Raw genomic sequence first — 51,962 nt, forward strand, 5'->3', positions numbered from 1 at the left:
TGGGTCTTGAGCTCTGAGCTGTAAATGCGTCGTTTGGGACGAGTGGCGTTAGCCTCGCTCGCCATGGTGTGCATGATCTTCATCGTGCACACTTTCTCTTGAACTCAGCTTCGACTCAAGATGTGTTGCCCACCCGCTTACGCATGACGAGCTCGGCAGATCAATTGACGGGCCTCTCTTTGCGACAGCACCGTTTTCGGGGAGTTCGATCATGTCCCGTTGTCTCTGTGGCAAACATGGACCCCGATCCGAGATGGTGACGCGCAAGCTGGTAGGTAAATCCCAGGCAGTCTGCTCGCCAGATTTCTGCGCACGAAAAAAAAGGCCCCGCGAGGCCTTTTCTAATTGGCGACAGGGTCGCGCATCCAAATTACTTCTTTGCAGCCGGCTTTGCCTTCTTGGCGGGGGCAGCCGCTTTAGGAGCAGTCTTTGCCTTGGGCGCTGCAGGCGCTGCAACAGCAGGAGCAACCTTCAGTGCAGCGCGCTGATCACGCAGGGTGCTGATTTCAGCTGCGATCTTGTTTTTACGCTCGGTCAGCTTGGCGATGTTTGCCGTTAGTTTTGCAATGGCCTTGGCTGTCTTGGACACGGGCGCCTTTTTTGTTGGGGCCTTTGCAGCGGGCTTTGGTGCCTTCGCGGGAGCCGTTACCTTCTTTGTTGTCGTTGCAGCCTTGGGAGCCATTTTCTTCGCAGTTGCCGTTTGTATTCCTATTTTGTTATCTGGCCAAACGTTTTTGCCAGGCAAGTATTGTCCTCAATATTTTGATGATCTGGAATTTACGTGTCGTCTGTAGACGTCGACATGGATTCAATCCAGCTTGCAGATAGTCTTTGCATTGGCCGATGGGAAGATTCAACCGTTCAAGCCCAGGCGGTTCGTGGCGACGGGGCTGCTTTCGCAATCGCATGAGGATTCGGGCTGTTTGACGCGGCAATTCCGGGAAATGAACTCCGCGATGTGGACGACGGGGTGATAGGCCTTGACAAGGGATGCCTTTTAAGATATCTTAAAGATATCCAAACCAAGGAGATGCCATCATGAGCACCCGTGCTGCTGCCGACCAGATCGCCTTCCGCTACCGTACCGTCGACAGCGCCACGGGCGTGACGCGCGAAACCGCAAAACGCGTGGCGGAACGACTGGGCGTCGATGAGACTCAGGCTATCCACATTGCACTGCACACAATGGCCGTCAAGCTGCTGCCGCAGTACGAGGCGGATGAGGGGCCGCTGACTGCCGCCCAAGTTCGCCAAATCAAGAAGCGTGTCCCGCAGGGCAAGAAGCGTTCTGTACGCTCCAGCCTGTTTGAGGTCGAGTTGGCATGATGCCTCAGTGGTGGGACGAACCTACTGCTGGCGAAATTGTTTGGTGCCACTTTCCCGACGATGTCAACCCGCGCCCGAAGCCACGGCCAGCGCTGATTCTGGCGGTATTTGATGACGATGCGCCGCAGTTTCACGTTCGAGTTGCCTACGGTACCAGCCAACGCACGAACACCCTGCACCGAGGCGAATTTGCCGTCCTGCGTGACCGCAATCTGGCGGCTTATGAGGCAGCGGGTCTCAGCTATGACACCAAGTTCGATTTAAAGCAAGCGCTCGATCTGCCATACACGACAGAGTGGTTCTCGGTGCCGCCTGCGGCATCACATGGCCAGACGCCCAAGCTTGGCACCCTGCATCCTTCGCTGGTGCGCGCTGTGCAAGCCGCATTTCAGGCGGCCAACGGGTAAGTCAGGGGGCTGACGTCGGCATTGGTTGATCACTGTCGAAAGTTTTGCAGCGCGTTCTCTGGGCGTGCCCAATTTGCGGGCAGGCCAGTCGTACATTGCCAGACGCGGGTTGTCGGCTTGCCGTGACCTGCTTGTCCACAGCCTCTGTGGATAAACAAGCACAAAAAAAGACCCCCATCGCCTTTCAGCCATGGGGGCAACTTGATCAAGCGACCTGTCTAACCTCTTCGGTATCGACTTTCGCGCTGCCCATCTCATCCTTGTCCAGATCAAGCTGTTTGAGCAGCTCTCGCTGACGGGCGAGCAGATTCACCAGACGCCCTTCGTGCTCGAAGGTCCGTGCCAGTTCCAGCCGGATGTCGTCCAGCCGCTTGCGCCGCACCTCCAATTGCGCAACGCCATCGGCGTGGTGTTTGGACACCGACTCCAGTGCCGCCATCAGGCCAGCCACGAGGGCGGGTCCCGTCTGGTAGGGCTCCGCGTTGTACAGGCAATGGCCAGACAGGTACAGGTTGGGCACTTCCTCGCCGCGTGCCGCCAGGATGCCCAGATCAAACCCACCAAAGCGGCCAACCACCCGTTCAATCATGCGGGTGCCGGTGCGCACCTCTTCTTTGGCTGCCTTGACCAAGCCCCGCAGGACCTCGCCCACGGCGTCCGGCCCGGTGACCGGTCGACCCGCCAGTTCCAGGGCAATGCCTTGCATGGTTTGCGGCTCGATACGCGCCACGTCCTGGGCATACAGCGCAATCTTCTTCGCTAGCGCCTCGATCATCATCGGAAGCCGCCCCACTTCACTTTCGTTGACGTAGCGCTGATTGCGCCGCAGCGAGAACAGCGTCGAGAGTTTGGCCACCTCTGCGTCCACACCAGCTTTTTCGATGACAAGCGGATTGCCCGAGGCCAAGGCTTTGACCTCGGCATATGACAACGTCGCCAGTTCCACATCTTCCAGTGACCGGATGAAGCCCTTGCCCCCCTTGGGCGATGACAGATCGCAAAACACCATCTGGGCACCACGGAAGTCCGATGTCCTTCGCCAGATGTCCGCCACCTCGCGCGCACAGGTGGGGTAGTCAGCACCCCACTTGTCATCGAACTCCTGCAGCCGGATTTGCGCCTCGTCCACAGTGGACGCGGCATAGATGGTTTTCAAGTCGGCGGCAACCACCTTGCGCAGTTTCCAGCTCACGTAGTTCAGGCTGTGGCGCACCATGTGCACGATGCAAGCAGCACGATCTCAACAATCGAGCCGTCTTCGGCACAACTGATGTTGGTATGCCAGCCTTGCGAAATTTCGCGCACGATCGGTTTGTCCGATACGCGGATTTGCAGGATATCGTCGTTCTCGAAATAAATGCTTTTCATGGTTGAGGCTCACGCGGCGGCCAAGCTCTTTAAAACCTGTTTCAACACTTTGGGCTGCTGCTCTGCAATGGTGATCAACGTACGCGCCGCGCCTGACGGTTGCCTGCGGCCTTGCTCCCAGTCTTGCAGGGTGCGTACTGATACACCCAGCAGATTGGCAAAGTCGCCTTGCGAAAGACCAGACTTCAGGCGGGCAACCGTCACGGCAGGCACGTCGACGCGGGCAACAACCTTGCCTTTGCCGGCCTTCATTTGACGCACCGACAACAAAAGTTCTGCGCCGATGTCGCGTTTGGCATCGCGTGCCAGTAGTTGCTTCTCAGTCATGGGCATCTTCGATCTCCTGTTTAAGTTGCTTCAGCACGTTGGCAGGCACATTGTCCTGCGCGCTTTTGGCGTAAATCAGAATTAACCAAATCTCATCATTGGCAAGCCTGTTGAAATACACAACGCGTACGCCACCGCGTTTGCCTGCGCCTCTGCGCGACCAACGTACCTTGCGCACACCGCCGCTTCCCGGCACCACGTCACCCGCATCAGGCGAGTAAGCAAGCCAGGATGCAAATTCACCTCTTTCGTCCTCGCTCCAGTAGTCTGGCCACAAGCCCTGAAACAGTGGCGTTTCAACGATGGTCAGCATAAAGTTTGAATTATACGGCTTTGCCGTAGTTGATGGTTCATTTCCCCCAAGAATCCTTCAACCCCACCGCCAAATTAAACACCGGCTTGCCCGCCGCATGATCGACCCGATCCGCCGCAAAGTAGCCATGCCGTTCAAACTGGAACTTGTCATCGGCCCTGGCCGCAGCCAGTGAGGGCTCGACCACGGCTTGCAGCACCTTCAGGCTGTTGGGATTCAGGTTTTCAATAAAGTCCTTACCGCCGGCTTCGGGGTGGGCTTCCACAAACAGGCGCTCATACAGGCGCACTTCGGCCTGCACCGCATCGTTCACGCCGACCCAGGTGATCACGCCCTTGACCTTGACGGAATCCGAGCCGGGGGTGCCGCTTTTGGTGTCGGGAATGAGCGTAGCCAGCACGGACGTTACGTTTCCTGCTTCATCTTTGATAGCGCCGCTGCATTCGATGACGTGGCCGTATTTCAGCCGCACCTTATTGCCCGGGAACAACCTGAAAAAGCCCTTGGGCGGCGTTTCTTCGTAGTCGGTGCGTTCAATCCAGACTTCCTTGCCGATTTTGAAGCTGCGTTTGCCCAGCTCGGGCTGGTGCGGGTGAATGGGGGCGGAGCAATCATCGAGCTTGCCGGCGCCCATCACCTCGTCCCAATTGGTCAGCACCAGCTTGATCGGGTCGAGCACGGCCATGGCGCGCGGGGCGCTGGTGTCCAGGGTTTCGCGCAGGCAGCCTTCGAGCGTGCTGTAGTCGATCCAGCTGTCGCTCTTGGTCACGCCTATGCGTTCGGCAAACAGTTGCAGCGCTTCGGGGGTGTAGCCGCGCCGGCGCAGGCCGACGATGGTGGGCATGCGGGGGTCGTCCCAGCCCTTGACTTTGTGGTCGTACACCAGTTGTGCCAGTTTGCGTTTGCTGGTCAGCACATAGGTCAGGTTGAGGCGGGCAAATTCGTACTGGTGCGGGTGCGGCGTGGCAACCAGGCCGCCTTCGCACAGGCGGTCGAGCAGCCAGTCGTAAAACGGGCGCTGGTCTTCAAACTCCAGTGTGCAGATGCTGTGGGTGATCTGCTCCAGGGCGTCCTCGATCGGGTGCGCAAAGGTGTACATCGGGTAAATGCACCATTTGTCGCCGGTGTTGTGGTGCGTGGCGCGGCGGATGCGGTAAATGGCCGGGTCGCGCAGGTTGATGTTGGGGCTGGCCATGTCGATTTTGGCGCGTAGCACCATGGAACCGTCTTCATGCCGGCCGTCACGCATTTCGCGAAAGCGGGCCAGGTTTTGCTCGGGCGTGCGGCTGCGAAACGGACTGTCGGTGCCAGGGTGGCCAAAGTCGCCGCGGCTCAGGCGCATTTGTTCGGCGGTTTGCTCGTCCACGTAGGCGTGGCCGGCTTTAATCAGGTATTCGGCGGCGCGGTACATGAAGTCGAAGTAGTCGCTGGCCTGGTACAAATTGCACTCATTGCCCGATGGGCCGTTGTTTTCCCAGCCAAAACCCAGCCATTTCACCGCGTCCATGATGCTGCTGACGTATTCGGTGTCTTCTTTTTCGGGGTTGGTGTCGTCAAAACGCAGGTGGCACACGCCGCCGTAGTCGCGCGCCAGGCCAAAGTTCAGGCAAATGCTTTTGGCGTGGCCAATGTGCAGGTAGCCGTTGGGCTCGGGCGGAAAGCGCAGGCGCACCTTGGCCGCATCTGGCTGGCCGGCGGCGTGGTGGGCGGCATCGCCCGGGCTGCCGCCCCAGCGGCGGCTGGCGTAAGTGCCTTCGGCCAGGTCTTTTTCGATGATCTGGCGCAAAAAGTTGCTGGGCTTGTGGGCTTCTTTGTCAGCAGGGGCTAAGGCTTTGGAGGGGGCGGGGGAAGTCATGCGGTGATTTTAGGCGGTTACACCACAGCGTTACGTTTGGCAACGCTCTTAACGGGGCGTACGGTAAGCGCATGGCCGTCTGCCGCGTTTAATAAGCACATGGGCACTTCTGCCCGGTAAGGAGAGAATCTTGAAAACTGCCAATAAATCCAGCCGCTCTGTTGTTTTTGCCGGCGCCGCGGGCGCCCTGGCGCTTGCAGCGCTGGGCTTTGCCGGTGCCGCGCAGGCCCGCGACAACATCGCGTGGTCGGTCGGCGTGGGCTCGCCGGGCGTGTCGGTTAACGTCGGCAATGCCTTCCCGGTGTACGCCCCGGCCCCGGTTTATGTGCAACCCGCGCCGGTTTACTACGAGCCGGCCCCGGTTTACTACCAGCCTGCACCGGTTTATGTGCAGCCCCGCCCTCACTACCAGAGCTACTACGGTCAGCCGCAGGTGGTGTACGTGCAGCCCGGCTACCGCCATGGCTGGAACAAACACCATGGCCGCGACCATGACCGTGATGACGACCGCGGTGGACGTGGTTACCGCCAGGGCCTTGGCCCGGTTAATGGCGCCGGTTGGGGCTCTGCCGGTTATGCGCCGGTGTACTACCAGCGTTAATCCCGAACCGGTTTGCAGCATGTAAATGCTGCACCCAGCAAAAAGCCTGCTTGATGCAGGCTTTTTGCGTTGGGGCGGGGCAAGCCGGGCGGCTTGTCAGGCCTTAAGCGGCTTTCCAGAAAATGTAGTCGGCCTGGTAGGGCAGGGTCAGCTTGGCGCCAAGGTCGTTCTGGGTGCAGTTTTTGACAAACTCCCGGCCGCCCTTGGTTTTAAGGCGCTGAATGTAGGTGACGTTTTGCAGCACGCCAACGCCGGCGCCCGGTGTGCCCTTGGACAACTGGTAGGGCAGGTGGGTGGCGCCCACGCGTGGCGCGATGGCAATTTGCTGGCCGACGACGCTGGAGCCGTCGCTGTGCATCCAGGTGGCGGGCGGGCCCGAATATTTCACGACCTGTTTGCCGGTGCGGTCCACCAGGTCGGCCTGCGGGCTGACCAGCACCCAGCCCACGGCGGCGGGCGTGCCGGCGCTGGCCTTGCATTCGTAGTTGAGCAGGCCGGTGGCCGTGGTTTCCAGCGCCACCACATGGCCCGCGGGCACCATGATCTGGTCGTCAACCTTTTCCTGGGTAAATTCCTTGGGTGGCGGCTTGACGCTGGAGCAGGCCGCCAGAATGACGGCGGTGCCGGTGACCATGGCCAGCGTGACGGCGGCGCCCTTGCTGTAGGCCCACAGGGTGTTGTGTGTGCTTCTCATGTGCTTCCTCGGTGTGTAGTTGAACTCGAAGGCCAGTACACCCTGAAAGCGCCGCTGGGCCTGTAGGACGCTGCGCCCAGGCGCTGCGGGATGGCGGCATGACCTGACGTAAAAAAACCGCAGGGCCAGCCTTGCGGCCGGGCCTGCGGGCCACAAAGCCAGCCCCGCCTAACTTCAGGGCTGGCTGCTCACGCTTGGGACCAATCAAAAAAAGCGGGAAGAACGGAGGAGCCTGTCGACAAGGCGGTTTTCGTTCTTTCTTCGTTCTTTCTTCGTTGTTACATCGCCTTGTAGAAGATGTAGTCGGCCTGGTACTGCACGACCTGCTTGCTGCCCGCATTGGCGGCGGCGCAGGCCATGGCCGGGGCCACGCCGCCCCTGGTGTCGACGCGCTGGATGTAGGTGACGCCGCTCATGGCGCCGCTGCCCATGGCCGGGTTGGCCTTGACGAGTTGCGTCGGGATGTTGCCGGCGCCATTGGCGGCGACGGCGACCTGGGTGGCGGTCAGCCTGGAGCCGTCCAGGCTTTCCCAGGTGGCCGGCGGGCCGTAGTACTTGCCGACCTGTTTGCCGCTGCGGTCATTGAGCCTGGCATCGGGGCCGACAAACACCCACTCAAACTGGCCGGCCATGTCTTTCTTGGGGCTGCACTGGTAGGTGATGTCGCCCACGCCCACGGTTTCCATGGCGACCTTGTTGCCGGCCGGCACCTGAACGGTGGCGGGCAGCATGGCCTGCGAATACAGGGGCTTCATCGGCATCATGGGCGACATGCTGCCGCAGGCGGCCAGCAGCGAGACCAGCAAAACGGAAGCGCAGGCGGTGGCGGTACGTGACATCATTTTTAAACTCCTGAGTTTTTGTTGACCGGCCCAAGGGAGGCCGGCATCGGCAAGACGGTCGGGCCCGAGCTGGTAGGCAGGCAGCGTTCGACCGTCCTGGAGCTAATACGGCGCCGGCTGCGGGACTGGATTCAGGAAAATGCGGGGTGAGGCAAAAAAAATTGAATTTTTTTGCCGAGGCAGCGGACGCGGCGGCGCCACGCCTGCTCTACTGACCGAAGCGCGGACCCTTGAGCAAAAAGGCCTGTTCCTCGGGCGTGTTGGCCCGGCCCAGCGCCGCGTTGCGGTACGGAAAGCGGCCAAAGCGGGCAATGATGTCCTGGTGCTGGCGCGCAAAGTCAAGATTGCCCTGCAGCCTGGGCTTGAGCGCTTCGGGCGCGTCGGCCAGCAGGCGCGCAAAGCAGGCCACGCATTCGCCTTGCAGCGCCGCATCTTCGGCGTGCATCAGCGGCATGTAGGTAAACACGCGGGCGACCCAGGGCAGCGCCTGGTCGGCCTGCCGGGCCAGCATGTCCCGCACCAGCCGCTGCGCTCGCGCATCGCCGGCAAAGGCGCGCCCGGTGCCGCGAAACACGTTGCGGGAGAACTGGTCGAGCAGAATCACCAGCGCCAGCCGGGCCAGCGGCTGCGGGCCATCCAGTTCGTCCGTTTGTTCCCAGTCGCGCAGGCCGCCGTCGACCGCCAGCGCCACCTGCGCGCCAAAGCGGGTGGTGATGTCCTGGTCCAGCGTCGCGCCGCCGCCAAACCAGCGCGTGCCCAGGTCCTGCGTCGGCCAGCCCGGTGTCGGCGCCGGGCCGCCCCCAGCAGACACAGCCCCCTCGGGGGGCAGCGTAGCACCCGCAGGTGGCAAGCGTGGGGGCCAGTTGCTCATGCCGTCGCCTAGCCAGAATTCAAGAATTTCGGCGGGGGTGGCGGTGTTGGGCGTGCTGTCGCTTGGGTGGCTGATGGGCGGGGTCATGGTGGCCGAAAGCTTACCAGCGGTCAGAGCGCAGTTGCAAATCCCAGGCGCCCTTGCGCGCCGCATACACCCCGACCACGCCGTAGCGCTGCTCGCCCACGCCGTCCCATTTCATGGAGCCGGTGACGGGCGCGTAGCCGTCAAAGCTGCGCAGGGTTTCGGTGATCTTTTTGGGCTGAACCGAATTGGCGCGCCGCATGGCGCCGGCCAGCACGTACATCGCATCGTAGGTGTAGTGGCCGCCGTAGGCCGGCTCCACCTTGTAGGCGTCCAGGTATTTGGCCAAAAACACCTTGCCGTTGACAAACTCCTTGGCATCCAGAATCGGCGAGGTGGCATACAGGCCCTTGACCATGCCAATGCCCTTGAGCATGGTGGGGGTCTTGATGGTGTCGCCGCCCAGGATGCTGAGCTGGGTGTAGTCGGCTTTTTTCAGCGCCTCGAGCAGGGCCAGCACCTGAAAGTCGTTCAGCGTGGTGATGACCACCTCGACCTTGTCCTGCTTGAGCTTTGCGGCGAGTTCGTCAAAGGCGGTGGTCTTGTCGTCAAACGACTGGCGCAGCGTGATTTCCTTTTCGGCCAGCTTGAGCTGATCCGCCGCGCCTTCGGCCAGGCCCTTGCCATACGGCGTGCCGTCGTCCAGCACCGCATATTTGGCGGCCTTGAGCTGGTTGGCGGCGAACGAGCCGATGGCTTTCGCCTGCAGCATGTCGTTGGCGACCAGGCGGTAGGTGGTGGCCAGCCCGAGTTGCGTGAATTTGGGGTTGGTCGATATCGCCAGCTGGGCAATGTCTTTGGTGGCGTAAATCGGGGCCGACTCGATGCTCACGCCCGAGTTGAGGTTGCCGATGACGGCGACGACCCCCGCGTCCACCAGCTGCTGGGCCACTTGCTTGCCGGTGGCGGCGTCGGAGCGGTCGTCCATCGCCACGATTTCAATCGTGACGGGCTTGCCCTTGATCTTGAAGCCTTCCTTGTTGAGTTCGGCCACGGCGAGCTTGACGCCGTTGTGCAGGTCCTGGCCCAGCGCGGCCAGGTTGCCCGTCAGGGGCTGGGCCACGCCAATTTTGATGGTGTCGGGCGGGTTGTCGCAGCCGCTCAGCAGGGCAGCGCCCATGAACAGACTGGCGGCCAGCGTGGCCAGGGCCAGGCGGTGAGAAATGACGTGGTACATCAGTGAGCGCTTCGTTGATTGAGGTGCTGCCGAATGTAGGTTCCAAGCGCGCGAATTCGTAGCGGGTTTAACCTGCTTTTACGGAATGAGCGGGTCGATTCATTTGGCTAATGTCCTGCAAGCAGTCAAAGCAAAATAAAAGCAAAGCCAAAGCCTTACATTGCCCTGAAAAGGTGGCTGTAAAGGCGGCTCACGGCCAGCCTGTCGGGGCTGCCGCGCAAGGTCAGGGTCAGCCGGCCGCTGTCGTCGCGCTGCACGCTGGCTATGGCGCTGGCGCGCACCACGGTGCCGCGGTGCACCTGCCAGAAGGTGTGCGCGTCGAGCTGCGGCAGCAGCTCCTTGAGCGGGGTGCGAATCAGGTATTCGGCATCGGCGGTGAGCACGCGAATGTATTTGTCGGCCGCTTCAAAATACAGCACCTCGGCAAGCGGAATCATCTGGATCGTGCCGCCCTGCGAGCCCGGCTGGCTGGCCTGAATCATCTGCAGCGGTTTGCCGGCGGCCATGCCGGCTGCCGAGGCGGGCGCCAGCAGGGCGCGCAACTGGCCCAGCGTGTGCTCCAGTTCTGCTTCTGAATTGATAGCGCTATGCGCACGCTGCATAAGGACTAGCTGCACTTTTTGCACGGTTTTTTGCAATCGGGCGGGCTGCACCGGCTTGAGCAGGTAGTCCATCGCCTGGGCTTCAAAGGCCTGCACCGCGTACTGGTCATAGGCGGTCACGAACACCAGCGCCGGAAAGGGCTTGCCACCCGCCTGCTGCGGCGCGGGCCAGGCGTCGGCCAGCTCGGCGGCGGCGTCCAGCCCGTTCAGGCCCGGCATCTGGATGTCAAAAAACAGCACGTCGGGCTGCAGCGCCAGCGCCCGCGCCACGGCCGCGGCGCCGTCGCCCACCGTGGCCAGCACCTTGAGGCCCGGCCAGGCGCGCGCCAGTTCGGCCTGCAAGGCCTGCGCCAGCAGCGGCTCGTCTTCGGCAATCAGGGCGGTGGTCATCGGTGTCGGGCTCATGGTTGTAAAGGAAACCGGATGCTGGCCCTGGTGCCACCTGCGGGTTCAGCTATTAAATCGATAGCGGCCTGGCTGCCGTAGGCGGTGGCCAGGCGCTCCCGCACCTGGGCCAGGCCAAAGCTTTGACCGTCTTCAGGCGCGCCCATCAGGCCGACGCCGGTGTCGGCCACTTCCAGCAGCAGCGCGCCCTGCTCGCGCCGCGCGCTGACGCTGATGCGGCCGCCTTCAATTTTCGGCTCCAGGCCATGCTTGATACTGTTTTCGACCAGCGGCTGCAGCAGCAGCGTGGGCACCGGCAGCGTCGCCAGTTCCGCCGGCAGATCAAGCGTGTAGGCCAGGCGCGGCCCCATGCGCACCGCCATCAGCGCCAGGTAGTCTTGCAGCCGGTCAAACTCGGCCTGCAGCGGGTGCGTGGGCGTGCGCGAGGCCTGCAGGGTGGCGCGCAGGTAGGCAATCAGGCGGTCCAGCATGGCGGTGGCGCGGGCCGCGTCGGTGTCAATCAGCACCCGCAGATTGGCCAGGGTGTTGAACAGCATGTGCGGCTCGAGCTGGGTTTGCAGCAGCCGGAGCTGGCTTTCCGCCGCTTGGCGCTGCAGCGATTCGGCGCGGGCGCGGGCCTCGTTCAATTGCTCGCGGCTTAAAAAGTAGTAGGTGAGTACGGTGCCGGCCACCAGGCTCATCGCCAGAAGGCTCAGCACCGTGCGGGGCGCGGCAAATGTGAAGGCGATGGCGTCCTCGCCAAGCAGCCAGGCCGCGACCAGCGTACCCAGTGCATAACCCAGGGCCACGCTGGCGGGAACGATCAGGATCAGCCAGCGGCGCTGTGCGCGCCAGTTCCTGATGAGCCACAGCCGGCTGAAATCGATCAACGCCCAGATGCTCAGGCCGATACATTGTGAATAGATGAGGTTTTGCAAAAAACCGTGCAAGCCCGACAAAGTCAGCGTCAGGGCAATCAGCGTGTTCAGGGCAGCTGTTTGCAGGGCGCGCAGCAGCATGGGTGGGATGGGCGGAAGGCGCATGACGACAGTATGCCGGGGCTGATGCCGCGCGCCTCACATCAGGCCCAGCTGCGTCCACAGCAGCTGGCCCAGATAGCGCTGCGGCAGCAAGGTGAAGCCGCCGGCAAGCAGGCAGGCGCCTACGTACAAGCCCTGCATGGCGGCGCGGTGACCGGCAATGTTGCGGCGACTCAGGTGCCGGAAGGCGATAAAAAGCTGGAGCAGCGTGAACGGCACCAGCAGGTGAATCGGCGTGTAACCCGCAATATTGGGCAGCGTGAAGTCGCGGATGAACAGCGCCGAGATCGTGGTGGTCAGCATCATCGTGACCCAGGCGTAGCCAAACGCGCGGTGCAGTTTGGGCCGCTGGGTGCGGCCCTTGCGCGCCCACAAGGCGATCGGGCCGATGACGGTGGCGGTGATGGCGGCAGACAGGTGAATGGCGATGAGCGGTGTGAGTTGCATGGTGCGTCCTGGAGGGGCGTGGCGTTGGGCTGACTTTGCCAAAACACCGGCGCGGCGAAAAGGGCGCTGCGACGAAATGCAGGCGGCGCCGACGAAATGCGGTTTTGGCGCGTGAACGGCTGGCCTGCAAGAACAGGTTCCAAAGCGGCGGCGATAATCAAAGCCCAATTTCAGGAGCCAGCGTGGACATTGCACTGTTGATCAAAGCCGCCATCATGGGCATTGTTGAAGGTTTGACCGAGTTCTTGCCGATTTCGTCCACCGGCCACCTGATCCTGGCGGGCGCGCTGCTGGGGTTTGACGACGACAAGGCCAAGGTGTTTGACATTGCGATCCAGACCGGCGCCATCTTTGCCGTGATCCTGGTGTACTGGCAAAAAATCCGCGACACGCTGGTGGCGCTGCCCGACGAAAAACAGGCGCAGCAGTTTGCGCTCAATGTGCTGGTGGCCTTCATTCCTGCGGTGGTGCTGGGCCTGCTGTTTGGCAAGGCCATCAAGGCCAACCTGTTCACGCCGGTGGTGGTGGCCAGCACCTTCATCATTGGCGGCTTCATTATCTTGTGGGCCGAAAAGCGCCAGCAGCGCAACCCGGCCGTGGCGCGCATTCACGCCGTCGAGGCCATGAGCACGATGGACGCGCTCAAGGTCGGGCTGGTGCAGTGCCTGGCCATGATTCCGGGCACCAGCCGCAGCGGCGCCACCATCATCGGCGGCATGCTGCTGGGCCTGTCGCGCAAGGCGGCGACCGACTTTTCGTTTTACCTGGCGATTCCGACCCTGATTGGCGCCGGCGTTTACAGCCTCTACAAAGACCGCGCGCTGTTGTCGCTGGCCGACCTGCCGCTGTTTGGCGTCGGGCTGCTGTTTTCGTTTGTCAGCGCCTGGCTGTGCATTCGCTGGCTGCTGCGCTACATCGCCAGCCACAGCTTTGTGCCCTTTGCCTGGTACCGCATCGCCTTTGGCGTGGTGGTGCTGGCCACGGCCTGGAGCGGGCTGGTGAGCTGGGCGGCTTAGCCGGCAATCAGCCCATCAGGTTGCGCAGCGCGGCCTCTACCGCCGCCGCCGTGGCTTCGGGCTTTTCCATCGGAAACAGATGGCTGCCGTCCAGCATCATGATGCGGCCCTTGGTGACCTGTTCGGTCATGGCCATGCCGACCTGCTTCATCTCGGCCGACTGGCGCCCGCCAATAAAGGCCACCGGGCATTTGAGCGGATTTGCTTTTAGCAGGCGCTCCAGGTTGTCGGGCAGGGTGTTGTAGATGCGGGTTTCGACGTCGCGGTCAAAGCTCAGCAGGCGTTGGCCATTTCCCTGGTTTTGGTCGTCGTGCGTGCCGTGCTCGATGTAGTCAATCAGCACCTGCTCGTCCCACTGGGCAAAGGCTTTCTTGCTGCGAAAATGCGCCAGCACCTCATCGCGGCCCAGCCACTGCTGCTTGCGTTTGCGGCTGATGGCGCCGGGCGAGATCGAGCCGACCAGCTGCGCGCGTTTGGCCACGCTGAGCGCCGCGGCGCGCCAGCCGCCCAGGATGGGCGAGTCAATCAGCAGCACGCCGCGCACCGGCTGGCCGCCCAGCAGCGGGTTGCGGGCGGCGCACATCAGGCTTAAAAAGCCGCCCAGCGAATGGCCGACCAGAAACGCCGGCTGGCCGCTTTTCTCGACCTCGTGGCCGCTGAAGTCGGCCAGTTGCTGCACCAGGTGCGGCCAGTTGCTGCTGACCGGGTAGCGCGGGTCGTGCCCAAATTTTTCAATCGCCCTGACCTGAAAGCCCCGGCTGCGCAGGCTCTTGAACAGCACGCCATAGGTGCTGGCCGGAAAGCTGTTGCCGTGGGAGAAGATGATGAGGGGTTTGGCGGACGTCGGCACGGCTCAGATCAGCTTTTCTTCAGGGCTGCTGATTTTCTTGAGCGGGTCGTGGCGGCTGGCCGGCATTTTGAGCGGAATGTCGGTGTGCGCGTCGTCCCAGACCGGGTCCTCGATGCTGTCGAACACCTCGCGCAGCTTTTGCCCCCAGTTGTTGTGCAGCATGGCGTAGTAGGGGTTGCTGTTGTCAATGCAGACCAGCTTGTCGCTTTGAAAGCTGTCGGCCTCATATACCACCAGGTCCAGCGGCATGCCCACCGACAGGTTGGACTTCATGGTCGAGTCCATAGACACCAGCGCGCATTTGGCGGCCTCGGCCAGCGGTGTGTCGGGCGTGATGACGCGGTCCAGCACCGGCTTGCCGTACTTCGATTCGCCGACCTGGAAGTAGGGCGTCTCCCCGGTCGCCTCGATGAAGTTGCCGGCCGAATACATCTGGAACAGGCGCATACCTTCACCGCGAATCTGCCCGCCAAACACCAGCGAGACATTGAAATCGACATCGGAGCTTCTCAGCGACGCGGCGTCGCGGTCATGCACGCGGCGAATCGCCGAGCCCAGCACGCGGGCGGCATCGAACATGCTCTTGGCGTTCCAGATGGTGATGGACTCGCCGGTTTCGGTGTCCTTGAGGTGCTCCACCTGCAAAATCTCGCGCACCGATTGCGAGATCGACAGGTTGCCGGCGGTCAGCAGCACCATGAAGCGGTCGCCGCTTTTCTCGTAAACAATCATTTTGCGGAAAGTGCTGATGTGGTCCAGGCCCGCGTTGGTGCGCGAGTCGGACAAAAACACCAGCCCGGCATTGAGTTTGATGGCGACGCAGTAAGTCATAAAAAATCAGTAGGTAGTCAGTCGGTGCGAAGGGGGATCAGGCCTGGGTGGCCAGTTTTTTCAGCTGGTAAAGCGCTTCCAGCGCCTCGCGCGGGCTCAGCGCGTCAGGGTCCATGGTACCCAATGCCTTCAGCGCGGCGCTTGGCTCGGGCTGCGCGGCCTCGGGCGGGGCGGCAAACAGGTCGACCTGGGCGCGGGTTTCGACCTGCTGGGTTTCCAGTGCATTGAGCGCATGGCGGGCGTGGTTGACCACGGCGGCGGGTACACCGGCCAGTTTGGCTACGGCAATGCCGTAGCTCTTGCTGGCCGGGCCGGGCTCGATGTGGTGCATAAACACGATATGCGCGCCCGATTCGACCGCGCTGACATGCACGTTGACGGCGCCGTGGTGCTGGGCCGGGAATTCGGTCAGCTCGAAATAATGCGTGGCAAACAGCGTGAAGGCCTGGGTCTTGTTGTGCAGGTAAGCGGCAATGCCGCCGGCCAGCGCCAGGCCGTCGAAGGTCGAGGTGCCGCGGCCGATCTCGTCCATCAACACCAGCGAATGCGGGGTGGCGGTGTGCAGGATCTGCGCCGCCTCGGTCATCTCCAGCATGAAGGTGGACTGCGCATTGGCCACGTCGTCGGCGGCGCCGATGCGGGTGTGAATGGCATCAATCGGCCCGAGCCGGCAGCGGCTGGCCGGCACATAGGAGCCGACGCTGGCTAGCAGCACAATCAGCGCCACCTGGCGCATATAGGTCGATTTGCCGCCCATGTTGGGGCCGGTGATGACCTGCATGCGCTGCTTGCCGCTCAAGCTGCAGTCGTTGGCAATGAAGGCGCCGCCGCTGGTCTCGGCGAGACGCGCTTCCACCACCGGGTGCCGGCCTTGCGCGATGTCGATGCAGGGTTCCCTGACAAACAGCGGCGCGGTCCAGTTCAGCGTCAGCGAGCGCTCGGCCAGCGCGCACAGCGCGTCGAGCGACGCCAGGGCGCGCGCCAGCCGGCTCAGCGCCGGAATGAAGTCCTGCAACTGGTCGAGCAGTTGTTCGTAAAGAAATTTCTCCCGCGCCAGCGCCCGCTCCTGCGCCGACAGGGCCTTGTCTTCAAAGGTCTTGAGCTCGGGCGTGATGTAGCGCTCGGCGTTTTTCAGGGTCTGGCGGCGCCGGTAGTCGGCCGGCACCTTGTCCAGCTGGCCCTGCGTCACCTCGATGTAAAAACCATGCACCTTGTTGAACTGCACGCGCAGGTTGGCAATGCCGGTGCGGGCCTTTTCGCGGCCTTCGAGGTCGAGCAAAAACGCGTCGCAATTGGTCTGGATGGCGCGCAGCTCGTCCAGGTCGGCGTCGCAGCCGTGGTTGATGACGCCGCCGTCGCGAACCAGCGCGGCGGGCTCGTCGAGCAGATAGCGGCCGAGCAGCTCGCCGCAACCGGCGGGGGGCTGCAAATCTTCAAAAATACGCGTCAAAAGTACCGCCAGCCCAGATGTATCAGGCGTGAGCTGCTCTGTTTTTTGTAGCGTCTGGCGCAGCGCGATCAGCTCGCGCGGCCGCACCTGGCGCAGCGCAATGCGGGCGGTGATGCGTTCCACATCGCTGCTGCCCTTGAGCCGGGCGCGCAGGGTTTGCTGCAGGCCGCCGCGCAGGTGGGTGATGGCTGCTAGCCGGGCATCGGCCTGGGCGCGGTCACGGCGCGGGCTCAGCAGCCAGCTTTTCAGCGCCCGGCTGCCCATGCCGGTGGTGCAGCTGTCGAGCAGCGAAAACAGTGTCGGCGAGTCTTCGCCGCGCAGCGTTTGCGTCAGTTCCAGGTTGCGCCGGGTGCTGGGCGGCAGCTCGATCAACTCGCCGGAGCGCACCACCTGCAGGCCCTGCACATGCGGTAGCGCCCGGCCCTGCGTGTGTTCGGCGTAACCCAACAGCGCCGAGGCGGCGGCGTGGGCGTCGCCCAGGTTTTCGGCATTCCACGACGCCAGCGAGGCGACTTTGAGCTGCTCCAGCAGGCGGCGCGCACCCAAGGCGGCATCAAACTGCCAGGCCGGGCGCGCGCTGGCGGCGCAGCGCGGACCCTGCAGGCCGGTCAGGCGCGCTTCAAAGGCGGGCGTCACGTCGATGTTGTAGAGCAGCTCGCTGGGCGCAATCCGCGCCAGCCAGGGTTCCAGCTCGTCGCTGGCGCACTGTGCCAGATGGATTTCGCCCTGCGTCACGCTAAGCCAGGCCAGGCCGCAGCTGTTGCGCGCGCCCTGGTGCACCGCCAGCAAAATCGATTCGGTCTTGTCGCTGAGCAGCTCGGTGTCCGTCAAAGTGCCGGGCGTCACGACCCGCACCACCTTGCGCTCGACCGGGCCTTTGCTGGTCGCCACATCGCCCACCTGTTCGCAGATCGCCACCGACTCACCGAGCTTGATCAGTTTGGCCAGGTAGCCTTCGAGCGAATGAAACGGCACGCCGGCCATCACCACCGGCTCGCCGCCCGAGTTGCCGCGCCGCGTCAGCGTGATGTCGAGCAGGCGCGCGGCCTTTTCGGCATCGGCAAAAAACACCTCGTAAAAGTCACCCATGCGGTAGAACAGCAGCGTGTCGGGGTAGTCCGCCTTGAGGGCGAAATACTGGGCCATCATGGGGGTGTGCCGCTCGGCGGGCCTGGCCTGGGCCGCCGCGGGGGCGTGTTCTGCGGTCAAGGGAAGGGGGTCACTCATGCTTTGGATGAAAGGGGCGCAGCGCAATGCTGAATCCGCCATTATCAATGCGGGTTGGGGCTGGCCTGCTCAGTACAGCACCTCGATCGCGATGTTGTCGCTGTAGCTGCCCGGCGACACAAACTGCCCGCCCGGAATGCGGCCGTACAGCGGGTACACCGTCAGCAGCGTTCCCAGCAAGCCGGCCTGGCCGCCGGTCCTGACGCAGCTGGCGCCGGTGCCGTCGGCCCAGATCTGGTTGTAACCGCTGTCGCAGAACACGTTGTAGGCCAGGAAGTTGCCAGCGCTGCCCATGCGGCGCTGCGTGCCCTGCGCCTGGCCGCTCAGGCCCAGCTTGACGCTGTAGAAAACATTCTGACCCAGCACACCCGGCACCACGCATGACACGCTGACAGAGCCCGCCGCATTGCTGCCCGGGCTGGTGCTCAGGTAGTTTCCGAATACCGGGGCGACGGCGCTGGTGGTGCACACCTGGGCCGACGCCGCCTGGCCCGACAGCGCCAGCCACAGGCCCAGTGCGGTCGACAGCAGCAGGCGCAGGCGGATGGCGCTCGAATCGATCATGGCCGATCTTCGCATTGGGCCGGCACGACGATGACGGCCTGCCCGCTGGCCTGGGCTTGCGGCATGGCGTAGCTGCAGCGTTGGCCGCCCTGGCTGATGCGGAAGCTGGCCGCGGGCAGCAGCTCGGCAATCCAGAGCTGGCCGCGCCGGTCGATCACGCTTTCGCGCGGGTCATCGACGCCGCCGGCATGCACCACGGTGCCCGAAGGGTAGGGCTTGCCGCTGGCTGACAGCGGGGTGATCATGGTCTGGGTCGGCCAGACCTGGGCGTTGATCCTGAACGACACCAGCACGCCGCCGCCGCGTGGCGGGACCACCTGGCGTTCGACCTCGCTGGCAATCCAGTGAAGCGGCCAGCTGGCGGGATCGAGCGTCAGGCGGTTGGCCTCCAGCGCCCGCAGGTCCGGCACCAGCAACAGGCCACGCGCATCGGTCTGCCCGACCGGCCGGTTCTCGTGAAAGACCTCCACGCCGGGCTCGCCGGTGCTCACCATGGCGAACGCGCCGTTGATCGGGCGCGTGCCGAACACCGAGCCCGCCGTCCAGATCAGGCCGCTGCGCAACGACAGCTGGCCGCTGAAATCATTCTGGCCGGCCCGGCCGCTGGCCATCAGTTCCAGCCGGTCGGTGCTGCGGGACCAGGAGGCATCGAGCGCCGACAGCGCGTCGCGCGCGTCGCGTGTCGCGCCCACGCTCCAGCTCGGGTCTTGCCGCGCCTGGCCGCTGCTGCTGTATTGCGCCCGGCTCAGTTGCAGGCCATCGATGCTGTTCTGGCTGGCATAAAAGGAGCGGTTGCGGTGATCTTCCCCGGGCGCCAGCGGAACGAACAGCGACACCGTCAGGCTTCTTTGCCGGCTGGCGTTGGCGCGGGTCTCGGTCAGGCCCAGCACCACGCTGGCGCTGTCCCATGCGCGGGTCGAGGCCATCAGCGAGGCGATGTCCTCGCGGGCCAGCCGCTCGCGCTGCGACTGCGCCAGCGTCAGGCCCAGATTCCAGCCGGGAATGCCATGCCACTGGGCGCGCAGCAGCCGCTGCATCAGCAGCGCGGCGCGGTTGCCCAGGCCGGGCAGGGGCTTGCCCGCGTGGGTCCAGTCGGCCAGCAGGTGCCAGGCGCGACTGCCGCCCTCGATGCGGGCCTGCAGCGCGTGGCCTTGCTGCTGCGTGTTGTTGGCGGCCAGCAGGCCCAGGTGACCGGTCCAGAGGTCCGACAGGCGCTGGTCTGCCTCCAGCCCCACGCTGGAGGCCGCCTTGCCGAGGAGCGCCTGGCCCCCCAGCGTCAGGTCGTGGCTCAGGCCGCGGGCATAGCTGGCGGCGACAAACGGCGCGCCATAGTGCGCATTGGCGACGATGAAATCCTCGCGCTGAAAGCCGGCGTCAACGCGCCAGCTGGCGATGCCGGGCGGCAGCAGCGAGGTCGGCAGGTAGATTTCCCGCTGCACCGTGACCGGGTTGCCCTGCGCGTCCAGCGTGCGCACGCTGTAGCTGTTAAAGCCCTGCTGGGCCGGCAGGTTGCGCAGGTCAAAGACGCCGTTTTGCAGTGTCTGCTGAAACTGCAGCGTGTCGTTGATGAAGACCTCCAGCGGCCCGGCCAGCACATTGCCGTTGCGCAGCGTCGGCAGCACCGGCGAGTAGTCGTACGGGCGCAGGCTGCGGTCGGTGCCCCAGGAGACCCCCGCAAACTGCAGCGATTCGCCGACCAGCGTGGGCTTGCTCACCGCGTCGCCCAGGCGCAGGAAAGTGCCGCTGTCCAGCGACTCCTTCAGCGCGTAGCTCTGGTAGCGCACAATTTTTCCGTTGTTGCTCCAGCCCAAGCTGGTGTTGGCATACCAGCCGCCGCGGTAGGCGTAAAAATCCCCGAGCGCGCTGGGGTTGAACTGGCTGCTGCTGTTGTTGGCGGCGTAGCTGCCCTGGTAGTTCAGGGCCAACTGGTAGTTGACGCCCGCGCTGCCCAGTGTTTCGGCCTCGGGCCGCTGCGCCAGCGGGCGGCCCTCGATGACCGCGGTGACCCGGTGGATGTCAAGAAACGACAGCACATCGTGGGCCGCGTCATGCTGTAGCGCCGGGTCGCTGGCCGCGAGCTTCCAGTAGGATGCGCCGTCGAGCGTGCAACTCAGGCGTTCAACACCGCCCGGGCCGGTTTGCCCCTGCTGCAGCGGAACAAACCAGGCCTGCCCGGCCGCATCCCGGTACACCGTGGCCGGCCGTTCGGGCTGCCCGGCTTCGCGAATCTGCATGATCATGCCGGATCTTTTTGCCAGGCCGGCGTCCAGGCAACTGGCGGCAAGCGCTGCGGGGCACAGCAGCAGCGCGCTGCCGGCCGCCAGGGCCAAACGGCAGACGGGCGAGGGTAAAAACTGCATGCTCAATGGCCTGCCGCAGTGGCGGCGGCAACTGCGGCGGCGCGGCGCGGCACCATGGCAAGACGTTTCAGGGCCTGGCCGCTGCCGTCAGGGGAATCAGCCCACGATCGGTCTGCACGCCGGTGGCGCATTGCGACAGGCTGGCCTTCAGGGCCAATTGCTGGTCTGGCGACAGGCGGGTCAGCAATTTCTGGGACCCTTCAGGGCAGTTCTGGCCTTCAAGCTGCAGCAGATTCAGGGTGACGTTGCCCGTGTTGCGCAGCGCGGCCTGGCCTTTGGTGCCGGACGGGCCGGCAATCACCAGTTGCGGGCGTGAGGCGGTGGGCGCAACGAAGACCGGAACGCCCAGGTTGAACACCATGCTGATCTGGTTGCCTGGAATTTCTTCGGGCAGTTGCCGGATAAACAGGCGGTAAAAGCCCTCCGTGTCCTGGCGCGGCGCGGTGTAACGAAAGCGTACCATCCGGCCCTTGCTGGCCGCCAGCCGAAAGGCCGGCGGTGACACCACGAAATCGGTGGTCGGCTCATACTGTTCGCGGCCCTCGACCCAGCGCACGCGCAGGATTTCGACCTCGATACCGGTGGCCTGCTCGCCGCGGTTGTTGACCTCGACCGCGGCAAACTCGGTGGCCATGTCCATCTTGACGATGACCGGGGCCACCGCCAGCGGAATGCTGCCCGCCGCCAGTGCTGCCAGCGGCAGCCAGAGGCCACAGGCGACTAGCCACCGCGCAGGTCGTGACAGCATGGCTGCGTGGATCAGTAATTGACGTTGATCTGCACGGTGTCGAGATAGCTGCCGGTGGCGCTGGCCTGACCGGCAGCGACACGGCCAAACACGGTGAAGCTCTTGACGGCGCCGACCGTGGTGGTGGCATTGGCTGATGCTGCAGTGTCCACATTCGGCACGTCACCCCAGTTCTGGGTGCGGCCACTGTCGCGGTACAGGCTGTAGGTCAGCGTGTCGCTGCTGGTGGCGCTGGTCAGTTTACGGGCCGAGGTGGTGGCGCCGGTGCCGGTGCCGCTGCCGAGCGCCACGTTGTAGCTGGTGATGTCGGGTGTGCAGGTCACCGAGATCAGTCCGGTAGCGTCCACCGTAGCCAGCGTGTAGTTGCCAAAGACCAGAGGTGTGGACACCACGACGCAGGTGGACAGCACGGCGGCGCTCACGGCCAGGGAGCCGGTGGCGGTGGCGGCCATGCTGGCGGGCGCGCTGGCCAGGCCGGCGACGGCAAGTGCGATGGAGGCCAATTTGACGGATGTGCTGCTATTCATAAAAACCTCCCGAAGTTAAGGGCTCAGTCGCTGGGGAGTCCTGTTTCTCTTGCCAGCTAATTTTTACCTGAGTTACTGTTTTAAACAGCGACCTTATTTCACTTCGTTTGGTTTAATAAATCAATGAAAAAATTGATAAAAATGATTTTTTCGGTCAGTTTGTACAAAAAGTGAGCATTAGTTCACGAAAAATCGGCCCAAAACTGACGTTTAAGCGCATCGAGGCGGTCCATTGGCGTGACGAGACGGGTCGCCGCAAAAGAAGCCTCCCCCACGCCATTTCCGGGGGTGGGGCGACCGGGGGCCGTACCCGGTGTCGAATCCAGGGTCTAGAACGGCGCGTCAGGCAACTCCTGCTCGGGCAGGGCCGGGACTGGCGCGCCCGCCTTGATTCGTTTGGCCTTGAGCGTGGGTTTTTCGGCCACGGGTGCGGCGGCTACGGGGCTGACTTCGGCGGCGGCGTCGTTATTGGCCAGCGCCTGGCGCACGCCGGCCTTGTCGCCGGCGCCGGCAAATTTGCTGTACTTGCCCAGGGTGGTGACCAGCTGACCATAAATTTTGGGGTTGCCGGCGACGCATTCGCCCTGGTGCAAAAAGTCGCTCTCGCCGGTGAAGTTGCCTATCAGGCCACCGGCTTCGGTCACCAGCAGCGAGCCGGCCGCCACGTCCCAGGGCTGCAGGCCGGTTTCAAAAAAGCCGTCGCAGTTGCCGGCGGCCACATAGGCCAGGTCCAGCGCGGCGGCGCCCGCGCGGCGCACGCCGGCGCACTGGCTCATGACTTCGCCCAGCATGTTGAGATAGGGTTTGAGCTTGTCGCCGGGCCGGTAGGGAAAGCCGGTCGAAACCAGGCATTCCTGCAGCCGGGTGCGCTTGCCCACGCGCAGGCGGCGGTCATTGATGTAGGCGCCGCGGCCCTTGCTGGCGCTGTAGATGTCGTTGCGGGTCGGGTCGTAGACCACGGCCTGCTCGATCTTGCCGCGCACGGCCAGCGCAATGCTGACGCAGTAAAACGGAAAGCCGTGGATGAAATTGGTGGTGCCGTCCAGCGGGTCGATGATCCACACCAACTCGGAGTCCTTGGCGCCATGCTCGCTGCCCGATTCTTCGGCCAGGATGCCGTGGCCGGGGTAGGCGGTCAGCAGCGTCTCGATGATCGCGGCTTCGGCGGCCTGGTCCACTTCGGTGACGAAGTCGTTGGTCTGCTTGAGCGACACGCGAACCGCTTCGACATCGAGCGCGGCACGGTTGATGAGGGCGCCGGCGGCACGCGCGGCCTTGATGGCCACGTTGAGCATGGGGTGTAGATTGCTGGACATAAATGGTAAGAAAGAGCAGACACAAACCGCGACCCGGCAACCGGCGCGGCGACAATAGCGGCATTTTACCGGCTTGGCCCGACAGCGCCCATATTTACCCCATGAAAACCCGCTTCGTCCTGATCAACACCAGCCACGCCGGCAATGTGGGCGCCACCGCCCGCGCCATGAAAACCATGGGCTTTGACGACCTGGTGCTGGTGGCGCCGCGCTGGGCCAACGTGCTGCGGCGCGAGGAAACCATACAGCGGGCCAGCGGCGCGCTCGATGTGCTGAACAAGGCGCGCATCGTGGCCACGCTGGACGAGGCGCTCGATGGCATGGCGCATCTGTGCGCCACCGCCATGACGCCGCGCGACTTTGGCCCGCCCACGCTGGCGCCGCGCGCGCATTTCGCGGCGCTGCTGGGGCAGGGCCATGCGCTATCAAAATCAGAGCACACTATGAGCAAAAGTATTGGGCCACAGCCCGATTCGGTCGCTTTTTTGTTCGGTTCCGAGCGTTTTGGCATGCAAAACGACGACGTCTACCGCTGCCATGCCTGCCTGAGCATTCCGACCGACCCGAGGTTTGGCTCGCTCAATCTGGGCGCGGCGGTGCAGCTGATTGCCTACGACTGGCGCGAGGCGCTGGGCGGCTTTGCGGTACAGCCAGCCACGACCAAGCCGCAGCTGGCCGACGCCGCCGCCGTGGCCGGCATGCTCAGGCACTGGGAAGCCGCGCTGGTTGACATCGGCTTTCTGGACCCGGCCTCGCCGAAAAAGCTGATGCCGCGCCTGAACCAGCTGTTCAACCGGGCCCGGCTCAGCCCCGAGGAAATCCACATCCTGCGCGGCGTGGCCAAGGCCATGTCGCAAGCCGGTGGCAAAAAGGCCGCCCCGGCAGATGCGGCGGGTCACGTTTAGACTCGATGCTATGTTTTCCCGACTCCGCTCCGACATCCAGTGCATTCTTGAACGCGACCCGGCCGCCCGCACCGCCTGGGAGGTGCTGACCTGCTACCCCGGCCTGCATGCGCTGGTGCTGCACCGGCGGGCGTACTGGTGCTGGCACCACGGCTTCAAGTGGCTGGGCCGCTTCATCTCGCATCTGTCGCGCTGGCTCACCGGCATCGAGATTCACCCTGGCGCCAAAATTGGCGAGTGCGTGTTTTTTGACCATGCGATGGGTGTCGTCGTCGGTGAAACCGCCGAGATTGGCGACGGCTGCACGATTTACCAGGGCGTCACCCTGGGCGGCACCGCGCTCTACAAGGGCGCCAAGCGGCATCCGACGCTGGGACGCAATGTGGTGGTGGGCGCGGGCGCGCAGGTGCTGGGCGGCTTTGAGGTCGGTGACGGCGCCCGGATTGGCTCGAACGCCGTCGTTGTCAAGCCGGTGCCGGCCGGCGCCACCGCCGTCGGCAACCCGGCCCGGGTGATTCAGGCCGATGCCGACGTGAAACGCGAGCAGGCCGCCGGCAAGATGGGTTTTTCAGCCTACGGCGTGACGCAAAACGACGACCCGGTGTCGCAGGCCATGCGCGGCCTGATCGACAACGCGGCGGGCCAGGAACACCAGATTGCGCTGCTGTGGGAGGCGATTGAAAAGCTCTCCAGCAGCCGCCAGGGCACCGACTGCGTGCCCGGCGACGCGGCGCGCCATGAGCTGTTTGAAGCCGACCGGCTGAACCAGCTGATCGGCAAATAGCCCGGCCGGCTCAGGGCTTGACGACCGGTACCGGCTGCAGCACGCCCTCAAACCAGCCCCAGCCGCTTTGGCCGGTGATCAGGTAGGCCAGCGGAATCACCTTGGCGCCATCGGCCTGGGTCACCGTCAGGTTCAGCCGCAGCCGAGCGCCAGGCTCCAGGATGCCCAGGTCGAGCGCGATGCGCGGCACGGCGCCATTGGCGCTGGCCTCGGCCATCGGCGTGTAAGGCGGCAGGTCGGCACTGACGCTGGCATGAATCGTGTGGCTGGCGTCCAGCCCCATCTGGCTGAACTGCAGCACATGGCGGCCGTTGGCCACGTCAAGCCGGTCGTTGCTGAGGCTCCATTGCGTGGGCGGCACCTCGGGCGGTGGCGGCAGCACCACCTGCACCGCCCTGACGCTGTCAAAGCCCTCGACGCCACCGGCGTCAATGCCGCGAATCCGGGCAAACCAGAAGCCGTTGGGCAGGCTGGACAGGTCGGCATTGCCGTTGCTGACCACCAGGTTGCGCACGATCTTGCTGAAGGTCTCGTCAATCGCCACCTGCACCCGGAAGTTTTGGGCGCCTTCCAGCATGGGCATGGGCCACAGCGCCTGCGGCTTCAAGATGTCGGCCGGCGTGGCCGACAGGTCGGGCGCTTTCAGCAGATCGACCACCTTGATGTCCTTCACGCCGGGGTTGAGCACCGCGCCCTGGCCGCGTGCCAGCTCGGCGCCGCTTTTTTGCGCCGTGTTGTCGGCCCGCACCGCGCCCTCCAGCACCTCGGTGCGGGCGTTTTGCGTGGCCGGGTCGTCATAGGCGACGCGGAACTCGGTGCCGCGCACGCCCACGGTCGAGGTCGGGGTCTGAATCAGCAGCGGCGTGGCGCGGCGCGTGGTCTTGGCGGCCAGGGTGTCCAGCCCGCCCTGCGCCAGCCGCACCAGACCCGAAAACCAGGTGCTGGAGCCGCTCTTGGCGACATCGCGGGTGGCGTAGCTGCGGTGGGTGACGAGCTCGGCCAGGGTGTTGGGCAGCAGGGTCACGCGGCTGCCGTCGGCCAGCTCGAGCACGGCCGAGCTGTTGGCGCCGGTCTGCAGCTGGCCGCCTTCGGCCACCGCGGTGCCGACCGCGGCGGGGCTGCCGGCCAGCTGCACGTCGCCGTTGCTGCTGATGATCTTGGCGCTGGCCGGCTGGGCCTGCATGAAGCGCAGCGGAATCTGGAGCACCTGGCCGACGCGGATGGCATTGGGGTTTTTCATGCCGTTAAAGCGCGCCACCTCTTTCCAGTCGCCGGGGCTGTTCAGCAACTGGCGCGACATCACGATCAGCTTGTCGCTGGCCTTGACGGTGTAAGGCATGCTGGGCTCGCGCGGCATGCTGCCAGCCTCCGCCTGCGCCATGGCGAGCTGGCAGCTTGCCATGCAAACAACAGCGGTAACCGCCCGTAGTGCGTGGGCTGCCGGCATTTTTGAGGGCTGAGCGTGGGATCTGCGGAGAATCATCAGCGTCCTTGATGGGAAAGGCTAATTCAGTGCTTCGAGCGGCGAATTCAGCAAGAACTGGCTCTGGCCCCAGGTTTCTGGAATCACCAAGCGGTAGACACCGCTGTCAAAGCTGCCGCCCTGGGGCAGCTTGCTGCCCAGCCGGATGAAATAGACGCCGGGTTTCAACTCGCCCAGGGCCAGCTGCTGGTTGTTGCCCTCGGCCGTCACCACGCCTTGCGTCAGCGCCGCGTCGGTGCCCAGCAGCGCGCTAAAACCGCTGCCCGTCAGCGGCAGGCCGTCGCTCAGCTGGCCGGTCCAGACCAGCACGGCCTGGCCGTTGACCAGGCTCATGCTGGAGTAGCTGACGCGCCAGATCGCGTTTTTCAGGCTGATGCGCTTGACGGCATCAAAGCCTTCCAGCCCGGCCGGGTCGATGCCGCGCACCCGGGCAAACCAGCTGCCGTTGGCCAGCGTCGCCAGGCTGGCGCTGCCGCCCGTGCCTTCGACCTTGAGGTCGCGCACGATCTTTTCAAATTTCTCGTCGCTGGCCACCTGCACCCGGTAAGCCACGGCGCCGGCCGGCACCGGCATCGGCCAGTTGCCCGGCGGCTTGATGACCTCGGCCGGAATGCCGGCCAGATTGGGCGCGGGCAGCAGGTTGACGACCTTGATGTCTTTTTCGGCCGGCTTGATCACCGCGCCCTTGCCGGTGGGCACATCGGCGCCGCTTTGCTGGGCCGTGTTGTCGGCGCGCACCTTGCCTTCGATCACCTCGGTGCGCGCACTGCCGCCGGCCGGGTCGTCGAAGGCGACGCGAAACTCGGTGCCGCGCACGCCCACGGTCGAGGTCGCGGTTTCAATCTGCAGCGGCGTGGCGCGGCGGGCCGCCTTGGCCGCCAGCGTTTCGAGTCCGCCCTGGGCCAGCCGCACCAGGCCCGAGAACCAGGTGCTGGAGGCGCTCTTGCCCACGTCGCGGGTGGCGTAATTGCGGCTGGTGGCCAGCTCGGCCAGGGTGTTGGGCAGCAAGGTCATGCGGCTGCCGTCGGCCAGCTCGACCACGGCCGAGCTGTTGGCGCCGGTCTGCAGCCTGCCGCCTTCGGCCAGCAGCGTGCCGACTCCAGCAGGACTGCCGGCCAGTTGCACATCGCCGCTGGCGCTGACAATTTTGGCGCCGGCGGGGCGCGACTGCATGAAGCGCAGCGGAATGCGGATGACCTGGCCGGCGCGCAGGCTGTCGGGGTTTTTCAGATTGTTGAAGCGCGCCACTTCTTTCCAGTCGTTCGGGCTGCTGAACATCTGCCGCGACATCACGATCAGCTTGTCGCTGGGCTTCAGGGTGTAGGGCACGCTGGGCTCTGGCTCTGGCTTTGACGCTGGCGCGGTCTGGGCCAGTGCCGGGGCGCCAAATGCTATGAAAATAATAGCTGATACGACATGTAATGCGTGGGCTGCAGGTCTTTTTGATGAATTATTGGGCGATCTGCAGAGTGGCATCGGTTTCCTTGTTATGGCTCAAAGCCTCGGTGTGTCCAGCGCGGGTTTCAAGGCGGATTTCAGCTCGCCTCAGGCGCCGGCCGGATCGCGCTTTTGGGCCGGAAGGCCTTGCAAAGCTCGGGGCGCGTTTCCAGGTAAGGGCCGCCTATCAGGTCAATGCAATACGGCACCGCGGCAAAAATGCCGGGCACCACGGCTTGGCCCGAATCATCTTTTAGCCCCTCCAAGGTCTCCTGTATCGACTTGGGTTGACCGGGCAGGTTGAGAATGAGACTTTTGTCACGAACCACTGCGCATTGACGCGACAAAATCGCCGTCGGCACAAATTTCAGGCTGATCTGCCGCATCTGCTCGCCAAAGCCCGGCATCACCTTGTGCGCCACCGCCAGCGTGGCCTCGGGCGTCACGTCGCGCAGGGCCGGGCCGGTGCCGCCGGTGGTCAGCACCAGCGAGCAGCCAGCGCCGGCCAGCTCGATCAGCGTGGCGCTGATGCGCTCCTGCTCGTCCGGAATCAGGCGTTCTTCAAAGGTGATGGGGTTGTGCAGGGCGCGGCCCAGCCAGTCTTTCAGCGCCGGCAGGCCTTTGTCGACATAGACGCCGCTGGAAGCGCGGTCGCTGACCGAGACGATGCCGATTTTGACGGCCTCGTATGCCGCGCTCATGCCTCGGGCTCCCCGCCAAGGGCCTGCTTGACCAGCTGAAAAATCTCGCGGTAGGACTTGCCGTGGCGCGGCGCCTCGCCCGGTTTTTCGGGTTTGGCATCCTTGCGCGCCTGGCGAATCAGGGCGCGCAAGGGCTGCGCGTCGGTGTCGGGGTGTTCGGTCAGCCAGCTGCCCAGCGCGTCGTCGGAGGCAATCAGCTTGTCGCGCCATTGCTCGGCCAGGTGCAGTTGCAGCGTGAGTTCGGCCGAGCCGCTTTGCTGCTCCATGATGGCGCCCTTAATCGGCTCGGCATCAAGCGGGCGCATCAGCTTGCCGATGAATTGCATCTGGCGCCGCCGGCCCTCGAAGTGGGTGATCTTTTTCGCATCGGCCAGCGCCTGCAGCAGCTTGTCGGGCAGGTCCAGCCGCGCCATCAGGTCGGCACGCAGGGTCAGCAGGGCTTCGCCCAGCGCCTGCTTTTCGTCGGCCTCGGCCTTGAGCTGGGTCTTGCTGGGCGGGCCGACTTCCTCGGCGGCAATTTCTTCGGGCTTGACGAAGCGGCCGTTGGACCAATAGCCCTTGATAGTGGCCTTGCTCGGGCTCTTGGTGATGCCTTTGATGGCCTTGGTGGTTTTGGTGTTCATGGCAGTCAGTATCATAGCTACCCATATGACCCAAAAGCCCGCCAATTCCCCGTCCAGCAACCCTTCTCGCGCCAATAACAGCAAGACCCGGCCAGGCAGCCAGCCCGAAGCCGGTTTCAGCTACCACCGCGACTTTTTTGAGGGCCTGGTCGATACCGCGCTGGCGCATGCCAAAAAGCTCGGTGCCAGCGATGCGGCGGCCGAGGCTTCCGAGGGCTGCGGCCTGTCGGTCAGCGTGCGCAAGGGCGAGCTGGAAAACGTCGAACGCAACCGCGACAAGTCGCTCGGCATCACGGTCTATATCGGCAAAAAGCGCGGCAACGCAGCCACCAGCGACTTTTCAACGGCGGCGATCCAGCAGACCGTGAAAGCTGCCTACGACATTGCCCGCTTCACCGCCGAAGACGACACCTCGGGCCTGCCCGACGACCGCGACATTGCGCGCGAGCACCGCGAACTCGACCTGTTTCACCCCTGGGCCATCACGTCCGAAGAAGCCGCCCGGTTGGCCCTGCAGTGCGAGGCCGCCGCGCTGGGCACCAGCCGCCTGATCACCAACAGCGAGGGCGCGGGCGTGTCGGCTCAGCAAAGCCATTTTTTCAGCGCCCACAGCAAGGGCTTTCGCGGCGGCTATGCCAGCTCGCGCCACAGCATCTCGGTGGCGCCCATCGCCGGCAAGGGCAACCAGATGCAGCGCGATGCCTGGTACAGCTCGATGCGCGACGCGGCCGAACTGGCGCGGCCGGAAGCCGTCGGCCGTTACGCCGCCGAGCGCGCGCTGGCGCGCCTGAAAAGCCGCAAGATCCCGACCACCGAGTGCCCTGTCTTGTTTGAGTCGCCGCTGGCCGCCGGCCTGCTGGGCGGCTTTGTGCAGGCCGTTAGCGGCGGCGCGCTGTACCGCAAGAGCACGTTTTTGCTCGACTGCCTGGGCAAGGCCGCCTTCCCCAAGCACATCGACGTCAGCGAAGACCCGTTTTTGCTCAAGGGCAAGGGCAGCGCGCCGTTTGACGAAGAGGGCGTGAAAACCAGCGCCCGCACCGTGGTCGATGGCGGCCGGGTCGAGGGCTATTTTTTGAGCACCTATTCGGCCCGCAAGCTGGGCATGCGCACCACCGGCAATGCCGGCGGCTCGCACAATCTGGTCATGACCAGCCGCCGCACCCGCCAGGCCGACGACCTCGACGCGATGCTGCGCAAGCTGGGCCGCGGCCTGTTTGTGACCGAGCTGATGGGGCAGGGCGTGAACTACGTGACCGGCGACTACTCGCGCGGCGCCTCGGGTTTCTGGGTCGAAAACGGCCAGATCGCCTTCCCGGTCGAGGAAATCACCATTGCCGGCAACCTCAAAACCATGCTGATGGGCATCGAAGCGGTGGGCGCCGACGCCTACAACTACGGCGCCAAAACCGTGGGCTCGATTCTGGTCAACCGCATGAAGGTGGCCGGTTCCTGAGGGTTTGGGCCGATGGAGGCGGGCTGTTGCAATATGTATACTTAAAAGCTACTTGTAACCAAATGTCCAACACCCGTGAATCCCCTCCAGACATGTGAGTTGACCCCGACCTTGAAGTGGCGCCAGGCGCTCGCTTCAGTTTTGTTGACCATGATTTCAGCGGTCTCGCTGGCGCAGACCGCGCCAGCGGCGCCCGCCCCGGAACCGGCGGCCCAGGCGGTCGCCCCACCGGCCCACCCCTGGCAGGTGCCGCCGCCGCGCTTCAACTCGGAAGCCTACTTCACCAACCTGCAGGACGGCGCCACGATAGAAACACCGTTTCGGGCGACCTTTGGCCTGGCCGGCGGTTGGGGGCTGGCGCCCATCAGCACGCCCATGGGCGGAAAAAGCGGCCACCATCACCTGCTGCTGAATCAGAACTTGCCGCTCGATTTTGAAAAAGCCCTGCCTTTCAATGCCCAGTACATGCATTTCGGCAAGGGCCAGATGGAAACCGTGCTGAACCTGGAGCCGGGCACCTACGGGCTGCGCCTGCTGCTGGCCAATCACAAGCATGTGCTGCATTTTGTGTACAGCAATCCCCTGAAAATCACCGTTACCCGCAAGAACAGCGAAATCGACCCCAAGAGCCTGATCAAAAAAGGCATCAGCCTGCTGAACCTGGCGCCCGACGCCCGAGTGAAGCCACCGTTCAGGGTCCAGTTTCACGCGTCCGGGCTCAATGTGGCGCACCAGAGCCAGAAGGAAAAAGACAGCGGCCACTTTCGTCTGACGGTCATTCCGCAAAGCGGCAAGCCGGCAGAGATGGATTTCATCAATGGCCAGACCGAGGCCTGGCTGGCGCCGCCGGCCGGCGCCTACACGCTCAAGCTGGAGTTTCTTGACAACCTCAATCCGTCCAAAACGCTGGTGGATGCGGTCTCCACGCCGGTGCGCGTGGAATAAGTTTCAGTCCGGGCTCAACCGGCCAATGCCGCTTTCACGGCGGCCGACACCTGCCCCATGTCGGCCTTGCCGGCGAGTTGCGCCTTGACAGCGGCCATGACCTTGCCCATGTCACCCGGACCTGCGTTGCGACCCAGTTCCGCACTCAACGCGGCCACGATGGCCTTGACGGCGGCCGTGACTTCATCGGCACCCAGACGCGCGGGCAGGTAGGCCTGCAGCACCACCAGCTCGGCCGCTTCCTTGTCGGCCAGATCGGTGCGCTGCGCTTTCTGGAAAGCCTCGATCGAGTCCTTGCGCTGCTTGATCAGCTTGTCGACGATGGCGACCACCGCCACGTCGTCCAGCACCACGCGCTCATCCACCTCTTTTTGCTTGATGGCCGCCAGCAGCAGGCGGATGGTGCCCAGGCGCTCCGAGTCTTTGGCGCGCATGGCGGTTTTCATGTCTTCGGTGATCTGGTCTTTGAGTAGCATGGCGGGCTCCGGCGGTGGAAAATTGGGGAATGGAAAAATAAAAAAGCCCGCGAGAGCGTCCTCTGGCGGGCTTTGGAGTTGCCGTGAGGCAGTACCAAATTTACGGTTTAGTACAGCTTCTTCGGCAACTGCATGGAGCGGATACGCTTGTAGTTACGCTTGACGGCGGCAGCCTTCTTGCGTTTACGCTCAGCCGTTGGCTTCTCGTAGAACTCGCGCGCGCGCAGGTCGGTCAGCAGGCCGAGTTTTTCAATGGTGCGCTTGAAACGGCGCAGAGCCACGTCGAAGGGCTCGTTATCTTTTACACGAATGGTCGTCATTGATGAATTGATCCAAAATTTTGCGCCTTAATTGATCTGATCAGGATCAGGCCAGGCGCGGGTTTGCTAGCAAAGCCTTGGATTATAGCGTAATCATGAGTTATTTCGGCCTCGGTTGCTCGATCTTTTGGCGGTTGAGACGGACCCATCTTAGCTTCGCGCTGCGATGCGACACGAACTGGCGCACTGATGCCCAAAATGGTCTCACTCCCTGAATGAGATCGCTATGGAAATTGTTACCGCGCGCCAGTTACCGTTGTTTCCGCTGGACCCGTGGGGTGCTGAGCACGCGTTTGCGGTGCTTGATCGTCCCTGCCCAGGAATCGCGCGCGCGATGGTTGGGCCATTGAGTCTTGGGACGGCGCTGGATACCGCTGACGACTCGCTGCGCTGTCTTGCCGCAACCGAAGACGGTGCTTTCGTGGCATGCATCAACACAAAAGTGCAACACATCCAGAATTTGGGGGCGCTGTGGGAAACGGTGCTGCTGGAACTCGACGCAGTCCGTCATCAGCCGTCCCCCGCAATCAAGGCGGGGTCAGGTTTTCGACCTGATGACTGCCTGAAGGCCTGGTCCGATCCTCAGTTTTGGCTGCCTCGACCACGCGGCGGGGCTCACATGCACCGCTCGTTATGGGCCATGGCTAAACTGCTGATCGTCCATGGACTTGCAGAAAAACCGTGCCTTACCCATGAGGATCGCCTTCAGATCGAGAGCGACGCGCTGATGGTGCTCGGGCGCCAAATTGCTTCGGGGGTGCTACTGGTCCTCGACGCGCTTGACCCTGAGCTTTGTGAGATCAGCACCAATCGCCCGCGCATGAGCGTGTCAATGGCTCATCGCCTGGTTTCTCTTGCCCGGAAAAATGATCCATTAGCGGTGCCCTATGCGTTGCAGGCCTTGAGAACCGAACCGGTGGCCGTGCTTCATTTGGCAGCGAGCGGCGACCCCGAAGCAGAGGCCAGACAGGTTCGGGAGGCGATTTTCAGCGGGCGTAGCTTGCCCGATACCTTGAACGAACTTGGCGTCGCAAAGGCTGCTCACAGAAGGTCGGTGAAAAGCTTCGTTCGATGCGCTGAGCAGGCACCCGGGCAGGGTGAACGTCTTGGCGATCTTCCGATTTCTGGCCGTGACTGGCTCACCGCCATGCGCATCACCAAAAACCTGCCGTTCCAGGGTAGGGAGGAGTGGGAGGAATTCTGTCGACTCGTGACGAAGCTTTTCTCATTGCCTGTTCAGCACGCCGAAACACTGCCCAAGTTGCTACGCTGGTGCGTATTGCCTGGCTACGCAAGAAGCTGCCATCGACTAGAACTCCTGTTATCGCAGGCGCGGGCATTCGCAACCGCAGCGCGCGGGCTGGCCGGCATCGACGTGGCTCTTGACGACGCGATTTCGCTGGGACTGGCGTTGCTTGGCAAACCGGCAGGGCGGGCTATTTCCGGGGCCGAGTTTGGCGAGATTCTTGACCCGCAAAACCTTGGTCAACTTGTGGCGGGCGTATCGCAGATTTCCGGTAAGTCGATGGTCAAGCTGATGCACAAGATCTTTGACGCGCATCCGGGAATCCCATACGGATTTCGCTTGCCGGAATCAACCACGGTTCATGCGCTCGACAGTCTTGATCTTGTACGAGCACACGGCGCAGTGTGCGACAACTGCCTCCAGTCCCCGGAAACCACCATTCAGTATGTGGCCTCGGGGCTTGCTTTATACGCCGTGAGGTCGGGGTCTTGCAACGCCGGCACGATTGCACTCTGTCTTGACGGCATGGGGAAATATCCGCAGGTTCAGGTGGAAGAAGTCAGGGCGGTGAACAACGCTGAAGCATCACCCACGTTAAGCAAGGTGGCCCAGTCGCTGGCTGATTCGTGGGCAACAACGCCGCAACTGGCTAGCTGGGTTGCCTATGAGCGCCAATGTGCGCGGTGGCGGCAGTTGGCGGGCGCACCGTGAGGTTTTGGTACGAAATCTCGGGTCGCAAAGGTAGCAAGTCGCACTTTGATTCGGGATGAGGCGTTCTTATCAATTTTCCAATTGAGCATGCGCTGCTAGAAATTTTCTGCCCAGCGATCCCAGAAACCGGGCTCGTCGTGGGTTGCGTTTTCCATGGCCTGGTCGAGAGAGCAGTAAACAAAGAAGACTTCCGGGTAGCGCATGCTGCCATCGGGATTTTCGAGAAATGCCTCCAATGCCCGAAAGGCACGCAGGGACTTGTCGTAAGGCAGGTCGATATACAGTTGCCCCCGGTAGCCCATCATCAAGCCCACGGCGGCAAAGTGGCCACAACGCTGCCAGCCGATGCCCTGCGCTTCCAGCCAGTCGATGATCTGCTGCCGTATGGGCAGCGCTTTCCATGCACTGTCAGGCATCGTTTTCCACGCCCAGACATCCTGGTCAGACAGATTCTCGCCAGCTTGAGGGGCAAGTGCCAGGGGGTGAAACTCCAGGTACAAAACACCGCGCTGCTTCTGGCGAGCGATGGCGTCGATGTGCTTAATCAGCATGGGCATGGGAATTTCCAGTTAAGAAACAGACACTTCATTATGGTTAGCGGTGCGTCAAAATGTGGCGCAGCCATGAAGCCGTAATGAGGTCAAGGACTGCATTTGAAAAGATCCCAATTTGGGACTAAAATACACCTATGCGAGTTATCTCAAAGGCGACGTTGGTGGAGTTTTGGCTCCGGCACCCTGCGTCAAAGCAGGCCTTGCAAACCTGGTTTGAAGATGCCAGCCACGCGCAGTGGAAGACCTCGCAGGACATCAAGCTCCGGTATGCCAGCGCCAGCTTTGTGGCCGCCAACCGGGTGGTGTTCAATATCAAGGGCAACGATTACCGCCTGGTGGTGGCGGTGGCCTACCGCTTCGCGGCCCTTTATATCAAGTTTGTTGGCACGCATGCACAGTACGACGCCATCGACGCAGCCACCGTGGAGAATCAGCCATGAAAAAGCCAGACCGCTACCCCATTCGCCCCATCCGCACCGATGCCGATTACCGTGCCGCATTGGCTCTGGTGGCGCCTTATTTTGACAATGAGCCCGAGATTGACAGCGACGCAGGCGCGCACTTTGAGGCCATGGTCACATTGATCGAAGCTTATGAAGCCAAGCACTACCCCATGAGTCCGCCCGATCCGATAGAGGCGATTTTGTTCCGCATGGAGCAGCAGGGCCTCAAACCCAAAGACCTGGAGCCCATGATCGGACAGATGAACCGGGTGTACGAGGTGCTTAACGGCAAGCGCAAGCTGACCCTGGCGATGGTGTGGCGCCTGCACACCGGGCTGGGCATTCCGGCGGAGAGCCTGATCCGGCCGCCGGGCTAAGTGACATCAGTCCTGCCGCGTTAGCGCAATCACCGAAAAATCATTGGTGTCGCCTGTACTCCCCATCGACGACGGTATAAAATGAATCCGTATTTTTTACGTAACTGTTTTTGGAACTACTCATGTCCACCCTTACTCAGCCGTTTGAGCGAATTGATCTTCGTACTTCACCTGAAATCAAGGAGTTGATCGTTCGCGCAGCGCTGACGAGCGGGGTTTCACTGAGCGCATTTCTCATTGCATGCGCGCAGGATCGTGCCAGGCAGATACTGGCCGAGAGTGAGACTTTGACGTTTTCACCGCGTGACTGGGATGCGTTTTTTGCCGCCCTGGACAACGCCGATAAGCCCCGCCCGAAACTTGAAGCCGCTGCGCAGGCTTATTTGAAGTGGCGCGATCAAAGCACCCCAGCCAAGTGATTGGCAGGTGATTGACTTTGACGGCCAGGTTGAATTGCTGGCAAAAAATCATGACCGACGCAATTTTGTCTGCGGCGAACTACTACTGGACGATTATTTGCGCCGACTCGCCCGGCAGCATGCCGAATCAAAAATCAGCCGGACTTATGTGGGCGTCAAGGGCGACCGGATTTTGGGTTATTACAGCCTGGCGATGTCGGCTATCCGCCGGGAACAGTTGCCGCAGCAGTATCAAAAGCGGTTCCCGAATTACCCGGTGCCCGTTGCCCGGCTGGCCCGCCTTGCGGTAGACCAAAGTCAGCAGGGAAAGGGTTTGGGCAAGTTGCTGCTTTTGGATGCTCTTTACCGGTGCCATCGCCTGTCGGAAGAAATTGGGGCTGTCGGCGTCATCGTCGATGCCAAGAACGCGCGTGCGCAAAGCTTCTACGGCCAAATGAACTTTGAAGAATTTCCTGAGACACCTTTGACCCTGTGGCTGCCTGTCGCGGCCATTACCCGCTTGTTTGGGGACAAGTGAATTTGCTATTTATTTGATAGCTGCTAACGCACTGTTTGTAAGGTCTATAGGCCTGAATGGCTATGAATCCAGGATCAGGTTGCGCTCACCAGCACAATGACCGAGAAATCATCGGCGCCACCAGCGCGGCGTGACGCTTTGCAGGCACTCAGTAGGTCCACATCCGAATTGCCGACAAACAAGGCGGCAATCCCGGCATCGCTCAACACCTCGTTAAGCCCGTCGCTGCACAACAGAAGACGCTCACCCGGCTGCAATTCATGGGTGACGATGTTCACGTTGAACTCATCAAACTCGGCATCGACGATGAACTGGCAGGTCAGGCCCTTCAGGATGCTGGCCGCATTCTTGGCCTGCTCGGGCGTGATTTCACCCGCGATCAGCATGTCATTGAGCAGGCTATGGTCGCGACTCAGCAGGCGCACCTGACCACCGTTCACGCCATTCGTAAACAGGTAGGCCCGCGAGTCGCCGACGTTGAAAATAGTGACGGCATTGCCAATCAGGCGTACACCCACCAGCGTCGAGGCCATGCCATAAAGCTCGGCGTTGGCACTGAGGGCCACATAGTCTTGTTGGACCTGATGGAGGAGCGCCGGTAGGGATGCGGTGTCTGGTGCCGTCGCAAGGCGGATTTGCAGCAGCTCCAGCAAACGCCGACTGGCGGTGCGCGGGAGTTTGCCGCTGGACACGCCGTCCGCCACCGCGAAATAGCGTGGTTGTGATGAGTCAACTTCGCCTTGCTCGCGAACACGACCTTGATGCACTTGTCCGTTAAGCAACATGGCATCTTCGTTGTGGGGTTTGCCGGTGCCGCGTTGGCTGAAGGAGTTAAAGGCAATCCGCATGGGCGTAGGGCTGAATAAATCCATTTGGGCTACTGCCGCGATTGGTTCACCAATCTGACTTATTCACCATCGTCAGGAAGCGGATAGCTGAGCACGTTTTGCACATAACCAGGTAACTCTTCTTCGTACGCATTGATGGCATCCTTGATGCGTCCAAGTAAATCTTCGCCAGAGAATTCATTGCCGGATTCATCTTTGCAACTTTTCAATTCCAAGGCTGGAATAAACAATCCCTTGTCTTGATCCCTGACGTGAAAAAAGGAATCGGAATCGTAGTAGTAGGCCAGTAGAGCGTCTTTGGCGTGATGCGGACTTTCCTTCTCCATAACGTAAAGACCGTATTCTTGGTTTGGTTCACCAGCAGAAACGAGAAATTTTTGCATTTTCCTTGTCATTTTCATCTCCTAAGTTGCAATTAAAGTGCGGCCGCTGATGCTGACTCGCAGTTGCCTACAGGCCGGATTTCAATTGGTTCTGCCGAAGTCGCTTCTCAATTTTGGCAACGGTTGTAATCATCCACTCGGCCATCACGCCCGAAGCAATTTGAGCCCAAGGCTTGGAAGAATATCGCCAATCTCTTAGAGACGGTTCGAAGTCTTGATACCAAAGCCAGAGGCCATGGGACTTTCCCCTCGCATTGAACTCGTTGTCCATGGCGGGCTTGATGTCGAGCAGGACTTCGTCTGTTTCGGCATTTTTCAGAATGCCGTAGAAAAAATTTCCGCCGCCTGGCTGGTCAAAGCCAAAACCCACAGTGAATTTATCCCCAGGAGACAACTGAATCAGGATCGGGCGTTTCCAGTCTGAAATGTCAAAGCTGGCCGGTAGCTCCCACGAATAACCATCTTTCTTAACGCCCCGGACGAATTGTTCATGAAGCTTCTTGAGCAACGCGCCCTTGATATCAGATTGCGCGAGAGAAAGCTCCAGTGCAAGCTCAACAGTTGCCGCACTGCTGATGGCGTCAGTAATCAGTTGTTGACGTTCTGTCATGTCGCGGACTCCTAAGAAAGTTTGGTAGATGTATTTTTCGAAGCTCTGAATAAAAGCCTGCACGGCAGGGGCTTCGCACTGTGCGCGGCAGGTGGACAGCCAAGGCAGAAGGTGGGCGTAGCAGCTCACTACCAGGTGGCGTGCTGCTATAGCTATGGTGGCAGCTTCTTTTTCAATGCTGTGGCCTCCGGGCGTACGGTCCTCGTGGCCTGGCAGGTAAATCAATACGTACCCATCCCTATAACGGGCCTCCAGATGCCTGAGGTAATCCTTTACTTGATCAGCTCCGTCAGCCGCCCATGGTTTGTTTTCGATGGCGATAGCAAACTTTCGTTCTGATGTGGGGCCCGCCAGTTCAATCAGGATGTCAATGCGGCGTCCGGATTGTTGGTTCGCGTCGGTGGGGGCTTCGGTGGCGACAGAAAGCACCTCCCTGTTCGCTACCAAATCTGTCAGCCCTAGCAGCTGGATGAAGCCGTCCAAGAATCTTCGCCCCTGAGCATGACTACCGCGAGGGTCCAGTAACTCGCGAAGCAGATTGGACAAACCCAACTCGCCTGGTGACAGTAAATCAATCAAGTTGAAGTCTGGGGCAAACTGGCTGGCGTAAGCGGATCGCGCTGCACGCAAGCCCTGCAGTTTTGCGTGGGTTGACAGTAAAAATTGTGTGGTTTCCATATTTCCCTTGAAATCATTTGTTAGGGCGTCCAAGGCGGCCGTAGGACACATTCACGATTTTGAACGTTGGGTTTGGTTGCGTGTCTTTCATGAACTCCAATACAACGGCTTTCTATAACGTCAGCGAGCTTCTGCTGATCTCACTCACCGCATCCCCAAACCCCCGCAACCACCAATCCAGCATAGCCGAGTCCACCACGGTCGCCGTAATCTCATAGCCGTCATCCAGTTCCACCACTTGCTGGTCAAGAGACAGTGGGCATTCCACCACATGAAGCCCGGCCCCTTTCGTTATCCGAAAACTCAAGCGAATCTTCGTGCCGTCGCCGTAGCCAAAGCGCCCAGCGTCGTCAAATTGCTTGAGGTCGAAATTCTTGGGGCGCTCAAAGGTCAGGGTTGAAGACTGGGCTGAGATAAAGCGGTGCAGCGCCAGGCAGCGTTCGTTGTCGTAGCCTTCATACCGGCAAACGAGATACATGCGCGGACCTTGCTGCGCCAGGCCCAGCGGCATGACCCTGGAAGCTTTTCTGTCACCCTCGGCATTTCTGTAGTCCACGTCCAGCCACTGGTTGCCATACAGCGCGTCGCTGACCTGCTCGAAAACGTTGGCATCGACTTTGGGTGGCAGCAGCGGCTGGCTGGTGCTGACCACGCGCACTTTGTCCAGCCACTCACGCTCGCGCTGGAAGGAGCCGCTTTGACCCTTCTCATTAAGCTGGCCGCGCGCCTGGCTGAAAAAACCTTGCATGGACTTCATCAGTTTGGCGGGCAGCAGGCTGCTCAGTTGTTGCTCGGCCAGCGTGAGGAGCAATGATTCTTGGGTGCTCAGGCCCGGCAGCGTCAAGCCTTTGGCGTTTTCTTGCCAGCGGTAGCGGTAGGGCTTGCTGCTGTCGTCACGTTCGATGCCGTAAAACGTGGAATCGGGATCGGACAGCGTTTCCAGCAGGCGCTGGATGGTGCGCGGTTCGCGCTCAAAACCCGCATCCTTCAATTGCAGGCGCAGTTCGGTCGCGGTGATGGTGCCGCGTTTGGGAATGCGACGAAGCAGTTCAAGAGAAAGCTGTAGCGTTGCCAGGGAGTCAGGGCGTTTGGGCATGGTGATGCGTGGATAAATTACGTGGATAAATGACGTGATTTAAAGCTTCAAGTCAGTGCGGCCTGCAAACACCTGCCACAGGCGCACCATGGCATAGGTGTCGAGCTTGCAGTAGGCGAGCAGTTGCTGTTCGATCTGGTTTTTGCGTGCTGTGCATGTGTCTGGATGAATGGCCTCCAGGAATGCCTGCATGGCCATGCCGCCATCCTGCACGCCGTCGAGGGCGTCGTAGCGCAATTCGGGCACGACCGCTGGCAGCACCTTCTTGATGCTCCAGCTGCCTTGCTGGCTGGGGTGGTAGTAGCGCTCACGGGCGATGGGCAGCAAGTCAACCACGCGGGCGTTGATGGCCAGCAGCGCTGCGCTGAATTGCGGGTGCCGGATTGCCAGTTCACTGATGCGCGCCGTCTCAAACCCGGCGTTGTACACATACACCGGCCCCTGCTCACCACAGGCGGCGATCAGGGCCTGGGCGAATGGCTGGGACGGGTCATTGCCGGAGAGATCAAGAAATGCCGTGTGGTCGAGCTGGCCGGATGCGGACAAGGTGTGCAGGCTGAACTGGAAGGTGTTCTGCTGATACGGGCGGGTACCTTTCCAGATGGGCACTGCAAACTGGATGGTCTCGAAGTCCAGAAAATAGGCCGGAAGGCTATGGATAGCCAGGTCTGCGGCGGCACCCGCCGCATCGAAGAACACCGCATTGGCCAACGTGTGATTTTTTACCCGTTGCTGTTTGGCGTTGAGCAGGTTGTCGGGGACGTTTCTGAGATCGGTCACACCCTGCGTGGCGAGTTCTCGCGCTTTGGCACCGATGTAGGGTAGCCAGTAAACCGGGTATTCCGGTTTCGGTTCGTTGCGGCTGCAATAGTCGTAAAAGCCGCAGGCAAAAGGCGCGTCGCAATGCGCTCCTATTTCGATAGCTGGTTCTACAGGGCTGGCGGTGACAAGCTGCGCCTGGGTTATCCAGGCTTTGACTTCTTCGGTGCGCGAGAAGGCCTCAGCGCTGAGGTCGTTTTCTTTTAGCAGCCCGCTGTAGTCGCCGTTGCCGGGATAAGTCCATGAACTGTCAATGTGCGCCAGCGCGATGCTTTGCAGCGCAACCCCGGCCGACCGGGCGACAAAGGCCTGTACGGCCACGTCATCGCGGTGGTAGTCCTTGACGCTGGTGGAGGATTTGACTTCCACCATGCGCCAGACCTGTTGGCCGTCTTGTTGCTCGGGCAGCATGACGTCGGCGAAGGCCAGTGCGCCACCGGCTGAAAAACCTGCCTCAAAAATGGCTTGCGCGGTGCCAAGCAATTCCGCGCTGCGCTCAAACGCGCGGGCAAACCCTTCGCTCTGCACATCAATTACCGCGCCCAGACCTTGGGGGTCGTAAATGCGCTGGGCGATGTCTCCCACCTGATGCCCGATCTGAAAGCTAATCTGGGTGGCATCGGAATCCTCGCGCAGCTCAGGGCGATGGATTTCCAGCCACAAGCGTTTGGGGCACTGGCGCAGGGCCAGCAACTTTGATTTTGAAAATGTGCGCATGGGGTGTTTCTTAATCCACAGCCCAGCCTGCTTGCAACAAGGCATCAACATCATCAAACCGGTGATCATTGCTTCCCGTTTTCGAGCGCAATAGCAGGCGGTCATGCATCAGATCATCGATAGTCGCATAGGCATAGCTCAGCGTCGGGTGCTTGAAATGAAGGTACCCATCCGGCGTCACCGGTAGTTGCGCTATGGCTTGGCGGGTCTGCTGTTGCAGGCTTTCAGACCAGGTGCTGGTTGGGTGGGTTGTCATGGTGGTGAAATTGAATGATTAAGGTCATTGTCGTTCGGCATGCGTCACTCTGTGTCGCATCGCTGTGCAAACTTGGCGCATTGAATCAACAACGCGAGGCACCCATGGATTTCATTGAGGTTTATTACTCACCAAAGCAGGTTTCCTGCCCGGACAGCGCTTCACCCAGCCCGCGCAAACCGGCATGGGTGGTGGCGGACTGGATTGCGCAAGACTTCCCCATCGGCATTGTTGAGCCCCTACCGGCAATCCGGGCGCAGCTGGCGCAGGCCCACTCGCAAAACTACGTGGATGGCATCTTGAGTTGTGAGCTGATGAACGGGTTTCGTGGCCGCCAGAAGGAGGTAGCGGATTCGCTGGCCTGGACTTGCGGCTCGCTCTTGTCGGCAGCTCGTGGTGCATTGAACAACGGTTTGGTCGCTTGCTCTCCTACCTCGGGGTTCCATCATGCCGGGGTTGAATCCGGCTATGGCTACTGCACCTTCAACGGACTGATGGTGACCGCACTGGCCCTGAAGGCAGAAGGCAAAGTCCGGCGCGTGGGCATTCTTGACTGTGACCAGCACTACGGTGAGGGAACGGCTGAAATCATGGCCGCGCTGAGCATCGACTGGATTCGGCACGTTTCGCAAGAACACTGGAGCCCGGACGATGCGAAGCCGTTTATCGACAAGTTGCCCGAGGTCGTACGCGACTTTGCTGACTGCGACCTGCTGATTTACCAAGCCGGTGCTGACCCGCACATCAACGATCCGCTGGGTGGTTTCCTGACTACGGTGGAACTGGCTGAACGCGACCGAATCGTTTTTTCTGTGGCGAAGTCAATCGGCATTCCGGTAGTGTGGAATCTGGCCGGAGGCTATCAGGAGCCAGTGTCCCGCGTGCTGGAAATCCACCGGAACACCATGGCGGCGTGTGTTGCGGAATACGTTTAAGCGGCCCGGATGCCGCTGGCCAGGACCGAAACCGTAATCTCGTTATCCAGGGTGTCGTCGTGGTACGTACCGTAGATGATCCACGGGTCTTGGGATAACTGCTTTCGGATGCTTCTCATGGCGCTCATTGAGTCTCCCAGTTTCAGGACTTGTGGGGAGGCTCGAACGGCCATCAGAACGGTCGACGCCCGCTGCAGCCGGCTTCGACCGAGCAAGGGATGGTCAATCGCATGGAGGGCGGCGACCGCGGCACCGTCCACGCCGCTGGCAGACCCGAAGCCGAAAGCGCAATCGCCTTCATGGCTCAAGATGATGTGCCTGAGATCCTCGAAATCAATGTTGACCCAACCGGGCCTGCAAACCGGGTTCAAGATGCCTCGCCATAGCTGGTCGAAGGCCAAGGCTGCCTGACTGGATACGGACGTGAACGAAGCGTTTTCTCCAGCTACTCGCTCAATATTCCGATTGGAGAAGGGGAGTAGCGCATTGACATGAAGCCGAAGCTCGCGGATGCCGGTTTGAGCGATCTGCTTGCGCTGCAGGCTCCCGAAACTGGACGGCAAGGTGGTGAAAGCCAAAGTGAGTATGTCTTGCTCGCGCAACATCTGCGCAACGATGGGCGCGATACCGCTGCCGGCTGCACCGCCCATCCCGGCGACCAGCAAAACCATGTCCAGACCGGCCACCGCGTCAGCAATTTCAGGGAGGGACGACTGTGCAAGAAACCGTGCGGCTTGGGGCTCGAGGCTCGGGGCCTTGCCATCGCCCACCAGTATCTTGCGGTCGGCCTTGACCCGCTGCAGTGAGTTGACGTCTGTATCGATGGCGATGGATAGCCCGAGATAGGGGAGGCGCCCAGCGAGCTTATTCACAATGGCGCTGCCTCGCCCTCCGAGCGCCACGACGCCAACCTTGGGAATAGCCCAGTCGCTCCCGGCGACCTCGACGGCATTTGTCGGCGTCTGGGTTGCTGTTATGGCCGATGCGCCTTCGCCGTAAAACGCCGACGCGGGCAGGATGACACTGGCACCCATGGCATTGAGGGTTTGCAGGAATTGGCGGCGATGCATAGGGGTTCTCCCACAAAGTGACTGTGGGAGAACTATGGATCAGGGGTGCGACGGAATGTGTCGCAAAATTTCAGGAAGCGTGCCGAATGCGTTAGTCAGGCGGCCGTTAACGCAGCCTGCTTGGCCACCAGCGCCTGCCCGCAGGCAAACCCCGAGGCCCAGGCCCACTGGAAGTTGTAGCCGCCCAGCCAGCCGGTCACGTCGACCACTTCGCCGATGAAATACAGGCCGGGCTGCTTCGATTCCATGGTTTGCGAGGACAGCTCGCGGGTGTCGATGCCGCCGGCGGTGACTTCGGCTTTTTTGTAGCCTTCCGAGCCATTCGGTGTGAGTTGCCAGTCGGCCAGGCGCGCGGCCAGGCCCAGCAGGGCCTTGTCGGTGGCGTCGCTGATCGGGCGCTGCAGGGCCGGGTCGGCGCTAACCCAGGCGTCGGCCAGGCGGCTGGGCACCAGGGTGGCCAGCTCGTTGGCGATCAGCTTTCTGGACGTGGCCTTGGCGCGCAGCAGCAGGCTGGGCAAATCCACGCCGGGGGCCAGGTTGAGGCGCAGCGCCTGGCCTTCGCGCCAGAAGCTGGAAATCTGCAGCACGGCCGGGCCGCTCAGGCCGCGGTGGGTGAACAGCAGGTCTTCCGAAAAAACCACGGCCTTTTTGCGCTGCTTCGGGCTGGCGTCAGGCGGGCAGGATTCAATCAGCACCGGCAGCGCCAGGCCGGCCAGCTGGGCAAACGGCGCCCAGGCTTCGCCGTCAAAGGTCAGCGGCACCAGCGCGGCGCGCGGCTCCACCAGCGCCAAGCCAAACTGTTGGGCGATGCGGTAACCGAAATCGCTGGCGCCAATTTTGGGAATCGACAGGCCGCCCGTGGCGATCACCACCTGCGGGGCTTCGATCAATCCCCGGTCGCTATCAATTTGGTAGCCGTCCGTGCCCGTTTTATCTGGGCCAAGCAGGCTTTTGACCCTGCACGGTTGCCAGCGCGTAACCTGGCCGGCATCGCACTCGGCCAGCAGCATGTTGATGACATCTTCGGCCGAGTGGTCGCAAAACAGCTGGCCTTTGTGCTTTTCATGAAACGGAATGTTGTAGCGCCGCAGCAGTTCGATGAAGTCTTGCGGCGTGTAGCGCGACAGGGCCGAGCGGCAAAAATGCGGGTTCTCGCCCAGAAACTGCGCCGGGGTGGCGTCCCGGTTGGTGAAGTTGCAGCGGCCGCCGCCCGAGATGCGGATTTTCTCGGCCACTTTTTCGCTGTGGTCCAGCAGCAGCACCTTCAGGCCGCGTTGGCCCGCCACGCCGGCGCAAAACAGTCCGGCCGCGCCTGCGCCGATGACCACTACGTCGAATTTATGAGTCAAATCGGCCTCTAGCCCAATAAGAATGGGTGCTATAAGCTATCAAAATAATAGCTAATACCTCCCGTGAGTGATTGTTTTGCACATGGGAGTTTAGTCTGGCCAGCGCTTGCCGGGGCCCGCAGGCCCTTGGGCGTCTTACTGCCTGACGATGACGGGCTGGACCGTAAAGACGTTCGGATTCGCCGGGTCGACCTCCACGCGAACCCAGTGAATCATCGGGCTGCCAAAGGTTTGCAAGCGCGTCAGGTTGGGCAGCAGCCTGGACGGGCTGTACAGCGGTTTGTCAAGCTTGAAGAAATGCGTGTCGCCATGCACAAAAAGCACTTGCCCGGCAAACTGTTCGGTCTCGCTCACCACGGCGTTGATGAAATTGCGGTAGCCGCTGACGCCAGGCGCCTGGCTCTCGTCCCTGTCTTCGGTTTCCGGCAGGTCAAAACCCGGGTCACCCTGAATCACCAGCACCAGGCCGCGCGCCTTCTGGTCTTTGGCGGCCTGAAACGCCTGCTGCAGCCACTGCAGATTGGCAGCGTCGCGCTCGACGTGTTCGGCATTGCTGGCCTGGCACTGCGCGGCGGTGCGTGCGCTTTTGTTGCCGCAGTCTTTGTCGTCCATGACCTTGTTGTTGTTGCTGCCGGGCACGTTAAAGCCGGCAAACACGATTTGATGGTGGCTGAAGCGGGTGTTTTCAACGTACTTCTCGCCGGGCTGGCCCTGGTGCAGCAGCGGCAGCTGGCGTTTGCCCAGGCTGGCCGCCGTGGGGAACAGGGTTTTGCGCAGGTAGGCCAGGCGCTCCAGCGCGTCGTAGCCGCCGTTGTTCAGGCGGTGGCAGTCGGTCCATTCGTTGTCGCCGGGCACGTACACCACGGGCTGGTCCATCTGCCCAAACATGGACAGGGCCGAGGCGTAAATAGCGTCGGTGCATTGGGAGCTGCCGTCCTTGATGTCGCCGTCGTAAATCGAAAACGCGATGTCGGACTGGTTGATGCTGTTGAGCAGCGCCGGGATTTTTGGCTCGTCACCGGCCTTTTGGTAGGGCATGTCGCCCCACAGGCCGAAGGAAAACGGTTGCGCCTGGACGCACGAGAGGCCAAGCGCCAGCAGTGCGCCAGCCAGAAAACGAGGTGACATGAGCAGGGGTCCAGTCAAAAGACATGAGCTTAGTCAGCGCACATGTCAACTCTGTGACCGCGCCACTGGCGGGGATGCGGGGCGCGCGATGCCGATAGGCAACACCGGGGTCAACTCGTGTGAATTCATGTCAATTCATGTCAATTCATGTCGAAGTGTGAAAAGTTTTTGACTAAACTGGCTGTAATGAGTTGGTTTGCAAGCAGCGGCGTTGGCGCCTGCCCAGACGGTGAGCCTTCAACAGGGACGATGCCCATGATTTTGTCGATGATTCTGATTTACCTGCACCTGATTGCGACCTGCGCGGCCATTGGCACCATCGTGATCACCGACCTGCGCCTGCTGGCCAAGGTGCTGGGCTACCGGGTGGTCATTCCGGCGCCGCAGCGTTTTGAAACCATCACCATTGGCGTGGCGCTGCTGGGGTTGTATGTGACGGGCGGCGCGCTGATCATGCTGGGCCTGGCCGACCGGCCCGACTACCTGGCCAACGGCAAGCTGCAGGGCAAGCTGGTGCTGGTGGGTCTGCTCACCGCCAATGCCTTTGTGCTGCACCACCGGGTGTTTCCGATTCTGCAGCGCTCACGACCGGTGTCGGCCTGGACGCGGGGCCACTGGTTGACGGTGGCGCTGGCGGTGTCGCTGTCCAACAGCGCCTGGTTTTTTACCGCTTTTCTGGGCATTGCCCGGCCCTGGAACCATGCAGTGACGCCCGGCTTTGTGCTGCTGCTGGCGCTGCTGGCCTGGGGCGCGCTGTTTGTGCTGGTCAATGCGGTGCTGATGCTGGCGTCGCGCGATGCGCCCAAGGCCGACCCGGACTGGATTGACGCGGTGAAATCGTCCTGGAGCGAATTGAGCGCACTGAACGAGTTGACGCCGGCCAAAAAGCGCTGAGGCGCCTTCCCGCCGAAATCAAGCGGCGCGGGCGGCTTGCGGATGCGCCGCCGCCAGGGCGACGCCGGCCATGACATCGCCCACCACGATGATGGACGGGCTGGCCAGGCCGGCCTGCTCGATCGCATCGGCCAGCAGGCCCAGCGTGGTGCCGATGTGGCGTTGCGTCGGCAGCGAGGCGTTTTGAATCACCGCCACCGGCGTGCTGGCCGGCAGGCCGGTCAGCAGCTCTTGCTGAATGCGCCCGGCCCCACTGACGCCCATGTAAATCACCAGCGTCAGGCGCGCGCTGTGGGCGGTGGCGGCAAGCAGCCGCCAGTCGGTGCCGGCCGCACCGGGCTTGGCGTGGCCGGTGACAAACACCACGCCGTGCGCATGCTGCCGGTGCGTCAGCGGCACGCCCAGCGAGGTGACTGCGGCCAGCCCGGCGGTGATGCCGTTGATGACGGTGACCGCAATACCGGCGGCCTGCAGGTGCTCGACCTCTTCGCCGCCACGGCCAAAAATGAAGGGGTCGCCGCCCTTGAGGCGGACCACGGTTTCGCCTTCGCGCACCGCCATGACCATCAGCTTTTCAATGAATTCCTGCGGCGTCGATTTGCAGCCACCGCGCTTGCCGACATACACGATGCGGGCCGTGGGCGGGGCAAACGCCACAATCTCGTTGCTCACCAGGTCGTCCACAAACAGCACGGTGGCGCTCTGTATCGCCTTGAGGGCCTTGAGGGTCAGCAGCTCGGGATCGCCCGGGCCGGCGCCCACCAGGGTGCAGTGGCCGCTGGTCGGCAGGTTTTTGGGGGGTGTATTCATAGTTGGGGGACCAGATGCAAGATGTGTTCCACCTGCCGAGCAATCGAGGCCGGCACCGGCTGGCGGCCCGCCATCACGGCCTGAATATAGGCCGCCGTGCTGGCCGGATCAATGGTTTTGGCCAGATCGGGCACGGTCGGCAGGGTTCCGGGCTGCGCCTCTTGCAGCAGCAAGCGCTTGCCGGCGATAAAAGCCTCCATCTGCGGCGTGCGGCGGGCGTCGGCCACCACTTCGCCCTCGGTGCCGCGCAGCAGCAAGGCGTTGGCCTGGATCAGCGCAAAGGTCAGCGCCATCGACTCGGCGTATTCGGGGTGGGTATAGCTGCTGATGACCAGGCTTTTACCGAGGCAGGGGTTCATGATCTTGACCAGGCTGTGGGCCGGGTTGCGCAGCCCCACGGCGCGGCGCACGTCCAGCAATTGCTTGAGGCCGGGGCACAGCAGCTCGGTCGGCGCAAAGGCGACCTCGCCGTTTGCTATTGTTTTAATAGCTGTGAGCGCATGGATGTCCAGGGCTTGCAGCACTTCTGATGAAAAAATCCGGGACGATTCGGTGGGCGTGCCATGCACCAGCACCGGCAAGCCTTCTCGCGCCAGCAGCAGCGCCAGCAGCGGCGTCAGCACCGGCAGCTTGCGTGCGCCGTTGTAGCTGGGCAGCACGATCAGGGGCCGGTCGGTGGCGGGCAGGCGGTTCAGCCGCTGGTAGGTGGCGTCCAGAAAGCCCGCCATCTCGTCGGCGGTTTCGCCCTTGATGCGCATGGCCAGACAAAAGCCGCCAATTTCAAGATCGGTCACGCTGCGGTCCAGCACCTGGCCGAACAGGTCGCTCGCCTGCTCACGCGTCAGCGCACGCGCGCCCTGTTTGCCGCGACCAATGACCTTGATGTACTGACTGATGCCCATGGGGCGATTGTCTGCGAACGCAGATAACTTTTTGTTATGAGCTTAGGCCACCTGCCGGATCGGGATGATGGGGCGCTCTGGGGCAGGGCCGCGGGCATCACGCACCTTGCGCTTGAGCTCGGGGATGCAGGAGCCGCAATTGGTGCCGCATTTCAGCGCCGCCTGCAAAGAGGCCAGCCGCTCGTCGTCGGTGCCAAGGTAGCCGGAGCCGCTTGCCCCCAAATTGATGCCCTGGCTCAGGGTTGCAAGGTGCGCGTCAATTGCCGTGTCGCTGACGTTCAGGCAGCTGCAGACCAGCTTGCCGCGCGACTGCACCGCCACCGGCGGCTTGGCGCCCGGCAACAGCAGCAGCCGGCCATAGGCCTGCGCGGGCAACTCGTCCTGCAGCAGGGTCTTGATCCAGGCCTGGGCGCTGGTGTCGCCGGCCAGCACGAAACCGGCCAGTTCGGCCTGCTCGCCCTGAGCGCCCTTGCGAATCAGCCGCACGCTGCGGCGCTGGCCTTTCTTCTTGTCGGCATAGCGCAGCACGTCGGCGCCGCCCAGGCCCAGCAGGCCTTCGAGGCGGGCCAGCAGCTCGTCGGCCGGTGCCTCATGGCCAGCCGCGCGAAACAGCACGCCGTTGCGTTCGGCGCCAGGGTTGGCCAACGGCGTGTTGTTGGAAAACGGCACGCAGCTGCTGAAGGGAAAGGCGGACATCAGGGGCTTGAGCTGTTCGCGCGCGCCCAGCGTTTCACCCTCGGGCAGCCAGGCCATGGCCAGCAAAGACCAGGGCAGCTCGGCCTTGAGGATTTTGACGGCCGCGTGTTTGAGTTCGGGTTGCTTGGAGCTGGGGCAGTAGGCCGAGGTGGTGAGGGCATTGACTCCGGCCAGCGGCTCGCCGCTGCTGGACAGGCCGCTCAAATACTCCTCGCCCCAGTGCATGGCGATGAAAGCCTGGCTCAGGGCGACTTCGGCCGAGGCCTGCACCGGCAGCACGATGGAGCCGCGTTTGGAAGTGACATGCACCAGGTCGCCTTCCTTGAGCAGCCTGCGCGCCATGTCCTGCGCGTTCATCTGCACCGCCGGCTCGGCCACATGGCCAAACAGCCGGCCCAGCGTGCCGGTGCGGCTCATGCCGTGCCACTGGTCGCGCAGGCGGCCGGTGGTCAATGAAAACGGATAACGCGATTCGCGCGGTTCGGCCACCGGCTTGTAAACGGTGTTGACGAATTTGGCCTTGCCGTCGGCGGTGGGAAAGATGCCGTCTTCGTAGAGCCGCAGCTTGCCATTGGTTTCACCTTCGCGCAGCGGCCACTGCTGCGGCGCCGTGTCGAGCATGGCGTAGCTCATGCCGGTGATGTCGAGGTCGCGGCCGCGTGTCGATTCGCGGTGCTCGTTCCAGATGGTTTCCGGCTGGTCGTAGGCAAACAGGCTTTTTTCAGGTGCAGGCGGGGTGGCCAGCAGCTTTTCCAGCCGCTGTGCAAACGCCACGGCAATCGACCAGTCATGCCGGGTTTCGCCGGGCGCGGGCACGGCCGGGCGCACGCGGCTGACGCGGCGTTCACTGTTGGTCACGGTGCCGGTCTTTTCGCCCCAGGTGGTGGCGGGCAGCAGCAGGTCGGCATAGTCGCAACTGGCCGTGGTGGCAAACGCCTCCTGCACGATCACCAGCTCGGCGCGGTCCAAGGCACGGCGCACGGTGGCCTGGTCGGGCATGGACTGGGCCGGGTTGGTGCAGGCAATCCAGAGCGCCTTGATTTCGCCGTCGGCGGCGGCCTGAAACATCTCGACGGCGGTCTTGCCGGGCTTTTCGGGCACCGAGGGAACGCCCCACAGCGCCGCAATTTCGGCCCGGTGCGCCGGGTTGGCCAGGTCGCGGTGGGCGCTCAGCAGATTCGCCAGTCCGCCGACCTCGCGGCCGCCCATGGCATTGGGCTGGCCGGTCAGCGAGAACGGGCCGGCACCGGGCTTGCCGATCTGCGCGGTGGCCAGGTGCAGGTTGATCAACGCGGCGTTCTTGGCGGTGCCGCTGCTGCTCTGGTTGAGGCCCTGGCAATACAGGCTCAAGGTTGCGCCCGGGCCGCCGAACCAGCGTGCGGCCTGCACCAGGTCGGCTTCCTTGATGCCGCAGATGCGGGCCGTCTCCTTGGGCGTGAATTCACGCACCCGGTCGCGCAGCGCCTCGAAACCGGTGGTGTGTTCGGCGATGAAACGGCCGTCGGTCAGGCCTTCCCACAGCATGACGTGCAGCAGGCCGTGGAACAGCGCCACGTCGGTGCCGGGCAGCAGCTGCAGGTGCAGGTCGGCCTGTAGCGCAGTTTCCGTGGCACGCGGGTCGGCCACGATGATCTTCAGGTGCGGGTTGGCCCGGCGGGCGTCCTCGATGCGGCGGTACAGGATCGGGTGGGCCCAGGCCGCGTTGCTGCCGGCGATGAACAGGCAGCCGGCGTGGTCGATGTCCTCGTAGCAGGCCGGCGGCGCGTCGGCGCCCAGCGTGGCCTTGTAGCCGGCCACCGCGCTGCTCATGCACAGCCGCGAGTGGGTGTCGATGTTGTTGGTGCCCAGCAGGCCCTTGGCCAGCTTGTTGAAGACGTAGTAATCCTCGGTCAGCAGCTGGCCGGAAACGTAGATGCCGACCGAGTCGGGGCCGTGCGCGCTGACGCTGCCGGCAATGGCGTTCGCCGCGGCGTCCAGCGCCGTGTCCCAGGCGATCGGCTGCAGCGGCGCCTTGCGCTCCAGCCGGCGCATCGGTTGCAGCAGCCGGGTCTGCAGCGCGATGGTGGGCGAAGCGGTCAGGTGCAGCGTCGAGCCCTTGGTGCACAGGCGCCCGAAGTTGGCCGGGTGGTCCGGGTCGCCGCGCACGCCGG

General features: G+C 62.6%; 55 protein-coding genes. 15 read left to right on the forward strand and 40 right to left on the reverse strand.

Going from position 1 to position 51,962, the window contains the following annotated elements:
• Window positions 1–370: 370 nt before the first annotated feature.
• Window positions 371–745, reverse strand: coding sequence for a histone protein (locus tag RMO23_RS05110; RefSeq protein WP_309679115.1), 375 nt, complete (start codon window positions 743–745; stop codon window positions 371–373).
• 293 nt (window positions 746–1,038) lie between these two features.
• Here RMO23_RS05110 and RMO23_RS05115 point away from each other — a divergent pair, with 293 nt between their 5' ends.
• Both RMO23_RS05115 and RMO23_RS05120 read left to right on the forward strand, forming a co-directional pair.
• Entirely contained in the window at window positions 1,039–1,326 is a 288-nt protein-coding gene (locus RMO23_RS05115; protein ID WP_309679117.1) for a hypothetical protein, read from the forward strand.
• Window positions 1,323–1,733 (forward strand): hypothetical protein, encoded by a 411-nt coding sequence (locus RMO23_RS05120; RefSeq protein ID WP_309679119.1) that lies wholly within the window; start codon window positions 1,323–1,325, stop codon window positions 1,731–1,733. Before RMO23_RS05115 ends, RMO23_RS05120 begins: the two co-directional genes overlap by 4 nt.
• Window positions 1,734–1,938: 205 nt before the next feature.
• Here the strand turns inward: RMO23_RS05120 and RMO23_RS19680 are convergent, their stop codons facing one another.
• The 5 genes from RMO23_RS19680 to RMO23_RS05145 are packed head-to-tail and all read right to left on the reverse strand — an operon-like array spanning window position 1,939 to window position 5,596.
• A complete protein-coding gene (locus RMO23_RS19680; protein ID WP_405041566.1) occupies window positions 1,939–2,949 on the reverse strand; it encodes a transposase in 1,011 nt (336 codons plus the stop codon).
• Window positions 2,931–3,101, reverse strand: a complete 171-nt coding sequence (locus RMO23_RS05130; RefSeq protein ID WP_309679121.1) for a DUF2283 domain-containing protein — start codon at window positions 3,099–3,101, stop codon at window positions 2,931–2,933. The genes RMO23_RS19680 and RMO23_RS05130 overlap by 19 nt, the downstream gene beginning before the upstream one ends.
• A 9-nt stretch (window positions 3,102–3,110) precedes the next feature.
• Window positions 3,111–3,428, reverse strand: coding sequence for a helix-turn-helix domain-containing protein (locus RMO23_RS05135; protein ID WP_309679123.1), 318 nt, complete (start codon window positions 3,426–3,428; stop codon window positions 3,111–3,113).
• Window positions 3,421–3,741 carry a type II toxin-antitoxin system RelE/ParE family toxin gene (locus RMO23_RS05140; RefSeq protein WP_309679125.1) on the reverse strand — a complete coding sequence of 107 codons (321 nt, stop codon included), beginning with the start codon at window positions 3,739–3,741 and terminating at the stop codon, window positions 3,421–3,423. Before RMO23_RS05140 ends, RMO23_RS05135 begins: the two co-directional genes overlap by 8 nt.
• 37 nt (window positions 3,742–3,778) lie before the next feature.
• The gene (locus RMO23_RS05145; RefSeq protein WP_309679127.1) at window positions 3,779–5,596 is read right to left on the reverse strand and encodes a glutamine--tRNA ligase/YqeY domain fusion protein; all 1,818 of its coding nucleotides are present in this window, start codon (window positions 5,594–5,596) and stop codon (window positions 3,779–3,781) included.
• Between the two features lie 130 nt (window positions 5,597–5,726).
• Here RMO23_RS05145 and RMO23_RS05150 point away from each other — a divergent pair, with 130 nt between their 5' ends.
• Window positions 5,727–6,197, forward strand: a complete 471-nt coding sequence (locus RMO23_RS05150; protein ID WP_309679129.1) for a hypothetical protein — start codon at window positions 5,727–5,729, stop codon at window positions 6,195–6,197.
• Window positions 6,198–6,300: 103 nt separating this feature from the next.
• Here the strand turns inward: RMO23_RS05150 and RMO23_RS05155 are convergent, their stop codons facing one another.
• From RMO23_RS05155 to RMO23_RS05185, 7 genes are all read right to left on the reverse strand, one after another.
• Window positions 6,301–6,891, reverse strand: coding sequence for a DUF3455 domain-containing protein (locus tag RMO23_RS05155; protein ID WP_309679131.1), 591 nt, complete (start codon window positions 6,889–6,891; stop codon window positions 6,301–6,303).
• Between the two features lie 278 nt (window positions 6,892–7,169).
• Window positions 7,170–7,733 (reverse strand): DUF3455 domain-containing protein, encoded by a 564-nt coding sequence (locus tag RMO23_RS05160; protein ID WP_309679132.1) that lies wholly within the window; start codon window positions 7,731–7,733, stop codon window positions 7,170–7,172.
• Window positions 7,734–7,941: 208 nt separating this feature from the next.
• Window positions 7,942–8,691: a DUF924 family protein gene (locus tag RMO23_RS05165; RefSeq protein WP_309679134.1), complete on the reverse strand. Its 750-nt coding sequence runs from the start codon at window positions 8,689–8,691 to the stop codon at window positions 7,942–7,944.
• 13 nt (window positions 8,692–8,704) lie between these two features.
• Window positions 8,705–9,865: a branched-chain amino acid ABC transporter substrate-binding protein gene (locus tag RMO23_RS05170; RefSeq protein ID WP_309679135.1), complete on the reverse strand. Its 1,161-nt coding sequence runs from the start codon at window positions 9,863–9,865 to the stop codon at window positions 8,705–8,707.
• A gap of 155 nt (window positions 9,866–10,020) precedes the next feature.
• The gene (locus tag RMO23_RS05175) at window positions 10,021–10,857 is read right to left on the reverse strand and encodes a LytTR family DNA-binding domain-containing protein (protein ID WP_309679137.1); all 837 of its coding nucleotides are present in this window, start codon (window positions 10,855–10,857) and stop codon (window positions 10,021–10,023) included.
• 11 nt (window positions 10,858–10,868) lie between these two features.
• Entirely contained in the window at window positions 10,869–11,894 is a 1,026-nt protein-coding gene (locus tag RMO23_RS05180) for a histidine kinase (RefSeq protein ID WP_309679140.1), read from the reverse strand.
• Window positions 11,895–11,927: 33 nt separating this feature from the next.
• Window positions 11,928–12,338 carry a DUF2306 domain-containing protein gene (locus RMO23_RS05185; protein ID WP_309679142.1) on the reverse strand — a complete coding sequence of 137 codons (411 nt, stop codon included), beginning with the start codon at window positions 12,336–12,338 and terminating at the stop codon, window positions 11,928–11,930.
• 182 nt (window positions 12,339–12,520) lie between these two features.
• Here RMO23_RS05185 and RMO23_RS05190 point away from each other — a divergent pair, with 182 nt between their 5' ends.
• The gene (locus tag RMO23_RS05190; protein WP_309679143.1) at window positions 12,521–13,354 is read left to right on the forward strand and encodes an undecaprenyl-diphosphate phosphatase; all 834 of its coding nucleotides are present in this window, start codon (window positions 12,521–12,523) and stop codon (window positions 13,352–13,354) included.
• A gap of 7 nt (window positions 13,355–13,361) precedes the next feature.
• Here RMO23_RS05190 and RMO23_RS05195 read toward each other — a convergent pair whose 3' ends face one another.
• The 8 genes from RMO23_RS05195 to RMO23_RS05230 form a co-directional block, all read right to left on the reverse strand.
• Window positions 13,362–14,204, reverse strand: a complete 843-nt coding sequence (locus RMO23_RS05195) for an alpha/beta hydrolase (RefSeq protein WP_309679145.1) — start codon at window positions 14,202–14,204, stop codon at window positions 13,362–13,364.
• 3 nt (window positions 14,205–14,207) lie between these two features.
• Window positions 14,208–15,035, reverse strand: a complete 828-nt coding sequence (locus RMO23_RS05200; RefSeq protein WP_309679148.1) for a proteasome-type protease — start codon at window positions 15,033–15,035, stop codon at window positions 14,208–14,210.
• Window positions 15,036–15,072: 37 nt separating this feature from the next.
• Window positions 15,073–17,634, reverse strand: a complete 2,562-nt coding sequence (gene mutS / locus RMO23_RS05205) for a DNA mismatch repair protein MutS (protein ID WP_309679229.1) — start codon at window positions 17,632–17,634, stop codon at window positions 15,073–15,075.
• A gap of 147 nt (window positions 17,635–17,781) precedes the next feature.
• The gene (locus tag RMO23_RS05210; protein WP_309679150.1) at window positions 17,782–18,276 is read right to left on the reverse strand and encodes a spore coat U domain-containing protein; all 495 of its coding nucleotides are present in this window, start codon (window positions 18,274–18,276) and stop codon (window positions 17,782–17,784) included.
• Window positions 18,273–20,636, reverse strand: coding sequence for a fimbria/pilus outer membrane usher protein (locus RMO23_RS05215; RefSeq protein ID WP_309679152.1), 2,364 nt, complete (start codon window positions 20,634–20,636; stop codon window positions 18,273–18,275). Before RMO23_RS05215 ends, RMO23_RS05210 begins: the two co-directional genes overlap by 4 nt.
• A gap of 67 nt (window positions 20,637–20,703) precedes the next feature.
• On the reverse strand, window positions 20,704–21,384 hold the full coding sequence (locus RMO23_RS05220) for a fimbria/pilus periplasmic chaperone (protein WP_309679154.1): 681 nt from the start codon (window positions 21,382–21,384) through the stop codon (window positions 20,704–20,706).
• Window positions 21,385–21,395: 11 nt separating this feature from the next.
• Window positions 21,396–21,911: a spore coat U domain-containing protein gene (locus RMO23_RS05225; RefSeq protein WP_309679155.1), complete on the reverse strand. Its 516-nt coding sequence runs from the start codon at window positions 21,909–21,911 to the stop codon at window positions 21,396–21,398.
• A gap of 329 nt (window positions 21,912–22,240) precedes the next feature.
• Complete coding sequence (locus RMO23_RS05230) at window positions 22,241–23,227, reverse strand: inositol monophosphatase family protein (RefSeq protein WP_309679157.1); 987 nt, start codon at window positions 23,225–23,227, stop codon at window positions 22,241–22,243.
• A gap of 101 nt (window positions 23,228–23,328) precedes the next feature.
• On the opposite strand from RMO23_RS05230, the gene RMO23_RS05235 reads away from it, so the two are divergent.
• Both RMO23_RS05235 and cysE read left to right on the forward strand, forming a co-directional pair.
• The gene (locus RMO23_RS05235; RefSeq protein WP_309679159.1) at window positions 23,329–24,132 is read left to right on the forward strand and encodes an RNA methyltransferase; all 804 of its coding nucleotides are present in this window, start codon (window positions 23,329–23,331) and stop codon (window positions 24,130–24,132) included.
• A 10-nt stretch (window positions 24,133–24,142) separates the two neighbouring features.
• Window positions 24,143–24,916, forward strand: coding sequence for a serine O-acetyltransferase (gene cysE / locus RMO23_RS05240; protein WP_309679161.1), 774 nt, complete (start codon window positions 24,143–24,145; stop codon window positions 24,914–24,916).
• 10 nt (window positions 24,917–24,926) lie between these two features.
• Here cysE and RMO23_RS05245 read toward each other — a convergent pair whose 3' ends face one another.
• From RMO23_RS05245 to yjgA, 4 genes are all read right to left on the reverse strand, one after another.
• Window positions 24,927–26,318 carry a FecR domain-containing protein gene (locus tag RMO23_RS05245; RefSeq protein WP_309679163.1) on the reverse strand — a complete coding sequence of 464 codons (1,392 nt, stop codon included), beginning with the start codon at window positions 26,316–26,318 and terminating at the stop codon, window positions 24,927–24,929.
• Window positions 26,319–26,420: 102 nt separating this feature from the next.
• The gene (locus RMO23_RS05250; RefSeq protein ID WP_309679165.1) at window positions 26,421–27,728 is read right to left on the reverse strand and encodes a FecR domain-containing protein; all 1,308 of its coding nucleotides are present in this window, start codon (window positions 27,726–27,728) and stop codon (window positions 26,421–26,423) included.
• Between the two features lie 206 nt (window positions 27,729–27,934).
• Window positions 27,935–28,537 (reverse strand): molybdopterin adenylyltransferase, encoded by a 603-nt coding sequence (gene mog / locus RMO23_RS05255; RefSeq protein ID WP_309679167.1) that lies wholly within the window; start codon window positions 28,535–28,537, stop codon window positions 27,935–27,937.
• The gene (gene yjgA / locus RMO23_RS05260; protein ID WP_309679169.1) at window positions 28,534–29,160 is read right to left on the reverse strand and encodes a ribosome biogenesis factor YjgA; all 627 of its coding nucleotides are present in this window, start codon (window positions 29,158–29,160) and stop codon (window positions 28,534–28,536) included. The genes mog and yjgA overlap by 4 nt, the downstream gene beginning before the upstream one ends.
• Window positions 29,161–29,185: 25 nt before the next feature.
• Between yjgA and pmbA the strand changes: the two genes are divergently transcribed.
• Together pmbA and RMO23_RS05270 are read left to right on the forward strand one after the other, a co-directional pair.
• The gene (gene pmbA, locus RMO23_RS05265; protein WP_309679171.1) at window positions 29,186–30,613 is read left to right on the forward strand and encodes a metalloprotease PmbA; all 1,428 of its coding nucleotides are present in this window, start codon (window positions 29,186–29,188) and stop codon (window positions 30,611–30,613) included.
• A 150-nt stretch (window positions 30,614–30,763) separates the two neighbouring features.
• Window positions 30,764–31,558 (forward strand): DUF4399 domain-containing protein, encoded by a 795-nt coding sequence (locus RMO23_RS05270; protein ID WP_309679173.1) that lies wholly within the window; start codon window positions 30,764–30,766, stop codon window positions 31,556–31,558.
• Between the two features lie 14 nt (window positions 31,559–31,572).
• On the opposite strand, the gene RMO23_RS05275 is transcribed toward RMO23_RS05270, so the two are convergent.
• Window positions 31,573–32,034, reverse strand: coding sequence for a GatB/YqeY domain-containing protein (locus tag RMO23_RS05275; protein ID WP_309679175.1), 462 nt, complete (start codon window positions 32,032–32,034; stop codon window positions 31,573–31,575).
• Window positions 32,035–32,141: 107 nt separating this feature from the next.
• Window positions 32,142–32,354, reverse strand: coding sequence for a 30S ribosomal protein S21 (rpsU, locus tag RMO23_RS05280; RefSeq protein ID WP_007872347.1), 213 nt, complete (start codon window positions 32,352–32,354; stop codon window positions 32,142–32,144).
• A 226-nt stretch (window positions 32,355–32,580) separates the two neighbouring features.
• Between rpsU and RMO23_RS05285 the strand changes: the two genes are divergently transcribed.
• Window positions 32,581–34,311 carry a hypothetical protein gene (locus RMO23_RS05285; RefSeq protein WP_309679190.1) on the forward strand — a complete coding sequence of 577 codons (1,731 nt, stop codon included), beginning with the start codon at window positions 32,581–32,583 and terminating at the stop codon, window positions 34,309–34,311.
• 95 nt (window positions 34,312–34,406) lie between these two features.
• Here RMO23_RS05285 and RMO23_RS05290 read toward each other — a convergent pair whose 3' ends face one another.
• Window positions 34,407–34,868, reverse strand: coding sequence for a hypothetical protein (locus RMO23_RS05290; protein ID WP_309679192.1), 462 nt, complete (start codon window positions 34,866–34,868; stop codon window positions 34,407–34,409).
• A 131-nt stretch (window positions 34,869–34,999) separates the two neighbouring features.
• On the opposite strand from RMO23_RS05290, the gene RMO23_RS05295 reads away from it, so the two are divergent.
• The 4 genes from RMO23_RS05295 (at window position 35,000) to RMO23_RS05310 (ending at window position 36,621) form a co-directional block, all read left to right on the forward strand.
• Window positions 35,000–35,305, forward strand: a complete 306-nt coding sequence (locus tag RMO23_RS05295) for a type II toxin-antitoxin system HigB family toxin (RefSeq protein ID WP_309679194.1) — start codon at window positions 35,000–35,002, stop codon at window positions 35,303–35,305.
• Window positions 35,302–35,685, forward strand: coding sequence for a transcriptional regulator (locus tag RMO23_RS05300; protein WP_309679196.1), 384 nt, complete (start codon window positions 35,302–35,304; stop codon window positions 35,683–35,685). Before RMO23_RS05295 ends, RMO23_RS05300 begins: the two co-directional genes overlap by 4 nt.
• Before the next feature lie 122 nt (window positions 35,686–35,807).
• Window positions 35,808–36,104, forward strand: a complete 297-nt coding sequence (locus RMO23_RS05305; RefSeq protein WP_309679197.1) for a DUF1778 domain-containing protein — start codon at window positions 35,808–35,810, stop codon at window positions 36,102–36,104.
• 7 nt (window positions 36,105–36,111) lie between these two features.
• Window positions 36,112–36,621 (forward strand): GNAT family N-acetyltransferase, encoded by a 510-nt coding sequence (locus RMO23_RS05310; protein WP_309679199.1) that lies wholly within the window; start codon window positions 36,112–36,114, stop codon window positions 36,619–36,621.
• Between the two features lie 74 nt (window positions 36,622–36,695).
• On the opposite strand, the gene RMO23_RS05315 is transcribed toward RMO23_RS05310, so the two are convergent.
• The 6 genes from RMO23_RS05315 to RMO23_RS05340 all read right to left on the reverse strand — a co-directional run bounded on the left by RMO23_RS05315 (window position 36,696) and on the right by RMO23_RS05340 (window position 42,028).
• Window positions 36,696–37,493 carry a protein phosphatase 2C domain-containing protein gene (locus RMO23_RS05315; RefSeq protein ID WP_309679201.1) on the reverse strand — a complete coding sequence of 266 codons (798 nt, stop codon included), beginning with the start codon at window positions 37,491–37,493 and terminating at the stop codon, window positions 36,696–36,698.
• Between the two features lie 35 nt (window positions 37,494–37,528).
• The gene (locus tag RMO23_RS05320) at window positions 37,529–37,864 is read right to left on the reverse strand and encodes a hypothetical protein (protein WP_309679203.1); all 336 of its coding nucleotides are present in this window, start codon (window positions 37,862–37,864) and stop codon (window positions 37,529–37,531) included.
• 55 nt (window positions 37,865–37,919) lie between these two features.
• Window positions 37,920–39,140, reverse strand: a complete 1,221-nt coding sequence (locus tag RMO23_RS05325) for a PD-(D/E)XK nuclease family protein (RefSeq protein WP_309679205.1) — start codon at window positions 39,138–39,140, stop codon at window positions 37,920–37,922.
• 112 nt (window positions 39,141–39,252) lie between these two features.
• Entirely contained in the window at window positions 39,253–40,236 is a 984-nt protein-coding gene (locus RMO23_RS05330; RefSeq protein WP_309679207.1) for a WYL domain-containing protein, read from the reverse strand.
• Window positions 40,237–40,275: 39 nt separating this feature from the next.
• On the reverse strand, window positions 40,276–41,841 hold the full coding sequence (locus RMO23_RS05335; RefSeq protein ID WP_309679209.1) for a DUF2779 domain-containing protein: 1,566 nt from the start codon (window positions 41,839–41,841) through the stop codon (window positions 40,276–40,278).
• Complete coding sequence (locus RMO23_RS05340) at window positions 41,783–42,028, reverse strand: hypothetical protein (RefSeq protein ID WP_309679211.1); 246 nt, start codon at window positions 42,026–42,028, stop codon at window positions 41,783–41,785. The genes RMO23_RS05335 and RMO23_RS05340 overlap by 59 nt, the downstream gene beginning before the upstream one ends.
• 104 nt (window positions 42,029–42,132) lie before the next feature.
• Here RMO23_RS05340 and RMO23_RS05345 point away from each other — a divergent pair, with 104 nt between their 5' ends.
• The gene (locus RMO23_RS05345) at window positions 42,133–42,963 is read left to right on the forward strand and encodes a hypothetical protein (protein WP_309679213.1); all 831 of its coding nucleotides are present in this window, start codon (window positions 42,133–42,135) and stop codon (window positions 42,961–42,963) included.
• On the opposite strand, the gene RMO23_RS05350 is transcribed toward RMO23_RS05345, so the two are convergent.
• The 3 genes from RMO23_RS05350 to RMO23_RS05360 all read right to left on the reverse strand — a co-directional run bounded on the left by RMO23_RS05350 (window position 42,960) and on the right by RMO23_RS05360 (window position 46,510).
• On the reverse strand, window positions 42,960–44,033 hold the full coding sequence (locus tag RMO23_RS05350; protein ID WP_309679215.1) for a hypothetical protein: 1,074 nt from the start codon (window positions 44,031–44,033) through the stop codon (window positions 42,960–42,962). The two genes, RMO23_RS05345 and RMO23_RS05350, sit on opposite strands and share 4 nt — an antisense overlap.
• Window positions 44,034–44,128: 95 nt before the next feature.
• Window positions 44,129–45,382, reverse strand: a complete 1,254-nt coding sequence (locus RMO23_RS05355) for an NAD(P)/FAD-dependent oxidoreductase (protein ID WP_309679217.1) — start codon at window positions 45,380–45,382, stop codon at window positions 44,129–44,131.
• Between the two features lie 135 nt (window positions 45,383–45,517).
• Window positions 45,518–46,510, reverse strand: coding sequence for a hypothetical protein (locus RMO23_RS05360; protein WP_309679219.1), 993 nt, complete (start codon window positions 46,508–46,510; stop codon window positions 45,518–45,520).
• A 255-nt stretch (window positions 46,511–46,765) separates the two neighbouring features.
• Here RMO23_RS05360 and RMO23_RS05365 point away from each other — a divergent pair, with 255 nt between their 5' ends.
• The gene (locus RMO23_RS05365; protein ID WP_309679221.1) at window positions 46,766–47,404 is read left to right on the forward strand and encodes a hypothetical protein; all 639 of its coding nucleotides are present in this window, start codon (window positions 46,766–46,768) and stop codon (window positions 47,402–47,404) included.
• 18 nt (window positions 47,405–47,422) lie between these two features.
• Here RMO23_RS05365 and cobA read toward each other — a convergent pair whose 3' ends face one another.
• From cobA to RMO23_RS05380, 3 genes are all read right to left on the reverse strand, one after another.
• A complete protein-coding gene (cobA, locus tag RMO23_RS05370) occupies window positions 47,423–48,214 on the reverse strand; it encodes a uroporphyrinogen-III C-methyltransferase (protein ID WP_309679223.1) in 792 nt (263 codons plus the stop codon).
• Window positions 48,211–49,116 carry a DNA-binding protein YbiB gene (ybiB, locus tag RMO23_RS05375; RefSeq protein ID WP_309679225.1) on the reverse strand — a complete coding sequence of 302 codons (906 nt, stop codon included), beginning with the start codon at window positions 49,114–49,116 and terminating at the stop codon, window positions 48,211–48,213. The genes cobA and ybiB overlap by 4 nt, the downstream gene beginning before the upstream one ends.
• 42 nt (window positions 49,117–49,158) lie before the next feature.
• The coding region (locus RMO23_RS05380; protein ID WP_309679228.1) for a molybdopterin-dependent oxidoreductase at window positions 49,159–51,962 on the reverse strand (2,804 nt) is incomplete at its 5' end.

The organism is Polaromonas sp., from assembly GCF_031411155.1.
GTDB lineage: Bacteria > Pseudomonadota > Gammaproteobacteria > Burkholderiales > Burkholderiaceae_C > Polaromonas.

Excerpts from the sequence above, each read along its gene's own strand:
- RMO23_RS05180 (WP_309679140.1), bottom strand. The coding sequence starts at position 11,894 with ATGCGCCTTCCGCCCATCCCACCCATGCTGCTGCGCGCCCTGCAAACA.
- RMO23_RS05350 (WP_309679215.1), bottom strand. The coding sequence starts at position 44,033 with ATGCATCGCCGCCAATTCCTGCAAACCCTCAATGCCATGGGTGCCAGT.
- rpsU (WP_007872347.1), bottom strand. The coding sequence starts at position 32,354 with ATGACGACCATTCGTGTAAAAGATAACGAGCCCTTCGACGTGGCTCTG.
- RMO23_RS05215 (WP_309679152.1), bottom strand. The coding sequence starts at position 20,636 with ATGCAGTTTTTACCCTCGCCCGTCTGCCGTTTGGCCCTGGCGGCCGGC.
- RMO23_RS05335 (WP_309679209.1), bottom strand. The coding sequence starts at position 41,841 with ATGATCACCGGTTTGATGATGTTGATGCCTTGTTGCAAGCAGGCTGGG.
- RMO23_RS05160 (WP_309679132.1), bottom strand. The coding sequence starts at position 7,733 with ATGATGTCACGTACCGCCACCGCCTGCGCTTCCGTTTTGCTGGTCTCG.
- RMO23_RS05225 (WP_309679155.1), bottom strand. The coding sequence starts at position 21,911 with ATGAATAGCAGCACATCCGTCAAATTGGCCTCCATCGCACTTGCCGTC.
- RMO23_RS05285 (WP_309679190.1), top strand. The coding sequence starts at position 32,581 with ATGGAAATTGTTACCGCGCGCCAGTTACCGTTGTTTCCGCTGGACCCG.
- RMO23_RS05245 (WP_309679163.1), bottom strand. The coding sequence starts at position 26,318 with ATGGCAAGCTGCCAGCTCGCCATGGCGCAGGCGGAGGCTGGCAGCATG.
- RMO23_RS05330 (WP_309679207.1), bottom strand. The coding sequence starts at position 40,236 with ATGCCCAAACGCCCTGACTCCCTGGCAACGCTACAGCTTTCTCTTGAA.
- RMO23_RS05270 (WP_309679173.1), top strand. The coding sequence starts at position 30,764 with ATGATTTCAGCGGTCTCGCTGGCGCAGACCGCGCCAGCGGCGCCCGCC.
- ybiB (WP_309679225.1), bottom strand. The coding sequence starts at position 49,116 with ATGGGCATCAGTCAGTACATCAAGGTCATTGGTCGCGGCAAACAGGGC.
- RMO23_RS05115 (WP_309679117.1), top strand. The coding sequence starts at position 1,039 with ATGAGCACCCGTGCTGCTGCCGACCAGATCGCCTTCCGCTACCGTACC.
- RMO23_RS05130 (WP_309679121.1), bottom strand. The coding sequence starts at position 3,101 with ATGAAAAGCATTTATTTCGAGAACGACGATATCCTGCAAATCCGCGTA.
- RMO23_RS05315 (WP_309679201.1), bottom strand. The coding sequence starts at position 37,493 with ATGGATTTATTCAGCCCTACGCCCATGCGGATTGCCTTTAACTCCTTC.
- cobA (WP_309679223.1), bottom strand. The coding sequence starts at position 48,214 with ATGAATACACCCCCCAAAAACCTGCCGACCAGCGGCCACTGCACCCTG.
- RMO23_RS05235 (WP_309679159.1), top strand. The coding sequence starts at position 23,329 with ATGAAAACCCGCTTCGTCCTGATCAACACCAGCCACGCCGGCAATGTG.
- pmbA (WP_309679171.1), top strand. The coding sequence starts at position 29,186 with ATGACCCAAAAGCCCGCCAATTCCCCGTCCAGCAACCCTTCTCGCGCC.
- RMO23_RS05360 (WP_309679219.1), bottom strand. The coding sequence starts at position 46,510 with ATGTCACCTCGTTTTCTGGCTGGCGCACTGCTGGCGCTTGGCCTCTCG.
- RMO23_RS05210 (WP_309679150.1), bottom strand. The coding sequence starts at position 18,276 with ATGATCGATTCGAGCGCCATCCGCCTGCGCCTGCTGCTGTCGACCGCA.
- RMO23_RS05365 (WP_309679221.1), top strand. The coding sequence starts at position 46,766 with ATGATTTTGTCGATGATTCTGATTTACCTGCACCTGATTGCGACCTGC.
- cysE (WP_309679161.1), top strand. The coding sequence starts at position 24,143 with ATGTTTTCCCGACTCCGCTCCGACATCCAGTGCATTCTTGAACGCGAC.
- yjgA (WP_309679169.1), bottom strand. The coding sequence starts at position 29,160 with ATGAACACCAAAACCACCAAGGCCATCAAAGGCATCACCAAGAGCCCG.
- RMO23_RS05145 (WP_309679127.1), bottom strand. The coding sequence starts at position 5,596 with ATGACTTCCCCCGCCCCCTCCAAAGCCTTAGCCCCTGCTGACAAAGAA.
- RMO23_RS05220 (WP_309679154.1), bottom strand. The coding sequence starts at position 21,384 with ATGCTGTCACGACCTGCGCGGTGGCTAGTCGCCTGTGGCCTCTGGCTG.
- mog (WP_309679167.1), bottom strand. The coding sequence starts at position 28,537 with ATGAGCGCGGCATACGAGGCCGTCAAAATCGGCATCGTCTCGGTCAGC.
- RMO23_RS05300 (WP_309679196.1), top strand. The coding sequence starts at position 35,302 with ATGAAAAAGCCAGACCGCTACCCCATTCGCCCCATCCGCACCGATGCC.
- RMO23_RS05120 (WP_309679119.1), top strand. The coding sequence starts at position 1,323 with ATGATGCCTCAGTGGTGGGACGAACCTACTGCTGGCGAAATTGTTTGG.
- RMO23_RS05275 (WP_309679175.1), bottom strand. The coding sequence starts at position 32,034 with ATGCTACTCAAAGACCAGATCACCGAAGACATGAAAACCGCCATGCGC.
- RMO23_RS05290 (WP_309679192.1), bottom strand. The coding sequence starts at position 34,868 with ATGCCCATGCTGATTAAGCACATCGACGCCATCGCTCGCCAGAAGCAG.
- RMO23_RS05305 (WP_309679197.1), top strand. The coding sequence starts at position 35,808 with ATGTCCACCCTTACTCAGCCGTTTGAGCGAATTGATCTTCGTACTTCA.
- RMO23_RS05345 (WP_309679213.1), top strand. The coding sequence starts at position 42,133 with ATGGATTTCATTGAGGTTTATTACTCACCAAAGCAGGTTTCCTGCCCG.
- RMO23_RS05340 (WP_309679211.1), bottom strand. The coding sequence starts at position 42,028 with ATGACAACCCACCCAACCAGCACCTGGTCTGAAAGCCTGCAACAGCAG.
- RMO23_RS05140 (WP_309679125.1), bottom strand. The coding sequence starts at position 3,741 with ATGCTGACCATCGTTGAAACGCCACTGTTTCAGGGCTTGTGGCCAGAC.
- mutS (WP_309679229.1), bottom strand. The coding sequence starts at position 17,634 with ATGATGGCCCAGTATTTCGCCCTCAAGGCGGACTACCCCGACACGCTG.
- RMO23_RS05200 (WP_309679148.1), bottom strand. The coding sequence starts at position 15,035 with ATGACTTACTGCGTCGCCATCAAACTCAATGCCGGGCTGGTGTTTTTG.
- RMO23_RS05155 (WP_309679131.1), bottom strand. The coding sequence starts at position 6,891 with ATGAGAAGCACACACAACACCCTGTGGGCCTACAGCAAGGGCGCCGCC.
- RMO23_RS05135 (WP_309679123.1), bottom strand. The coding sequence starts at position 3,428 with ATGACTGAGAAGCAACTACTGGCACGCGATGCCAAACGCGACATCGGC.
- RMO23_RS05175 (WP_309679137.1), bottom strand. The coding sequence starts at position 10,857 with ATGACCACCGCCCTGATTGCCGAAGACGAGCCGCTGCTGGCGCAGGCC.
- RMO23_RS05230 (WP_309679157.1), bottom strand. The coding sequence starts at position 23,227 with ATGTCCAGCAATCTACACCCCATGCTCAACGTGGCCATCAAGGCCGCG.
- RMO23_RS05170 (WP_309679135.1), bottom strand. The coding sequence starts at position 9,865 with ATGTACCACGTCATTTCTCACCGCCTGGCCCTGGCCACGCTGGCCGCC.
- RMO23_RS05295 (WP_309679194.1), top strand. The coding sequence starts at position 35,000 with ATGCGAGTTATCTCAAAGGCGACGTTGGTGGAGTTTTGGCTCCGGCAC.
- RMO23_RS05325 (WP_309679205.1), bottom strand. The coding sequence starts at position 39,140 with ATGGAAACCACACAATTTTTACTGTCAACCCACGCAAAACTGCAGGGC.
- RMO23_RS05320 (WP_309679203.1), bottom strand. The coding sequence starts at position 37,864 with ATGACAAGGAAAATGCAAAAATTTCTCGTTTCTGCTGGTGAACCAAAC.
- RMO23_RS19680 (WP_405041566.1), bottom strand. The coding sequence starts at position 2,949 with ATGGTGCGCCACAGCCTGAACTACGTGAGCTGGAAACTGCGCAAGGTG.
- RMO23_RS05165 (WP_309679134.1), bottom strand. The coding sequence starts at position 8,691 with ATGACCCCGCCCATCAGCCACCCAAGCGACAGCACGCCCAACACCGCC.
- RMO23_RS05185 (WP_309679142.1), bottom strand. The coding sequence starts at position 12,338 with ATGCAACTCACACCGCTCATCGCCATTCACCTGTCTGCCGCCATCACC.